Source organism: Streptomyces sp. NPDC001985 (assembly GCF_040296845.1).
Lineage (GTDB): Bacteria > Actinomycetota > Actinomycetes > Streptomycetales > Streptomycetaceae > Streptomyces.
Genome location: NZ_JBEOYB010000041.1, coordinates 1 through 56,703, shown reverse-complemented (window position 1 = coordinate 56,703; position 56,703 = coordinate 1). Strand labels below are relative to the sequence as shown.

Annotated in this window: 48 protein-coding genes, 1 tRNA gene and 1 riboswitch; of the genes, 28 read left to right on the top strand and 21 right to left on the bottom strand. The window is 72.7% G+C overall.

All coding sequences use genetic code 11. The features are described 5' to 3' along the window. Nucleotides 1-25: 25 nt before the first annotated feature. From ABT122_RS19830 to ABT122_RS19810, 5 genes are all read right to left on the bottom strand, one after another. Nucleotides 26-514, bottom strand: coding sequence for a hypothetical protein (locus ABT122_RS19830; protein WP_451069247.1), 489 nt, complete (start codon nt 512-514; stop codon nt 26-28). Nucleotides 515-801: 287 nt separating this feature from the next. Beyond that, nucleotides 802-4,614 (bottom strand): ABC transporter ATP-binding protein, encoded by a 3,813-nt coding sequence (locus ABT122_RS19825; RefSeq protein WP_351553535.1) that lies wholly within the window; start codon nt 4,612-4,614, stop codon nt 802-804. 86 nt (nt 4,615-4,700) lie between these two features. After that, complete coding sequence (locus tag ABT122_RS19820; RefSeq protein WP_351553532.1) at nt 4,701-5,654, bottom strand: serine hydrolase; 954 nt, start codon at nt 5,652-5,654, stop codon at nt 4,701-4,703. Between the two features lie 146 nt (nt 5,655-5,800). Continuing rightward, nucleotides 5,801-6,643 (bottom strand): serine hydrolase, encoded by an 843-nt coding sequence (locus tag ABT122_RS19815; RefSeq protein WP_351553529.1) that lies wholly within the window; start codon nt 6,641-6,643, stop codon nt 5,801-5,803. Nucleotides 6,644-6,711: 68 nt separating this feature from the next. Continuing rightward, complete coding sequence (locus tag ABT122_RS19810) at nt 6,712-7,470, bottom strand: GntR family transcriptional regulator (RefSeq protein ID WP_351553526.1); 759 nt, start codon at nt 7,468-7,470, stop codon at nt 6,712-6,714. A 190-nt stretch (nt 7,471-7,660) separates the two neighbouring features. Here ABT122_RS19810 and ABT122_RS19805 point away from each other — a divergent pair, with 190 nt between their 5' ends. Further along, nucleotides 7,661-8,068 (top strand): ATP-binding protein, encoded by a 408-nt coding sequence (locus ABT122_RS19805; RefSeq protein ID WP_351553524.1) that lies wholly within the window; start codon nt 7,661-7,663, stop codon nt 8,066-8,068. A gap of 11 nt (nt 8,069-8,079) precedes the next feature. Here the strand turns inward: ABT122_RS19805 and ABT122_RS19800 are convergent, their stop codons facing one another. The 3 genes from ABT122_RS19800 to ABT122_RS19790 are packed head-to-tail and all read right to left on the bottom strand — an operon-like array spanning nt 8,080 to nt 12,273. Continuing rightward, a complete protein-coding gene (locus tag ABT122_RS19800) occupies nt 8,080-9,762 on the bottom strand; it encodes a thiamine pyrophosphate-binding protein (RefSeq protein WP_351553522.1) in 1,683 nt (560 codons plus the stop codon). After that, nucleotides 9,759-10,730, bottom strand: a complete 972-nt coding sequence (gene speB / locus ABT122_RS19795) for an agmatinase (protein WP_351553519.1) — start codon at nt 10,728-10,730, stop codon at nt 9,759-9,761. Before speB ends, ABT122_RS19800 begins: the two co-directional genes overlap by 4 nt. 40 nt (nt 10,731-10,770) lie before the next feature. Then, a complete protein-coding gene (locus tag ABT122_RS19790) occupies nt 10,771-12,273 on the bottom strand; it encodes a sodium:solute symporter family protein (protein WP_351553517.1) in 1,503 nt (500 codons plus the stop codon). 173 nt (nt 12,274-12,446) lie between these two features. Between ABT122_RS19790 and ABT122_RS19785 the strand changes: the two genes are divergently transcribed. Beyond that, complete coding sequence (locus ABT122_RS19785) at nt 12,447-14,243, top strand: PucR family transcriptional regulator (protein ID WP_351553514.1); 1,797 nt, start codon at nt 12,447-12,449, stop codon at nt 14,241-14,243. 116 nt (nt 14,244-14,359) lie between these two features. Here ABT122_RS19785 and ABT122_RS19780 read toward each other — a convergent pair whose 3' ends face one another. Together ABT122_RS19780 and ABT122_RS19775 are read right to left on the bottom strand one after the other, a co-directional pair. Continuing rightward, nucleotides 14,360-14,716, bottom strand: a complete 357-nt coding sequence (locus ABT122_RS19780) for a DMT family transporter (RefSeq protein WP_351553511.1) — start codon at nt 14,714-14,716, stop codon at nt 14,360-14,362. Next, entirely contained in the window at nt 14,716-15,030 is a 315-nt protein-coding gene (locus tag ABT122_RS19775; RefSeq protein WP_351553508.1) for a DMT family transporter, read from the bottom strand. The genes ABT122_RS19780 and ABT122_RS19775 overlap by 1 nt, the downstream gene beginning before the upstream one ends. A 17-nt stretch (nt 15,031-15,047) precedes the next feature. Then, a riboswitch (guanidine-III (ykkC-III) riboswitch) is annotated at nt 15,048-15,112 on the bottom strand. Nucleotides 15,113-15,300: 188 nt separating this feature from the next. Here ABT122_RS19775 and ABT122_RS19770 point away from each other — a divergent pair. Further along, the gene (locus ABT122_RS19770; protein WP_351553506.1) at nt 15,301-16,458 is read left to right on the top strand and encodes an acyl-CoA dehydrogenase family protein; all 1,158 of its coding nucleotides are present in this window, start codon (nt 15,301-15,303) and stop codon (nt 16,456-16,458) included. A gap of 4 nt (nt 16,459-16,462) precedes the next feature. Then, entirely contained in the window at nt 16,463-17,386 is a 924-nt protein-coding gene (locus ABT122_RS19765; protein ID WP_351553503.1) for an acyl-CoA thioesterase, read from the top strand. A 61-nt stretch (nt 17,387-17,447) separates the two neighbouring features. Here ABT122_RS19765 and ABT122_RS19760 read toward each other — a convergent pair whose 3' ends face one another. Together ABT122_RS19760 and ABT122_RS19755 are read right to left on the bottom strand one after the other, a co-directional pair. Continuing rightward, a complete protein-coding gene (locus tag ABT122_RS19760) occupies nt 17,448-18,959 on the bottom strand; it encodes a DUF6056 family protein (protein WP_351553500.1) in 1,512 nt (503 codons plus the stop codon). 168 nt (nt 18,960-19,127) lie between these two features. Further along, complete coding sequence (locus tag ABT122_RS19755; RefSeq protein ID WP_351553497.1) at nt 19,128-20,570, bottom strand: glycosyltransferase; 1,443 nt, start codon at nt 20,568-20,570, stop codon at nt 19,128-19,130. A 284-nt stretch (nt 20,571-20,854) separates the two neighbouring features. Between ABT122_RS19755 and ABT122_RS19750 the strand changes: the two genes are divergently transcribed. Beyond that, nucleotides 20,855-21,835, top strand: coding sequence for a cation diffusion facilitator family transporter (locus ABT122_RS19750; RefSeq protein ID WP_351553495.1), 981 nt, complete (start codon nt 20,855-20,857; stop codon nt 21,833-21,835). A gap of 56 nt (nt 21,836-21,891) precedes the next feature. On the opposite strand, the gene ABT122_RS19745 is transcribed toward ABT122_RS19750, so the two are convergent. Beyond that, nucleotides 21,892-22,689, bottom strand: coding sequence for a phosphatase (locus ABT122_RS19745; protein WP_351553492.1), 798 nt, complete (start codon nt 22,687-22,689; stop codon nt 21,892-21,894). 154 nt (nt 22,690-22,843) lie between these two features. Continuing rightward, a complete protein-coding gene (locus ABT122_RS19740; RefSeq protein ID WP_351553489.1) occupies nt 22,844-23,458 on the bottom strand; it encodes an SACE_7040 family transcriptional regulator in 615 nt (204 codons plus the stop codon). An 89-nt stretch (nt 23,459-23,547) separates the two neighbouring features. Between ABT122_RS19740 and ABT122_RS19735 the strand changes: the two genes are divergently transcribed. The 8 genes from ABT122_RS19735 (at nt 23,548) to ABT122_RS19700 (ending at nt 35,094) form a co-directional block, all read left to right on the top strand. Further along, nucleotides 23,548-25,164, top strand: coding sequence for a carboxyl transferase domain-containing protein (locus ABT122_RS19735; RefSeq protein ID WP_351553486.1), 1,617 nt, complete (start codon nt 23,548-23,550; stop codon nt 25,162-25,164). A gap of 78 nt (nt 25,165-25,242) precedes the next feature. Continuing rightward, nucleotides 25,243-27,270, top strand: coding sequence for an ATP-binding protein (locus ABT122_RS19730; RefSeq protein ID WP_351553483.1), 2,028 nt, complete (start codon nt 25,243-25,245; stop codon nt 27,268-27,270). Beyond that, the gene (locus tag ABT122_RS19725) at nt 27,263-28,201 is read left to right on the top strand and encodes a hydroxymethylglutaryl-CoA lyase (protein ID WP_351553480.1); all 939 of its coding nucleotides are present in this window, start codon (nt 27,263-27,265) and stop codon (nt 28,199-28,201) included. The genes ABT122_RS19730 and ABT122_RS19725 overlap by 8 nt, the downstream gene beginning before the upstream one ends. A 4-nt stretch (nt 28,202-28,205) precedes the next feature. Continuing rightward, nucleotides 28,206-29,372, top strand: a complete 1,167-nt coding sequence (locus ABT122_RS19720; RefSeq protein ID WP_351553477.1) for an acyl-CoA dehydrogenase family protein — start codon at nt 28,206-28,208, stop codon at nt 29,370-29,372. Nucleotides 29,373-30,013: 641 nt separating this feature from the next. After that, the gene (locus ABT122_RS19715) at nt 30,014-31,459 is read left to right on the top strand and encodes a pyridoxal phosphate-dependent decarboxylase family protein (RefSeq protein ID WP_351553474.1); all 1,446 of its coding nucleotides are present in this window, start codon (nt 30,014-30,016) and stop codon (nt 31,457-31,459) included. Next, complete coding sequence (locus ABT122_RS19710; RefSeq protein WP_351553471.1) at nt 31,443-32,708, top strand: lysine N(6)-hydroxylase/L-ornithine N(5)-oxygenase family protein; 1,266 nt, start codon at nt 31,443-31,445, stop codon at nt 32,706-32,708. Before ABT122_RS19715 ends, ABT122_RS19710 begins: the two co-directional genes overlap by 17 nt. Then, nucleotides 32,705-33,316, top strand: a complete 612-nt coding sequence (locus tag ABT122_RS19705; RefSeq protein ID WP_351553468.1) for a GNAT family N-acetyltransferase — start codon at nt 32,705-32,707, stop codon at nt 33,314-33,316. Before ABT122_RS19710 ends, ABT122_RS19705 begins: the two co-directional genes overlap by 4 nt. After that, nucleotides 33,313-35,094 (top strand): IucA/IucC family protein, encoded by a 1,782-nt coding sequence (locus ABT122_RS19700; protein ID WP_351553465.1) that lies wholly within the window; start codon nt 33,313-33,315, stop codon nt 35,092-35,094. The genes ABT122_RS19705 and ABT122_RS19700 overlap by 4 nt, the downstream gene beginning before the upstream one ends. Nucleotides 35,095-35,149: 55 nt before the next feature. On the opposite strand, the gene ABT122_RS19695 is transcribed toward ABT122_RS19700, so the two are convergent. Beyond that, on the bottom strand, nt 35,150-36,499 hold the full coding sequence (locus tag ABT122_RS19695) for a tetratricopeptide repeat protein (RefSeq protein ID WP_451069262.1): 1,350 nt from the start codon (nt 36,497-36,499) through the stop codon (nt 35,150-35,152). A gap of 149 nt (nt 36,500-36,648) precedes the next feature. On the opposite strand from ABT122_RS19695, the gene ABT122_RS19690 reads away from it, so the two are divergent. From ABT122_RS19690 to tgmC, 6 genes are all read left to right on the top strand, one after another. Then, nucleotides 36,649-36,852, top strand: a complete 204-nt coding sequence (locus ABT122_RS19690) for a hypothetical protein (protein ID WP_351553459.1) — start codon at nt 36,649-36,651, stop codon at nt 36,850-36,852. A 5-nt stretch (nt 36,853-36,857) separates the two neighbouring features. After that, nucleotides 36,858-37,100: a hypothetical protein gene (locus ABT122_RS19685; protein WP_351553572.1), complete on the top strand. Its 243-nt coding sequence runs from the start codon at nt 36,858-36,860 to the stop codon at nt 37,098-37,100. Nucleotide 37,101: 1 nt separating this feature from the next. Continuing rightward, complete coding sequence (locus ABT122_RS19680; RefSeq protein ID WP_351553457.1) at nt 37,102-37,407, top strand: hypothetical protein; 306 nt, start codon at nt 37,102-37,104, stop codon at nt 37,405-37,407. Between the two features lie 163 nt (nt 37,408-37,570). Next, complete coding sequence (locus ABT122_RS19675) at nt 37,571-37,804, top strand: putative ATP-grasp-modified RiPP (protein WP_351553454.1); 234 nt, start codon at nt 37,571-37,573, stop codon at nt 37,802-37,804. A 6-nt stretch (nt 37,805-37,810) separates the two neighbouring features. Beyond that, the gene (gene tgmB, locus ABT122_RS19670; protein ID WP_351553452.1) at nt 37,811-38,791 is read left to right on the top strand and encodes an ATP-grasp ribosomal peptide maturase; all 981 of its coding nucleotides are present in this window, start codon (nt 37,811-37,813) and stop codon (nt 38,789-38,791) included. Then, on the top strand, nt 38,784-39,971 hold the full coding sequence (gene tgmC / locus ABT122_RS19665; RefSeq protein WP_351553449.1) for an ATP-grasp peptide maturase system methyltransferase: 1,188 nt from the start codon (nt 38,784-38,786) through the stop codon (nt 39,969-39,971). Before tgmB ends, tgmC begins: the two co-directional genes overlap by 8 nt. A gap of 315 nt (nt 39,972-40,286) precedes the next feature. Here tgmC and ABT122_RS19660 read toward each other — a convergent pair whose 3' ends face one another. Continuing rightward, entirely contained in the window at nt 40,287-41,864 is a 1,578-nt protein-coding gene (locus tag ABT122_RS19660; RefSeq protein ID WP_502976165.1) for a beta-N-acetylhexosaminidase, read from the bottom strand. Between the two features lie 119 nt (nt 41,865-41,983). Between ABT122_RS19660 and ABT122_RS19655 the strand changes: the two genes are divergently transcribed. The 3 genes from ABT122_RS19655 to glmS all read left to right on the top strand — a co-directional run bounded on the left by ABT122_RS19655 (nt 41,984) and on the right by glmS (nt 45,214). Further along, a complete protein-coding gene (locus tag ABT122_RS19655) occupies nt 41,984-42,895 on the top strand; it encodes a DUF4429 domain-containing protein (RefSeq protein ID WP_351553444.1) in 912 nt (303 codons plus the stop codon). 145 nt (nt 42,896-43,040) lie between these two features. After that, nucleotides 43,041-43,283, top strand: a complete 243-nt coding sequence (locus ABT122_RS19650; protein WP_351553570.1) for a hypothetical protein — start codon at nt 43,041-43,043, stop codon at nt 43,281-43,283. A gap of 113 nt (nt 43,284-43,396) precedes the next feature. Further along, complete coding sequence (glmS, locus tag ABT122_RS19645; RefSeq protein ID WP_351553441.1) at nt 43,397-45,214, top strand: glutamine--fructose-6-phosphate transaminase (isomerizing); 1,818 nt, start codon at nt 43,397-43,399, stop codon at nt 45,212-45,214. Between the two features lie 401 nt (nt 45,215-45,615). On the opposite strand, the gene ABT122_RS19640 is transcribed toward glmS, so the two are convergent. Next, on the bottom strand, nt 45,616-46,137 hold the full coding sequence (locus ABT122_RS19640) for a universal stress protein (RefSeq protein ID WP_351553438.1): 522 nt from the start codon (nt 46,135-46,137) through the stop codon (nt 45,616-45,618). A gap of 590 nt (nt 46,138-46,727) precedes the next feature. Between ABT122_RS19640 and ABT122_RS19635 the strand changes: the two genes are divergently transcribed. From ABT122_RS19635 to ABT122_RS19620, 4 genes are all read left to right on the top strand, one after another. Further along, nucleotides 46,728-47,159 (top strand): hypothetical protein, encoded by a 432-nt coding sequence (locus ABT122_RS19635; protein WP_502976164.1) that lies wholly within the window; start codon nt 46,728-46,730, stop codon nt 47,157-47,159. Nucleotides 47,160-47,563: 404 nt separating this feature from the next. Further along, nucleotides 47,564-48,769: a GlxA family transcriptional regulator gene (locus ABT122_RS19630; RefSeq protein WP_351553435.1), complete on the top strand. Its 1,206-nt coding sequence runs from the start codon at nt 47,564-47,566 to the stop codon at nt 48,767-48,769. A gap of 9 nt (nt 48,770-48,778) precedes the next feature. Further along, a complete protein-coding gene (gene orn, locus ABT122_RS19625; RefSeq protein ID WP_351553433.1) occupies nt 48,779-49,390 on the top strand; it encodes an oligoribonuclease in 612 nt (203 codons plus the stop codon). Between the two features lie 173 nt (nt 49,391-49,563). After that, a tRNA-His gene (locus ABT122_RS19620) sits at nt 49,564-49,636 on the top strand. Nucleotides 49,637-50,137: 501 nt separating this feature from the next. Here ABT122_RS19620 and ABT122_RS19615 read toward each other — a convergent pair. Continuing rightward, nucleotides 50,138-51,571: a sensor histidine kinase gene (locus tag ABT122_RS19615; protein WP_351553430.1), complete on the bottom strand. Its 1,434-nt coding sequence runs from the start codon at nt 51,569-51,571 to the stop codon at nt 50,138-50,140. Then, nucleotides 51,568-52,308, bottom strand: coding sequence for a response regulator transcription factor (locus ABT122_RS19610; RefSeq protein ID WP_351553427.1), 741 nt, complete (start codon nt 52,306-52,308; stop codon nt 51,568-51,570). The genes ABT122_RS19615 and ABT122_RS19610 overlap by 4 nt, the downstream gene beginning before the upstream one ends. Nucleotides 52,309-52,499: 191 nt before the next feature. Here ABT122_RS19610 and ABT122_RS19605 point away from each other — a divergent pair, with 191 nt between their 5' ends. After that, the gene (locus ABT122_RS19605) at nt 52,500-53,078 is read left to right on the top strand and encodes a hypothetical protein (RefSeq protein ID WP_451069270.1); all 579 of its coding nucleotides are present in this window, start codon (nt 52,500-52,502) and stop codon (nt 53,076-53,078) included. Nucleotides 53,079-53,114: 36 nt separating this feature from the next. On the opposite strand, the gene ABT122_RS19600 is transcribed toward ABT122_RS19605, so the two are convergent. After that, the gene (locus tag ABT122_RS19600; protein WP_351553421.1) at nt 53,115-53,987 is read right to left on the bottom strand and encodes a spermidine synthase; all 873 of its coding nucleotides are present in this window, start codon (nt 53,985-53,987) and stop codon (nt 53,115-53,117) included. Nucleotides 53,988-54,120: 133 nt separating this feature from the next. Then, a complete protein-coding gene (locus tag ABT122_RS19595) occupies nt 54,121-54,543 on the bottom strand; it encodes a hypothetical protein (RefSeq protein WP_451069273.1) in 423 nt (140 codons plus the stop codon). A 359-nt stretch (nt 54,544-54,902) separates the two neighbouring features. Between ABT122_RS19595 and ABT122_RS19590 the strand changes: the two genes are divergently transcribed. Continuing rightward, the gene (locus tag ABT122_RS19590; RefSeq protein ID WP_351553418.1) at nt 54,903-56,387 is read left to right on the top strand and encodes an NsdA family TPR-like regulatory protein; all 1,485 of its coding nucleotides are present in this window, start codon (nt 54,903-54,905) and stop codon (nt 56,385-56,387) included. The last annotated feature ends 316 nt before the right edge of the window (nt 56,388-56,703 follow it).

The following is a 56,703-nucleotide window of genomic DNA, read 5'->3' as shown; positions in this document are numbered from 1 at the left end:
GAAGGGATCAAAGTGATCAAGGTGGTCAGCAGAGAATCCATCCGGTGGAGCGTCCCACTCCGGACACCTGGCCGGAGGCCCGTACGCAGCGGTTGTGGGCGTGCACCGTGACGGGTCCCGCCTTGCGGGTGAACCGCCCCTTGTCGATCTTGGCGCGTCCGCCGCGCGCCTGGAGGGAGACGCTCATCGACCGGCGCGGTCCGGGCCGTTTGGCGAGGGTGACGGCGCAGGCGGAGCCGCGCTTCTTGTAGACGCGCAGCTCACCGGTGGCGAACTTGACCGTCTTGTCCGGCCGTCCCGAGCAGCCGGCGGGGGCGGGCGGGGCGGCGTACGCGCTGCCGGGGCCGGCGGCGGTGAGGCCGGCCACCGTCATCAGCACGGCGGCGAAGTGCGCGAGCAGCCGTCTCCCGAGGCCCCGTCCCCCGGTCCCCCGGCCCCACGGCCGGCGGCTGCGCGCGGGCTCCTGTCCCCCGAACCGGCGCCCGCGCGCGGGCGCCGTCCCCCTGAGCGTCATCGTCTCTCCCCTCCATGTGATCCTCCGTACTTGCGTACGACGTGCCGACGGCCCCTTTTGGTTGTCGCGAGCGGGCCGAAGTCATCCGGGAGGGGTACCGGGCGCACCCGGTGCTTGCCTTCTCTGCGCATCATGCATCAGGGCGGCGTACGCAGTGGGTCGGAGCCGTCCACGCGCCGGAATCGCGCCGGGAGCCCACCGGGCCGGAATCGCACCGGGCCGGAATCGCGCCGGAATCGCGCCGGGCCCGCCCGGCTCACGACCCGGCCGCTGATCCTGCCCCCGGCTCAGCCGACCACCGCGACCGGCTCGCCCTCCGGCGGCGGCGCGGTGTCCTCGCCGGTGAAGGTCCGCCACAGGGTGGCGTACTGCCCGCCCCTGGCCAGCAGCTCCGCGTGGGTGCCGTCCTCGGCGACCCGTCCATCGGCCATCACCACCACCCGGTCGGCGCGCGCGGCCGTGGTGAGCCGGTGGGCGACGACCAGGGTGGTGCGGCGGCCGGTGAGCCGTTCGGTGGCCTGGCTGACCTGGGCCTCGGTGGCGAGATCGAGGGCGGCGGTCGCCTCGTCGAGCAGGAGTATGTCCGGGTCGACCAGCTCGGCCCGGGCCAGCGCGATGAGCTGGCGCTGACCGGCCGAGAGATTGCGCCCGCGCTCGGAGACCTCGTGCAGATAGCCGCCGTCCAGGGTGGCGATCATGTCGTGGGCGCCGACCGCGCGGGCCGCGGCCTCCACCTCGGCGTCGCTCGCGCCGGACCGCCCGTAGGCGATGGCGTCCCGGACGGTGCCCGCGAAGAGATACGACTCCTGCGGTACGACCCCGAGCCGGTGCCGGTAGGCCGTCATGTCCAGCTCCCGCAGGTCCCGGCCGTCGGCCGTCACCCGTCCCCGGGTGGGGTCGTAGAACCGGGCGACCAGCTTCACCAGCGTGGACTTGCCGGCGCCGGTCTCGCCGACGAAGGCGACGGTCTGCCCGGCGGGTATCCGCAGATCGATCCCGTGCAGGGCGGCCTCGTCGTCCCCGTAGGCGAAGTCGACGCCCTCGAAGGCGAGGTCACCGCTGAGCGAGCGGACCCCGGCGGGTTCCCCGGCGCTCTCGGTGGAGGTCTTCTCCGCCAGCAGCTCCTGGATGCGCCGCACGGACACGGCCGCCTGCTGATAGCCGTCGAAGACCTGCGAGAGCTGCTGCACGGGCGCGAAGAACAGCTCGATGTAGAGGAGATAGGCCACCAGCGCACCGGTGGTGAGGGTGCCGGCCTCGATCCGGCCCGCGCCGACGATCAGCACCGCGGCGGCGGCGACCGACGACAGCAGCTGCACGAAGGGGAAGTAGACGGAGATCAGCCACTGGCCCCTGACCCGGGCCTGCCGGTAGCTGTCGCTGCCGGCCACATAGCGCTCGTTGCCCGCGCGCTCGCGGCGGAACGCCTGCACGATCCGCAGCCCGGAGACGGACTCCTGGAGATCGGCGTTGACGACGCTGACCCGGTCGCGGGCGAGTTCGTACGCCTTCACGGACTGCTTGCGGAAGAAGTACGTACCGAAGATCAGCACCGGCAGGGTCGCGAAGACCACCAGCGCCAGCGAGACATCGATGACGACCAGCGCCACCATGATCCCGAAGAAGGTGACCACCGAGACGAAGGCGGTGACCAGGCCCGTCTGGAGGAAGGTGGAGAGCGCGTCCACATCGGTGGTCATCCGGGTCATGATCCGACCGGTCAGTTCGCGCTCGTAGTAGTCGAGCCCGAGCCGCTGGAGCTGGGCGAAGATCCGCAGGCGTACGGAGTACAGCACCCGCTCGCCGGTGCGGCCGGTCATCCGGATCTCGCCGGTCTGGGCGATCCACTGCACCAGCACGGTGAGCAGCGCCAGCAGGGAGGCCGTCCACACGGCGGCGAGGGCGGCCTGCTCCACGCCCTGGTCGATGCCGTGCCGGATCAGCACGGGCAGCAGCAGTCCCATCCCCGCGTCCACGGTGACCAGCAGCAGGCTCAGCAGCAGCGGCAGCCCGAAGCCGCGCAGCAGCATCCGGATGCCCCGGCCCTCGCCGTGCGACCGCTCGGTGCCGGTGGCCCGCCCCTCGTCGACGGCGGGGGTGTCATCGGCCGGCGGCAGGGCCGCGACCTGGGCGAGCAGCTCGGGTGTCGCACCGGGTTCGGTCCTCTCCCCGGGGCTCTCGTCGCGCACCCAGAGGCGGGGGGTGATGCCGCGCTCGGCGTCGAACTCGGCGTCCAGCTCCTCCCGTACGGTCCGCTCGCGGTCCGGCGCCGGCTCCGCGTCCAGGGGCGGGGCGTGGCCCGGGGAGACCGCGCCCAGCTCGTGCGGGTCGGTCAGCAGCTTGCGGTAGAGGGCCGAGCGGGCGGTCAGCTCGTCATGGGTGCCGATGTCGGTGAGGCGTCCGCCGTCCAGGACGGCGATCCGGTCGGCGAGGCCCAGGGTGGAGCGGCGGTGGGCGATCAGCAGGGTGGTGCGGCCCGCCATGACCGCGCGCAGGGCCTCGTGGATCTCGTGCTCGACGCGGGCGTCCACGGCGGAGGTGGCGTCGTCGAGGAGGAGGAGCCGGGGGTCGGTGAGGATGGCGCGGGCGAGCGCGACGCGCTGCCGCTGGCCGCCGGAGAGGGTGAGGCCGTGCTCGCCGACCCTGGTCTCGTACCCGTCGGGCAGTTCGCCGATGAAGCGGTCGGCCTGGGCGGCGCGGGCGGCGGCCTCGATCTCGGCGGGGGTCGCGTCGGGCTTTCCGTAGGCGATGTTGGCGCCCACGGTGTCGGAGAAGAGGAAGCTGTCCTCGGGGACGAGGCCGATGGCGGCGCGCAGCGAGTCGAGGGTCAGCTCGCGCACATCGTGGCCGCCGACGAGGACGGCGCCGTGGGTGACGTCGTAGAACCGGGGCAGCAGCAGCGAGACGGTGGACTTGCCGCTGCCGGAGGCGCCGACGACGGCGACGGTCTCGCCCTCGCGGATCTCCAGCGAGAAGCCGTCGAGGACCGGCCGGTCCGGGTCGTAGCCGAAGGTCACCCCGTCGAACTCCACGGTCGCGGGCGCGTCGGCGGGCAGCTCCCTGGTGCCGTCCTGGAGGGCCGGCTCGGTGTCGATCAGCTCCAGGACGCGCTCCGCGCCCGCCCGGGCCTGCTGGCCCACGGTGAGGACCAGGGCGAGCATCCGCACCGGGCCGACGAGCTGGGCGAGATAGGCGGAGAAGGCGACGAAGGTGCCCAGGGTGATCTGGCCCCGGGTGGCGAGCCAGCCGCCGGTGGCGAGCATGGCGACCTGGCCGAGGGCGGGCACGGCCTGGAGGGCCGGGGTGTAGCGGGAGTTGAGCCTGATGGTGCGCAGCCGGCCGGCGAAGAGCCTGCGGCTCGCGGCGCGCAGCTTGCCGGCCTCCTGCTGCTCCTGGCCGAAGCCCTTCACGACCCGGACGCCGGAGACCGCGCCGTCCACGACTCCGGCGACGGTGGCGGCCTGGCTCTGCGCGTACCAGGTGGCGGGGTGCAGCCGGACGCGGCTGCGCTTGGCGATCCACCAGATGGCGGGGGCGACGGCGAGGGCGATCAGGGTCAGCGGCAGGGAGAGCCACGCCATGATCACGAGGGAGATCAGAAAGAGGAGGAAGTTCCCGATGGTCATCGGGAGCATGAAGAGCAGACCCTGGATGAGCTGGAGGTCGCTGGTGGCGCGGCCGACGACCTGGCCGGTGGAGAGTTCGTCCTGACGGCGGCCGTCGAGCCGGGTGATCGTCGCGTACATGTCGGTGCGCAGATCGTGCTGGACGTCGAGGGCGAGCCGGCCGCCGTAGTAGCGGCGGATGTAGGTCATGACGTAGACCACGAGGGCCGCGCATATGAGCAGACCGGTCCAGACGGCGAGGGAGCGGCTCCCGTCGCCGATGACATCGTCGATGACCACCTTGGTGATCAGCGGCACCAGCGCCATGACGCCCATGCCCGCGAGGGACGAGCCGAGGGCGAGGATCACATTGCGCCGGTATCTCCAGGCGTATCCGGTGAGCCGCCGGGCCCAGCCGCGCCCGCCCCCGGGTGTGCGGCCATCGGCGCTCCCCGCGCCCTCCGCCTGTCCCGCCGCTGCCTTCGCCGCCGCCACGTGGTGCCTCCCGTCGGATCTGTCCCGCCGGAAGGCACCAACGCCCCGGACAGCGGATTTCATCCCGCTGTAACAAATCCCCGGGGTCAGCGAGGAGCGGAGACGGCGTCCCGCGCGGGGCTCTCGGGCGTCGCCGGGAGCGCCTCGCGCGCCACAGTGGGCGGCACGTAGGCCGTGCGCGCCGGAGCCTTCGGGTTGAGGCCCTTGTGGATGGCGCGGGAGACGGCCTGGACGCTGTTGATCCCGTCGTTCATGGACTTGTTGCCGTGGGTGAGGACGGTGATCGTGTAGTGGTGGCCCTTGCCGGTGAAGGCGCCGATGGAGTGGACCCGCCAGCCGTGGGTCTTCCGGGGCAGCCAGCCGTTCTTGACCTGGACGGTCGCGGTGGCGGGGGCGCCGGCCGGGGTGCCCCAGCGCTGGTCCCTGACGACCTCGCGCATCAGCTTGAGGGCGTAGGCGCGCGAGGCGTCGGTGAGGACCGGGTTCCTGGTGGTCAGCCGGGCGAGGAACCGCTGCTCGTCACGGGCGGTGATCTGGGTGAGGCCCCAGTAGCCGCCGGCGCCGGGGACGGTCTGGGTCATCTCGGCCGCGGTGAGGAAGCGCTTGATCTTGGTCATGCCGAGCTGCTTCCACAGGGTGGTGGTGGAGGCGTTGTCCGACTTGGTGATCATGGCCTTGGCGAGGGACTGCTCGCGCGAGGTCAGCTTGCGCTTGGAGCGCTGGGCGTCGTGCAGCAGCGCGCCCAGGACGGTGGCCTTGACGACGCTGGCCGAGTCGAACTTCGTGGACGCCCGCAGGGAGCAGCTCGTCCCGGTGACGGCGTCGTCGACCTGGAAGGCGATGGTGCCCTTGCGGTTCTTGAGGGCGGCGGTGATGTCCTTCTTGAGCTTGGCGGCGAGCCCGGACTTCTTGGAGACGCAGCTGACCTGCGGGGCAGCCGCTGCCGCGGGGGTGGCGGTCGCGGTGACCGGTATGAGCACGGCGGCGGCGAGCAGGACGGCGAGGGCCCGGCCGCGCGGGGCCGTTCGGTGGTGAGTCATGGAGGTTCCCCATCCCCTGGTGCATGGTGGCGGGTGCCCCACTGCGGGCACCCGCCACTCATGACCAACGGGAAACGGGATGGTTGTACGACAATCCTCGGCCCGGCCGAACGGTTACGGACCGGTGACACGCGTGGACGCGCGGGTCAGAGATTGCGGTGCACGGCGCGGGAGACGGCCTCTATCGTCCGGACGCCCTGGCTCATGTCCGCGTTGTCCTGGGTGAGGACGGTGATCGTGTAGTCGCGCCCCGGGCCGGTGAAGGCGCCGATGGAGTGCACCCGCCAGCCGCGGGTGGCGCGGGGCAGCCAGCCGTTCTTGAGGTGCGCGGTGGTGTGCGCGGGGGCGCCGGCGGGGGTGCCCCAGCGCTGGTCCGGGGTGACCTCGCGCATCAGCGTGAGCGCGTAGGCCCGCGAGCGCCCGCTCAGCGGCCCGCCGTCGCCGGTCAGCAGCGCCAGGAGTCTGCCCTGGTCACGGGCGGTGATCCGGGTGAGCCCCCAGTAGTCGCCGGCGCCGGGGACGGTGCTCTTCATCCCGGCGGCCCTCAGGAACCGTTCGACCTTCGCGACCCCGAGCTGCCGCCAGAGCGCGGTGGTGGAGGCGTTGTCCGAAGCGGTGATCATCGCCCGCGCGAGCCCCCGCTCCCGCTCGCTCAGCCGCCGCCCCTGCCGCTGCGCGTCCAGCAGCAGCGCCCCGAGGACCGTCACCTTCACGACACTCGCCGAGTCGAAGGCCCGATCGGCGCCCAGCTCGCAGCTGGTGTCGGTGACCCGGTCGTGCACATACACGGCGGTGGACGCGTCGCGGGCGCCGACGGCGTCGAGTATGTCCCGCCCGAGGCGGTAGGCGAGTTCCACATCCATGGAGGTACAGGCGACTTCCGGCTCGGCCGGGGCCGCGGCCGCGGCGGCGGGTAAGGGAAGGAGCATCGGGGTGAGGAGCAGGGCGGAGGTGCGGAGTCTTCTGCGTATGCCTGAGCGGCTTGCCATGGGGCCCCCTTGGTGAGGGGTCCATTGACGCATGGGTGGCTGTGAAGGGGAGGGGGGTTCGGGGCGGTTCAGGGGGTGAAGTCGTACTCCAGGATGTAGGCGGAGGAGTCGAGGACCATGTCGTTCACCTCGACGGCCCACCCCTCCCCGGTGAAGGCGGTCCGGCAGATCAGCACCACGGGCGTGCCCGTCGGCAGGGAGAGCCAGTCGGCCTCCGCCGGGGAGGGCATCCGGGAGCGGATCTCCTCGCGGAAGCGGACCGGTGTGTGGCCGAGTTCAGCGAGCCGGGCGTAGATGCCGCCGGGTCCGGTATTGGTCTCGGTGATGGCGGTGCCCGCCACGAGTTCGGCATCGAGATACGAGGTGGCGAGCATGACGGGCCGCCCGTCGAGCGCGAACCGCCGTCTGCGCACACACGCGGACGCGCCTTCGTCGAGCCCCAACAGACGGCGGACCGAATCCGGCGGCTCCTCCTCGGTCACCGAGACCGAATCGACCTCCAGGTCCCAGCCCTTGGCGTCGACCGCCCAGACCGAACGGCCCTCGCCCCACAGCCCCGCCGAGAGCCGCTGGACGCCCCGGCGCCGGATCGGCCGGTACTCGCGCACGAAAACGCCCGCGCCTTTTCTCGCCTCGGCGAGACCCTCCGTCTGGAGCACGCCGAGAGCCTGCCTGGCCGTCATCCGGGCGACGGTGTGGGTGGCCATCAGATCGTTCTCACCCGGCAGCCGGTCTCCGGGGCCGTACTGGCCGGTCTCGATGGCGGCCTTCAGTTCGAGGGCGATGCGCTGGTACTTGGGCTGTCGGCCGCTGCCCTGGCTTGCCACGTGGAGCCCTCCCTGATCATCTCTACGAATCCTATGAAGACCCCCTTGAATTCGCCGCCGCTTACCCGAACGACACACGTCCGGATTCGAACGTCTCTAGAGATGACTTGACTCCGGAGTGTGCATCGCTGTTCACTCAGCGCATCTCTAGAGATGCGTCGGTCCGTACTGCGATCCTGCGGAGGCTCCCGTGTCCAGCACCAACACCACCGAAGCCGGTAGGCAATTCCCTCGCACCCCGCGCAGCGCCCCCCGCGCCCGCGCCTTCCTGCGGGAGCGGCTCACCGCCTGGGGCATCACCGGCGAAGCCGTCTGCACCGCCGAGCTGTTGCTCTCCGAACTGGTCTCCAACGCCGTCCGGCACGCCCCCGTCCCGCCCGGCCGGGAGATCGGCGTACGGCTCGCTCTCGATGACGGCATCCTCCGACTGGAGGTCGCCGACACCGACGACCGCCGCCCCGAGCCCCGGCCGGCGGAGGCCGATGCCGAGGACGGGCGGGGGCTCGCGATCGTGAGTGCGCTCGCGGAGGGGTGGGGGTGGGTGCCCCGGGCGCACGGGATCGGGAAGACCGTGTGGGCGGAGCTGAAGATCCGGTAGCCGGGCCCCGCTCAGAGGTGCGTCGGGGCGAACATCCGCAGCAGCGCCGGCAGCACCACCACCGACGGGCCCGGTTCCGCGAGGGCCTTCGTGAGGTCGTCCGTCAGGGTCTCGGGGGTGGTGCGCACCGCCGGGACGCCGAAGGATTCGGCGAGGGACACGAAGTCCGGGCGGGACAGTTCCGTGGCCGTCGCCTCGCCGAAGGCCTCGGTCATGTACTCGCGGAGGATGCCGTAGCCGCCGTCGTCGACGATCAGCCAGGTCACCGGGGAGCCGTACTGCTTCGCGGTGGCCAGTTCGGCGATCGAGTACATCGCGCCGCCGTCGCCGGAGACCGCCAGTACCGGGCGGGTGGGGTCGGCCGCCGCCGCGCCGAGGGCGGCCGGGAAGCCGTAGCCGAGGCCGCCCGCGCCCTGGGCGGAGTGCATGGTGTTGGGGCGGCGGGCGTCGAAGGCGGACCAGGCCCAGTAGGCGAGGATCGTCATGTCCCAGAAGCTGGGGGCGTCGTCGGGCAGCGCCCGGCGGACCGAGTCGAGGACGCTCCGCTCCAGGGTGAGCCCCTGGGCGCCGATCCGCTCCCGCACCCGGGCGAGGACCGCGCTCACCCGCTCGGGCGCCGTGGGGTCCGGCCGCTCGTCCACCGTCTCCAGGAGGGCGGAGAGCGCGAGCCGGGCGTCCGCGTGGATGCCGATGCCCGCGTGGTTGGACTCCAGCTTCCCCGCGTCGGCCTCGATCTGGATCACCCGGCCGCGCGGGGCGAAGGTGTGGTAGTTCGAGGAGAGTTCGCCGAGGCCGGAGCCGACCACCAGCAGGACGTCCGCGTCCTCCAGGAAGTCCGTGGTGTGCCGGTCCTCCAGCCAGGACTGGAGCGAGAGCGGGTGCTCCCAGGGGAAGGCGCCCTTGCCGCCGAAGGTGGTGACCACGGGCGCGGCGATCCGTTCGGCGAGCGCGCGCAGCTTCCCGGAGGCGTCCGAGCGCACCACCCCGCCGCCCGCGATGATCGCGGGCCGCTCGGCCCCGGAGAGCAGATGCGCGGCGAGCGCGGTCAGCTCGGGGCGCGGCAGCACGTCCTCGGGAGTGGCGTCCATCGCGGTGACGACCGGCAGCACGGTCTCGGCGAGCAGCACGTCCTGCGGGATCTCCACCCACACCGGCCCGTGCGGGGCGGTGAGCGCCGACTGCCAGGCTGCGGCGATCGCCGACGGGATCTGGGAGGCGGTACGGGCGGTGTGGACGGACTTGACGACGTCCCGGAACGACGCCTGCTGGTCGCGGAGTTCATGGAGATAGCCGTGGCGTCCGCCGCCGAGCCCGGCGGCGGGGATCTGGCTGCCGATGGCGAGCACGGGCGCCGACCCCGCCGCCGCCTCCTGGAGCGCGGCGAGCGACATCAGCGCGCCGGGGCCGGTGGAGAGCAGCAGCGGCGCGACCTCGCCGGTGATCCGGCCGTACGCGTCGGCGGCGAAGCCCGCGTTGTTCTCGACCCGGAGCCCGACATAGGTGAGCGAGGAGCGGCGCAGCGCGTCGAACATCCCCAGCGCGTGCTGCCCGGGGAGGCCGAAGACCGTGGTCGCGCCGAGACCCTGGAGGGTCTCGATCACCAGGTCGCCGCCGTTGCGCCCGGGGGGCGGGTTGAGGGCGGCCTCGGTCTGCGCGGCCGTGGGCCGCAGCTCCACATCGTGGTCGTGGGTCACCGGCCCGCCCTCCCGGCGGCGATCTGGCGGGACATGATCGTGGTCAGCTCGTACGCGGTGTGGGAGGCGGCCACGGCGGTGATCTCGGCGTGGTCGTAGGCGGGCGCGACCTCCACCACATCGGCCGAGACCAGGTTGCAGGAGGCCAGCCCGCGCAGGATCTCCAGCAGCTCGCGGGAGGTCATTCCGCCGGCCTCGGGGGTGCCGGTGCCGGGCGCGTGCGCCGGGTCGAGGCAGTCGATGTCGATGGAGATGTAGAGCGGGCGGTCCCCGATGCGCTGGCGGAGCTGGTCGGCGACCTCGTCGGCGCCCCGGCGGTAGACATCGGCGGAGGTGACGATGCCGAAGCCGAGCTTCTCGTCCTCGGTCAGGTCCCCCTTGCCGTAGAGGGGGCCCCGGATGCCGACGTGGGAGAGGGCGGAGGTGTCGAGGATGCCCTCCTCGACGGCCCGGCGGAAGGGGGTGCCGTGGGTGTACTCGGCGCCGAAGTAGGTGTCCCAGGTGTCGAGGTGGGCGTCGAAGTGGAGCAGCGCGACCGGGCCGTGCCTCTTGGCGACGGAGCGCAGCAGCGGCAGGGCGATGGTGTGGTCGCCGCCGAGGGTCATCAGCCGGGCGCCGGTGGAGAGCAGGTCGTCGGCGGCGGCCTCGACGGTCTCCACCGCCTCGTTGATGTTGAAGGGGTTGGCCGCTATGTCCCCGGCGTCGGCGACCTGGGCGAGCGCGAAGGGCGAGGCGTCCTGCGCGGGGTTGTAGGGGCGCAGCAGCCGGGAGGCCTCGCGGATGGCGTTGCCGCCGAAGCGGGCGCCGGGCCGGTAGGAGACCCCGGCGTCGAAGGGCACGCCGACGACGGCGACATCGGCGCTGCCGACCTCGTCGAGCCGGGGCAGCCGGGCGAACGTGGCGGGCCCGGCGTACCGGGGGACACGGGACGAGTCGACGGGGCCGCGCGGCTGCTCGGTGCTGCTCATGGTCTGCCTTCTTTCCAACGCTTCGCTGCGTTTTCCGACTCTAGTCAGGGAGGTGGTTCGGGGCGACGGCGGCCGGGGGCACGGCCCGCGGTTCCTCGCCCTCCGGCTCCTCGCCGCCCCGGCCGGCGAGCCGCTCCCGCCAGCGGGCGAGGACGGCCGCGTCGGTGGGCTCGGTGAGGAGGGAGACGGCGACATAGACGGCGAGGGAGGCGAGGAGCCCGTACATCACGGGTTCGGTGGCGAGGATTCCGTACCCCGCCATCAGCCCGATCACGGCGGCGCCGCCGACGGCGACGGCGGCCAGCGCGCCCTGGACGGTGCCGCGCTTCCACAGCAGTCCGCCGAGGATGGGGACGAGGAGTCCGCCGACGAGGAGGTTGTACGCCACGGTCAGCGCCTCGACGACATCGTTGAGGGCGATGGCGATGGCGATCACGGCGACACCCATGACGAGGATGAAGACGCGGTTGCCCCGGACCTCGTCGTGGTCGGCGGCGGGCGCGTCGCGGGAGGTGAGGCCGCGCAGCCGGGACCAGATGTCGTTGTTGGCGACGGTGGCGCAGGCGATCAGCGCGCCGGACGAGGTGGACATCACGGCGGCGAGCGCGGCGGCCAGCACCAGCCCGCGCACCCCCATGGGCAGCTCGTCCCTGACGATCAGCGCGAAGGCGTCATCGGGGTTGTCGAGGTCGGGGTAGAGCACCTTGGCGGCGGTGCCGATCATCGCTCCGGCGATGGCGTAGACGAGACAGTAGGTGCCGGCGGCGGCGCCGCCCCAGCGGGCGACCTTGTCGCCGCGCGCGGTGAAGACCCGCTGCCAGATGTCCTGTCCGATGAGCATGCCGAAGGTGTAGATCAGGACATAGGTGAAGATCGTCTCACCGCCGATGCCGAGCGGCGCGAAGTACTCGGCGGGCAGCTCCGCCCTCATCTCGCTGAAGCCGCCGGCCTTGACGACCGCGATCGGCAGCAGGAGCAGCAGGATGCCGACCGTCTTCACGACGAACTGCACCATGTCGGTGAGGGTGATCGACCACATGCCGCCGAGGGTGGAGTAGGCGACGACGACGGCCCCGCCGAGGATGATGGAGAGGGTCCGGTTCAGGTCGAAGATGACATCGAAGATCGTGGCGTAGGCGATGGTCGAGGTGACCGCGAGCATCAGGGTGTACGCCCACATCACCACGCCCGAGATCACCCCGGCCCGGCCGCCGTACCGCAGATCGAGCATCTCGGAGACGGTGTAGACCTTCAGCCGGGCGATCCGGGCGGAGAAGAAGACGGAGAGGGCGAGGAGTCCGAGGCCGATGGTGAAGACCATCCAGGCGCCGGAGAGGCCGTGCTTGTAGCCGAGGCCGACGCCGCCGATGGTGGAGGCGCCGCCGAGGACGATGGCGGCGATCGTGCCCGAGTACATCCAGGGGCCGAGGCGGCGTCCGGCGACGAGGAACTCGCTCTTGGACCGGGCTCGGCGCATGCCCCACCAGCCCATGCCGAGCATGGCGGCCAGATAGACGACGATCACCGCGTAGTCGACAGCCATCGGATTCCCTCCCTCTCTCGCGTCGCCCGGGCCGGCCGGGTGGGCCGGATCGGGCCGGGCCGATCGGCCGGGGGCGGCCCGGGTCTCGTTGCCCCCTGACGGTAGGTGGCCGGAAAGCGGCGTTGAAGTGTACGTTTCCTCCATATTCGATGACGCCGATGGATGGACTGTCCATGCCGGATGCCACAGCGCTCCCTCCGACCCCGCCGGTCCCGCTGACCGCGCTGCTCGCCCATGAGGAGCTGGGGCTGCGGCAGATCGCCGGCCCCCGGGCGGCGGAGGCGGGCACGGGGGCGGCGGTGCACTGGGTGCACACCTCGGAGATGGCGGACCCGTATCCGTATCTCCTCGGCGGGGAGCTGCTGCTGAGCGCGGGGGTGCTGCTGGCCGACCCGGAGCTGTACGTCCGCCGGATCACCGCCGCGCGGGCGGCGGCGCTCGGGTTCGGGGTGGCGCCGGTGCACGACACGGTCCCGGCGGGGCTGATCGAGGCGTGCGACCGGTACGGGCTGCCGCTGCTCGAAGTGCCGCCGAGGACGACCTTCACGGCGGTGGCGCGGGCGGTGTGGCGGCTGATGGCCGAGGAGCGCCACCGGGAGCTGCGCCGGGTGACGCGGGCGCAGCAGGGTCTGGCGACGGCGGCGGCCCGCCCGGACCCGGTCCCCGCGGTCCTCGCCCAGCTCGCGGCGCACCTGGGCGGCCGGGCGGTGCTGCTGAGCCGCGCGGGCGCCGAACTCGCCACGGCGGGCCGCGCCCCCGGCCCCGCCGCCCGCGCGGCCCTGCTCGCCCTGGCCCGGGTGGTGAGCCCCGCCCGGGAGGCGTCCTCCGCACCGGAGGCGGCCCCCGGCCGGGAGAGCGGGCCCGCGCCGGGTTCGCCGGGCGCCCGCGCCACGGGTCTCCCGGCGCAGGGGAGCGCCGGCGGTCCCGGCGCGGAACGCGCGCGGCGGGCGGCGCCCCCGCACACGTCTCCCGGTCGCCCCGGGCGGGAGGGCGGCCCCGAGGCGGGCAGCGCCCCGGCACCCGGCACCCCCGGGGGCGGCACCCCGCCGGACGGCACCCGCCCCGGGAGCGGCCCGGCCGCCGGCGCGCCGGCGGCCCGCGCCCCCGGGAGCGGCGGCGAGGCCCGGCACGCCCCCGGCAGGGGGTCCACCGGGCCCGTGCCCGCGTCCGCCAGTGACACCGTCGACGGGGTCCATCTCAGCGCCTACGCCCTCGCGGGCGGCGAGGGCCTGGTGCTCGGGCTGGCGAGCCCCGGGCGGGAGGCCGGGGACCACACGGTCGCCGGGGTCGCCGTCGTCCTGCTCTCGCTGCTCACGGCCGAGCACCAGGGGCTCGACAGCGCCGGTCGCGGTGCGGCGCTGGTACGGCTGATGCTGGGGGCCGGGGCCGTGGAGGCGGCCCGGCTGCTGGGGTCGGAGCGGTGGACGGTGGTGCACGCGCGCGGCGGCGGCCCCGCCCCGCTGGCCGCGCCCGCGCTGGGGGCGGCGCTCGGGAGCGCGCTGGTGGACACGGGCGAGGACGGGACCGTACGCGTACTGCTGCCGTCGCCTGCCGCCCCCGAACCGGCGGCGCGGCCCGGCTGGGTCCTCGGGGTCAGCGACCCGGTGGAAGCGGAGCATCTCGCGGCGGCCGACGCCCAGGCGGCGCAGGCCCTGCGCCGGGCGCTGGCCACCGGCCGCGGCCTGGTCCGCCACCGGGGCACGGGGCCGGCGGCGCTGCTGACCTGGCAGGAGGCATCGGCCCACGCCCGGCTGCGCCTCGCCCCGCTCACCGGCTCCCCAGCGCTCGTCGAGACCCTGCGCGGCTGGCTCTCCCTGCACGGGAGCTGGGACCGGACGGCCGCGGCGCTGGGTGTGCACCGCAACACGGTCCGCCAGCGCGTCGCGCGCTGCGCGGCGCTCCTGGCCGAGGACCTGGACGACGCGGACGTACGGATGGAGCTGTGGTTCGCCCTGCGCTCGCTCCCCTGAGCCCGGCCCGCCGCCCCGGGACCCCCGTGAACCCCCGGAGCCCCCGGACAGCGAAACAGCGGTGCCCGCCGGCCCGGCCCTCGCGGACCGGCCCGGCGGGCACCCCGGGTGTGGTTCTACGCCTCCGGCAGCCGCTGTTCGGCCTTGGGCCCCGGCTTGGTCTTGACGAACTTCAGGCCGATGACGCACAGGATGATCCCGCCGAGGAACAGCCCCTTGAGCACGGAGGCGGGCTCCTCACCGGTGAGCATGGCGTAGAGGACCGTCAGGGCGGCCCCGACCCCGATCCAGACCGAGTAGGCCACGCTGATCGGAATCCGGCTCATGGCATAGGCGAGACCCGCCATGCTGAGCGCCAGCCCGACGAAGAAGACGACGGCGGGACCCGTTTTGCTCAGTCCGTCGGAGAGACCGAGGGCCGTGGCCCAGACGGCCTCGAACACGGCACTGATGAGAAGAATCGCCCAGGGCATCAGCTGACCGCCTTCAGTCCGACGACACAGCCGATGAGGCCCAGCAGCAGGACCACCCGCCCGGTGGAGGCGCGCTCCTGGCCGGTCACCATGGCCCAGACGGCCGTGAGCACCGCTCCGATGCCGACCCAGACGGCGTACGCGGTCCCGGTGGGAAGGCTCTTCATGGCGAAGGCCAGACCCGTCATGCTCGCCGCGAGGGCGACACCGAAGACGACGGTCGGAATGGGGCGCTTGAAGTTCTTGGACGCGGACAGCGCTGTGGCCCAGACGGCCTCCAGCACTCCTGATACGACGAGAATGAACCACGCCATGACGGAACCGACCTCCCAGTGGCCAGTCTTGTCGCTGAGCGGGTACTGATCCGTCGTCCGCAGGCCCCATCGGGGGCCTCACCTCCTTGTATAGCACAGCGGACCGGCGCTCCGGCCGTCCGCCCGCGGCGCCGGCGGGTGCCTCCGGTCACTGTGATGTGCGCGGCTTTCCCTGGACAGGGGCGGTAACCGCCCGGTAACTTCACTCTCCAGCCTGAGCAAGCGCTTAGTCGTGCGCCCGCTCACCCCAATCCGCCCAGGGAGGCGTCCGTGCGCCGCAGCGTCTACAACGAGGACCACGAGGCATTCCGGGAGACCGTCCGCGCCTTCATCGAGGCCGAGGTCGTCCCCGTGTACGACGAGTGGTACGCGGCGGGCCAGGCGCCCCGCGACTTCTACACCAAACTCGGCGAGCTGGGCATATTCGGCATCGAGGTGCCGGAGGAGCACGGCGGCGCGGGCCAGGAGTCGTTCAAGTTCCAGGCGATCATCTCCGAGGAGACCGCCCGCGCGGGCGTCTCCTTCGGCGGCTCCGGGGTGCATGTCGCGCTCTGCCTCCCCTACCTCCTCGCGTACGGGACACAGGAGCAGAAGAAGCGCTGGCTCCCCGACTTCGTCTCCGGCGCGGCGATGTACGCCATCGCCATGACCGAGCCCGGCACCGGCTCGGACCTGGCGGGCATGAAGACCACCGCCCGGCTCTCGGACGACGGCTCGCACTACCTCCTCAACGGCTCGAAGACCTTCATCACCGGAGGCGTCCACGCGGACCGCGTCATCGTCTGCGCGCGCACCGCCGCCCCCACGGAGGAGGACCGCCGCCACGGCATCTCGCTCTTCGTCGTGGACACCGCGCTGGAGGGGTACGCGGTCGGCCGCCGGCTCGACAAGCTCGGCCTGAAGACCTCCGACACCGCCGAACTCTCCTTCACCGATGTCAGGGTCCCGGCGCGGGACCTGCTCGGCGAGGAGAACCAGGGCTTCTCCTACCTCGGCCAGAACCTCCCGCAGGAGCGGCTGGCCATCGCGGTCGGCGCGTACGCCCAGGCGTCCGCCGCGATCCGCTTCACCCAGGCGTACGTCCAGGACCGCACGGTCTTCGGACAGCCGGTGGCCGCCTTCCAGAACACCAAGTTCGAACTGGCCGCCTGCAAGGCCGAGGTGGACGCGGCGGAGGCCGTCGTCGACCGGGCCCTGGAGGCGCACGACACGGGCGAGCTGTCGGCGGCGGAGGCGGCGTCCGCGAAGCTCTTCTGCACCGAGGTGGCCCACCGGGTCATCGACCGCTGCCTCCAGCTGCACGGCGGCTACGGCTATATGAACGAGTACCCGATCGCACGGCTGTACGCGGACAACCGGGTCAACCGGATCTACGGCGGGACCAGCGAGGTCATGAAGTCGATCATCGCCAAGTCCATGGGGCTCTAACCCCTTGGCCGGCCCTCGGAACAACCTCCCGGACAACCCCCCGAACAGCGCCCTGGACGAGCTGCTCGATCTGCTGGACGTGGAGCGGATCGAGCGGGACATCTTCCGGGGCCAGTCGCGCATGGCGCTCGTGCCCCGGGTGTTCGGCGGCCAGGTCGCCGCCCAGGCCCTGGTCGCCGCGGGCCGCACCGTCCCCGGGGAGCGCCCGCCGCACTCCCTGCACGCGTACTTCCTGCGCGCCGGCGACCCGGGCGCGCCCATCGTCTACACCGTCGACCGCATCCGCGACGGCCGCTCCTTCACCACCCGGCGGGTGGTCGCGGTCCAGCACGGCCGGCCGGTCTTCCATCTGTCGGCGTCGTTCCAGGTGTACGAGGAGGGCCTGGAGCACCAGTCGGCGATGCCGGCCGCGCCCGACCCGGAGTCCCTGCCGACGGCCGCCGAGATCCTGCCGTCGTACGCGGCCAACTTCACCGGTCCGGACGTGGTGGAGAAGCTGCTCAGGGCGCGGGCCGCGGTCGATCTGCGCTATGCCCAGCCGCCCCCGTACGGACAGGTCGGCGAGGAGCGCGAACCGCGCTCCCAGGTCTGGTTCCGCACCACCGGGAAGCTGGTGGACGATCCGCTGCTCCATGTCTGTCTGGCCACCTATGTCTCGGACATGACGCTGCTCGACTCGGTGCTCCTGGCGCACGGGCGCGGCGGCTGGGCGGTGGGCGATGTGGTGGGCGCGTCGCTGGACCACGCGATGTGGTTCCACCGGCCGTTCCGGGCGGACGAGTGGCTGCTGTACGACCAGGAGTCCCCGACCTCCTCGGGCGGGCGGGGGCTCGGCCAGGCGCGGATCTGGACCCGGGAGGGGCGGCTGGCGGTGTCGGTGATCCAGGAAGGGGTCGTCCGGGTGCCGCGCCCGGACCGGGGGGACTGAACCACCGCCCGGACCGGAAGGGCCGGTTGGGGGCGGGCGGGCCGTTGGGGGCGGGCGGCGCTCAGGGCAGCCGGTGCCCGTGGGTGACCCGTTCCACGCCGTAGTAGTCGGCGACACAGCCGGCGGGCCAGCTCCCGTGCTTCCCGAACGGCTCGCCCATCGCGGCGACCGAGGTCGGTGTGTACGGAAGGGTCTCCGCGCCGCCCGCCGCCTGGACCCGCATCCACCGGTCCTGACGGTCCCAGGCGCGGGCCCGCGCCTCCATCTCCCCGCCGAGCTGCCCGAGGGGGACGGCGAGCCCCAGACAGCAGACGGCGCCGGCCGCCACCCCGGCCGCTCCCACCGCCCGGGGCGTCCGGGCGGACCGGGCGCGGGCGCGCACCGCCCGTCCCAGCAGGGTCCCGGCGCCGACGAGCAGGACGACGTACAGCAGCAGGTAGTCGTTCCAGGCCCGTGAGACGGTCGCCGTCCCCGCGCCGAAGACGGGGTAGGCGATCACGGTGCAGAGGTAGCCGGAGACGAGGAAGGCCGCCGCCCCGGCGGCGGCGAGCGTCCGGCGGTGGACGAGGACCACCGACGGCCCCGCCCCGCCGCCCCGGCAGACCAGCCCCAGCACCACCCCGGCGGCGACGGCGCCCAGGTACTGCCAGGTGGTGAGGAGGGTGGCGAGGATCTGCCCGAAGGCGTCGAGCGCACCGGTGAGGGACTCGGGGGCGAACATCGAGGCGTTGGCGCCGTACCGCTCCCGGCGGTTGCGGGAGCCGGGCGAGGCGAGCAGCACCACCGTCCCGGTGGCGGTCCCCGCGAGACCGGCCAGACACCAGGCCCGCGCGTATCCCCGCCGGACCCCGGTGACGAGCCGGCGGCCCAGCGGCAGCACCGTGCCGAGCACCACGAACCCGACGACGGCCGCCGCCTCCGAGAGGGTGGCCAGCAGGGCCCCCGCCAGGAACACGGCGGCGAGCGCGGCCCGCCGGCCGGAGCGCGTCCGGGCGAGCAGCAGCGGCAGGACGGCGGCGCAGGCGAGCACGGGCGCCAGGGTGTGCGAGACCGCCGAGGCGGGCCAGTAGAACGTCTTGTACGTGTTGGGGCTGGCGAGCAGGAAGACCGCCGCCACCGTCGACGCCACCAGCAGGGGGACACCGCGCGGCGTCCGCAGACCGGCCCGGCGCAGCGCGAGAGAGGTCACCGACCAGAGCACCGCGAGCACGAGCACCCCGCTGACCGGGGCGAACCACCGGTGTCCCGCGACGTCGTGGACGGCGTAGGCCCCGACCAGGACGGCGTTCACGATCCGGCCGTTGTCCTTGGACCAGAACTTCTCCACCATGCCGGTGACCCCGGACTCCCGGGCGGCGGGCAGAAAGCACCAGTCGTCGGCGCCGGGGCGCACATGCTGTCCGTACCAGAGCGCCGTGGCGAGCAGGGCGAGCGGCAGCAGGGCGAGCAGGAGCGGCCGGCACGCCGCCGGGGTCCCGCGCGGGCGGGTGCCCGTCGCGCCGGCGGCGCGGGCGGGCCGGGGGCGCTCGCCCGGCGGCGGGGAAAGGACCGTGCCCGACGAGCCCTCGGTCATGGGGAGCTCCACCCTTCGTTCGCTCTCGCAGTCGTGGTCGTGGTGGTGATCGCTGTCGTGGTCGTGATCGCTGTTGCTGTCGTGATCGCTGTCGCTGTCGTGATCGCTGTCGCTGTCGTGGTCGTGCGGGGCCGGCCGCCCCCGGGTGCGGCGGCGGGACGGGAGGGGTCAGGCCGGGTCGGACTCGTCCGCCGGGCGGGCCCGGGGCAGCTCGCCCGCCGGGGCGGGGGCCCGGGGGGCGACCGCGCCGGCGGTGATGGCCCACCGGGCGAGCAGGAAGGAGAGGGGTGTCACCAGGACACCGGCGGCCAGGGCGGCGATGTTCTTGTCCATGCCGAGCAGTTCGACGGCGAGGAAGAGCAGCGCGCCGCCGCCCACCAGACCGGCCAGGCTGGAGAGCGGATAGCGGACGAAGGCCCGCCAGGTCGGTCTGGTCCTCAGGGTGACCGAGGAGTTCAGCAGAAAGGAGACCACCACGCTGACCGTGTAGCCGAGGACATGCGCGGCCAGATAGGGAATCCAGCGGTTGGCCGTGGCGTAGACGGCGAGATAGACCGCCGTGTTGACGAAGCCGATCGCCGAGAAGACCGCGAACTGGCGGACGGTGCGGGCCTTTCGCCGCTCACCGGTCCCGGGCGCGGCGGGCGGCGTTTCCTCCTGGGGAGGGGCCGGGGGCGCCACCCGGGTCTCGCTGGTCTCCCGGACCACGTAGTGGGGCCTCCTCTTGGCCTCGTGGTAAATACGGCCCACATATTCACCGATGACCCCGAGAGTCATCAGCTGGATTCCGCTGAGGGCCACGACGGCGGTGAGCAGCGAGGTGTACCCGGGAACTCCGACACCGTGCAGAGCGGCCTGGAGAATGACCCAGACGGCGTATCCCAGTGCCGCGAGAAAGAGGGTGAGACCGGTGTGAATGGCCAGCCGCAGCGGGCGGCTGTTGAACGAGATGACACCGTCGATTCCATAGTTGAGCAGATTCCGGATGCCCCATTTCGATGTTCCGGCCGCGCGCTGGACATTCCGGTAGGTGAAGCTGACGGTGTCGAAGCCGATCCAGGAGAAGATTCCCTTGGAGAAGCGGTTGCTCTCGGGCAGCGCGAGCACGCCGTCGACCGCGCGGCGGGAGAGCAGCCGGAAATCGCCCGCGCCGTCGACCACGTCCACATCCATGAAGTGGCCCATCGCCCGGTAGTAACCGGAGCTGAGGGCGGAGCGGAGCAGCCCCTCGCCCACCCGGTCCCGGCGCGCGATGACCTGATCGAAGCCCTGGCGGCGCAATTCCAGTATGCGGGGGACGAGTTCGGGCGGGTGCTGGAGGTCCGCGTCCATGAGGATCACCGCATCGCCCCGGGCCATCCGCAATCCGGCGAGCAGGGCGGCCTCCTTGCCGAAATTGCGGCTGAAGGAGGTGTAGCGGACGCGGCCGTCGGAGGCGGAGAGGGTGCTCAACTGCCCCCGGGTGCCGTCGCGGCTGCCGTCGTCCACATAACAGATCTCAAAGGTTCGCCGGGTGGACGCGAGCACTTCCGCCAGCGCCGTGTGAAAGGCCCCGATCACCTCGGATTCATTGAAGCACGGAACGACAACGGACACCTGGCATTCCGCCATGCACGCCAACTCTCCCCTCGGATTCGTCGAGAGCCGTGTGCCGGATGCGTGCCGGTCCGCACGGGAGCGCGGACCGGCCGGACCGCAACAGCCGCCCTCCCGGACATTGTCCTTCCGCCGGTAATCGGGCCGGTCGTTCGCAGCGCCCGGGAAATGCGCCGTTGGGGTGAAATTCACCGCCTCCGGCACCCGGTTCCGGTTTCGGCGCACCGCCCGGGGCCGTATTCCCGCCGTGAGCGCGTGGCGCGGCGCCCGCCCCGGCCCGCCCGCATACCGTCCGGCGTATGACCGAAACGGATGCCCCGCCCGCCGAGAGCACCTTCACGGTGCTGGTCGCCGCCTTCGCGAATCTCGGTATCGCCGTGGCGAAGGCCGTCGCGGGGGTCGTCAGCGGCTCCAGCGCGATGCTCTCGGAGGCGGCGCACTCGGTCGCCGACACCGTCACCGAACTGCTGCTGCTCACCGCGCTGAAGCGGGGTGAGCGGCCCGCCGACGAGGACCATCCGCTGGGCCACGGCCCCGAGCGCTACATCTGGGCGCTGCTGGCCTCGGTGGCGACCTTCGTCGGCGGCGCGGTCTTCGCCGTGTACGACGGTGTCCACACCCTCACCCACGGCGAGGAGTTGGGCGATCCGCTGCTCTCGTACATCGTGCTGGGGGTGGCGTTCGTGCTGGAGGGGTTCTCGCTGCGGACCGGGCTGCGGCAGGTGCGGGCCGAGGCGGCCCGGATCGGCGCGCCGGCCGCGCACTATCTGCGGGTCACCCCGGACACGGCGGTCAAGGCGGTGGTGCTGGAGGACTCGGCGGCGCTGGTGGGTCTGGTGCTGGCGGCCGGTGGTCTGGTGGGCGCGCGGCTCACGGGGTCGGGGGTGTTCGACGGGGTGGCGTCGATCCTGATCGGGCTGCTGCTGGTGTACGTGGCGTGGGTGCTGGGCCGCAGCAACGCCCGGCTGCTGATCGGCCGCCCGCTGCCGCCGGCGATGCGGGAGGCGGTGCGGGAGGAGATTCTCACGGTGCCGCACATCGTGGCCGTACTGGAGCTGACGACGCTGATCCAGGGGCCGCGCGAGCTGCTGATCGCCGCGAAGGTGGACTTCCGGGACGCTTCGAGCGCCCGGCAGGTGGAGTGGGCGTGCGAGGAGGCGGAGGAGCAGCTGCGGGAGCGTTTCCCGTCGGTCCGGCGGGTGTATCTGGACCCGACGCCGGGGCTGGGGGCGGAGCGGGAGCCGGAGGGGCCGCCCGGCGGCCGGGGGCCCGGGGCCTGAGGAGCCGGGGCCCCGGCCCGTGGCCGGGGGTCCGGCCCGTGGCCGGGGGTCCGGCGTCAGGCCAGCTCGGCGGGGACGGTCAGACCGGCCGCCTCCAGCAGATAGGCGGTCATCGGGTCGTAGAAGCGGGGGTCGGTCACATGGTCGTCCAGCGGGATCGTCACCTGGAGGGTGCCCTCGGCCTCGCCGAGGAAGAGCGCCGGGTCGTTGCAGTCGGCGTACCCCACCGCGTCCAGTCCGCGCTGTGCCGCGCACCCCGCCCAGCCGTGGTCGGCCACCACCAGGTCGGGCCGGGGTCTGCCGTCGCGCTCCAGGCCGTCGAGGACGGCGGCCATCGGCGCCGGGGAGTGGGTGTGCCAGAGGGTGGCGCCGCGCTCCAGCACCGCGACCCCGGCGAACTGGAAGACCATGCCCTCGTCCGCCATCAGCCCGCCCGGGATGCGGACGATCTCGCAGCCGGCGGTGCGCAGCGCCTCGGCGGTCTGCCGGTGGACATCGAGGAGGCCCCCGGGGTGCCCGGTGGCGAAGAGCACCCGCTCGCGCCCGGCGGCGGCCTTGCGCAGCCGGGCGGCGAGCCGCTCCAGGGCGTCGACCGTCAGCTCCGGGTCGATGGTGTCCTGGCCGGCCCGGTGCCCGGGGTCGTCGATGACCCCGCACCGCTCGGCCATCACCGCCAGCACGTCCTGCTCGTCGGTCCAGCGCTCCCCCAGCTCCAGGCCCAGCCAGTAGTGGCGGTCGCCGTTGGCGAGCTTGCGGTAGTGGGAGAGGTTGTTGTCGCGCGGGGTGGCGACGTTCCCGGCGATACGTGTGCGGACGAGGTGGTCGACGAGGGCGGCACGGCTCGGTATCGGCATGGGCCCATTGTGCCGTCAGCGGGCCCGGCGCGCGGGGAGGGCGTCCGGATCGTGGCCGGGCGCCTCCGCCCCCGCTCCGGCCTCCGCTCCCGCCCCGGCCTCCGGCCCGGACGCCCCGCCCCCGACGCCCCGCCCGCCTGCGCCCCGCCCCGGCTCAGGCCCTCCGCTCACCCGGCCCGGCGGCCAGCGCGGCGAAGGCGCCGTGGGCCAGCCTGCGCAGCAACGTTTCCGTGTCGGCGCGGTCCATCGGGGCGCCGTCCCCCGACCCCAGGTGCGGGGTCGAGTTCAGCAGCCCGAAGACGGCGTGCACCGCCGCCCTGGCCTCCGGCTCCGGCACCGCCGGGTGCACCCGGCGCACCGCCGTCACCCACAGCTCCGCGTACTGCCGCTGGAGCCTGCGCACCCGTTTGCGGTCGGCCTCCCGCAGCCGGTCCAGCTCGCGGTCGTGGAGGGTGATCAGCGGGCGGTCGTCGAGGGCGAAGTCGACATGGCCGTCGATCAGCGAGGCGAGCAGCGCGCCGGGGTCGGCGGCCGACTCCTCGACCCGCAGCCGGCCGCCGCTCAGCAGCCGCTCGCTGATCCCCACCAGCAGCTCCGCCAGCATCGCGTCCTTGCCCGCGAAGTGGCGGTAGAGACCGGGGCCGCTGATTCCGACGGCGGCCCCTATCTCGTCGACCCCGACGCCGTGGAAGCCGCGCTCCGCGAAGAGCCGGGCGGCCTCCCTGAGGATCTGCTCCCGGCGCGTGGGCGCATCCGTCCTGGTGTTCATGGAACCCGATTCTAGACAAGGCTGTTAGCGGTCGTTAACCTGAAAGCACGCGTTAACGCTCATTAACAGGCATTAACAGGAGTGACACGATGCAGCAGGCACCCGTGCTCACCGGCACGGCCGACCCCGCGTCCCCGGCCTGGCAGGCCAATGAGGCGGCGCACCGGGAGCTGGCCGGCACCCTGCGCGCCACCCTCGCGCGGGCCCGGCTCGGCGGCGGCGAGAAGGCCCGCGCCCGGCACACCGCCCGGGGCAAGCTGCTGCCGCGCGACCGGGTGGACACCCTGCTGGACCCCGGCTCCCCCTTCCTGGAGCTGGCCCCCCTCGCCGCCCACGGGATGTACGAGGACCAGGCCCCGGCGGCCGGAGTGATCGCGGGAATCGGCCGGGTGAGCGGGCGCGAGGTGGTGATCGTCGCCAACGACGCCACCGTCAAGGGCGGCACCTACTACCCGATGACGGTGAAGAAGCATCTCCGCGCCCAGGAGATCGCCCTGGAGAACCGGCTCCCCTGCGTCTATCTGGTGGACTCCGGCGGCGCCTTCCTGCCGATGCAGGACGAGGTCTTCCCCGACCGGGACCACTTCGGCCGGATCTTCTACAACCAGGCCCGGCTCTCCGGCGCCCGCGTCCCGCAGATCGCCGCCGTCCTCGGCTCCTGCACCGCCGGCGGCGCCTATGTCCCGGCGATGAGCGACGAGGCGGTGATCGTGCGGAACCAGGGCACGATCTTCCTCGGCGGCCCGCCCCTGGTGAAGGCCGCGACCGGCGAGGTCGTCACGGCCGAGGAACTGGGCGGCGGCGAGGTCCACTCCCGGGTCTCCGGCGTCACCGACCACCTCGCCGAGAACGACGCCCACGCCCTGCGGATCGTGCGGAACATCGTCGCCACGCTCCCCGCCCGCGCCCCGCTCCCCTGGACGGTCACCCCGCCCGAGGAGCCGGCGGCCGACCCCGCCGGGCTGTACGGCGCGGTGCCGGTGGACTCCCGTACGCCCTACGACGTGCGGGAGGTGATCGCCCGGATCACCGACGGGTCCCGGTTCGCCGAGTTCAAGGCCGAGTTCGGGCAGACCCTGGTCACCGGTTTCGCCCGGGTCCACGGCCACCCGGTCGGCATCGTCGCCAACAACGGCATCCTGTTCTCCGAGTCCGCCCAGAAGGGCGCCCACTTCATCGAGCTGTGCGACCAGCGCGGCATCCCGCTGCTCTTCCTCCAGAACATCTCCGGCTTCATGGTGGGCCGCGCCTACGAGGCGGGCGGCATCGCCAAGCACGGGGCGAAGATGGTCACGGCCGTGGCCTGCGCCCGGGTGCCCAAGCTGACCGTCGTCATCGGCGGCTCCTACGGCGCGGGGAACTACTCGATGTGCGGCCGGGCCTACTCCCCCCGCTTCCTGTGGATGTGGCCCAACGCCAAGATCTCCGTCATGGGCGGCGAGCAGGCCGCCTCCGTGCTCGCCACCGTCAAGCGGGACCAGCTCGCGGCGCGCGGCGAGGAGTGGCCGGCGGCGGACGAGGAGGCGTTCAAGTCCCCCATCCGCGACCGGTACGAGGAGCAGGGCAGCGCCTACTACGCCACCGCCCGGCTCTGGGACGACGGGGTGATCGACCCGCTGGAGACCCGCCAGGTGCTGGGCCTCGCCCTGACCGCCTGCGGCAACGCCCCGCTGGGGGAACCCGGCTTCGGCGTCTTCCGGATGTGACCCCCGGGACGCGGACCCCCTGGACGCGGGCCCCCGATGCGGCCCTTCGAGACGCGGACCTCTGAGATGACGGTGACGATGTTCGACACAGTCCTTGTGGCCAACCGGGGCGAGATCGCCGTGCGGGTCATCCGCACCCTGCGGGCGATGGGGGTGCGCTCGGTCGCGGTCTTCTCCGACGCGGACGCGGGCGCCCGCCATGTCCGGGAGGCCGACACGGCGGTCCGGATCGGCCCGCCGCCCGCCGGGGAGAGCTATCTGAGCGCCGAGCGCCTGCTGGAGGCCGCCGCCCGGACGGGCGCGCGGGCCGTCCACCCCGGCTACGGCTTCCTCGCGGAGAACGCGGCCTTCGCCCGCGCCTGCGCGGACGCGGGCCTGGTCTTCATCGGCCCGCCCGCCGCCGCCATCGCCCTCATGGGCGACAAGATCCGCGCCAAGGAGACCGTGCGCGCCGCCGGGGTCCCGGTGGTGCCCGGCTCCTCCGGATCGGGGCTGGGCGACGAGGAGCTGGCCGCCGCCGCCCGGGAGATCGGGATGCCGGTGCTGCTCAAGCCCTCGGCGGGCGGCGGCGGCAAGGGCATGCGGCTGACCCGGACGGAGTCCGCGCTCGCGGAGGACATCGCCACCGCCCGGCGCGAGGCCCGCGCCTCCTTCGGGGACGACACCCTGCTGGTGGAGCGGTGGATCGAGCGGCCCCGGCACATCGAGATCCAGGTGCTCGCCGACGCCCACGGCCGGGTGATCCATCTGGGTGAGCGCGAGTGCTCGCTCCAGCGCCGGCACCAGAAGGTGATCGAGGAGGCCCCCTCGGTCCTGCTGGACGAGCGGACCCGCGCGGCGATGGGCGAGGCGGCGGTGCAGGCGGCCCGGTCCTGCGGCTACACCGGCGCGGGGACGGTGGAGTTCATCGTCCCGGGCGGCGACCCCGGCTCGTACTACTTCATGGAGATGAACACCCGGCTCCAGGTCGAGCACCCCGTCACCGAGCTGATCACCGGTCTCGACCTGGTGGAGTGGCAGCTGCGGGTCGCGGCCGGTGAACCCCTGCCGTACGCGCAGGAGGACATCGCGCTCACCGGCCACGCGATCGAGGCCCGGATCTGCGCCGAGGACCCCGCCCGGGGTTTCCTCCCCTCCGGCGGACGGGTGCTGGCGCTGCGCGAGCCACGGGGCGAGGGCGTGCGCACCGACTCGGGGCTGAGCGAGGGCACCGAGGTCTCCAGCCTGTACGACCCGATGCTCGCCAAGGTCGTCGCGCACGGCCCGGACCGCCCCACCGCGCTGCGCCGGCTGCGCGCGGCCCTCGCGGAGACGGTCACCCTCGGCGTACCGACCAACGCCGGTTTCCTGCGCCGGCTGCTGGCCCACCCCGATGTCGTCGCCGGGCGGCTGGACACCGGTCTGGTGGAGCGGGAGGGCGCCGGGCTGCTCCCGGAGGGCGTACCGGACGAGGTGTACGCGGCGGCGGCGGCCGTACGGCTGGCGGCGCTGGCGCCCGTGCCCGACGCGGCGGGGTGGACCGACCCGTTCTCGGTGCCCAGCGGCTGGCGCGCCGGGGGGAGTCCGGCGCCGCTCGTCTTCCCGGTGCGGCTGCCGGGCGGTGAGCCGGCGACCACCTCGGCGCCCGCGGCCTTCGAGGTCGCGCCGGAGACGGTCGCGGTCACCGTCGACGGTCTCACCCACACCTTCCACCGCGCCGGTGACTGGCTCGGCCGGGACGGCGACTCCTGGCAGGTCCGGGACCACGACCCGGTCGCCGCGTCCCTGGGCGGCGCGGCCCGCTCCGGGGCGGACACCCTCGCGGCGCCGATGCCCGGGACGGTCACCGTCGTCAAGGTGGCCGCCGGGGACGAGGTGGCCGCCGGGCAGGGTCTGCTGGTGGTGGAGGCGATGAAGATGGAGCACGTCATCACCGCGCCGCACGCCGGGACCGTCACCGAGCTGGAGGTGACCCCGGGGACCACGGTCGCCATGGACCAGGTCCTCGCGGTGGTCACCCCCGCGGCGGAACCGGCGAACCCCATGACCGGGTCCGGGGGCGCGGTCACCGGCCGACCGGCGCCGGCGGGCTCCCCCGTCCGGGAGGAGGGTGCGCGCCATGGCTGACGGGCTCCCCATGCGCGTCCCCGCGCCCGGCCTCCCGGCGCGGGTCCGCATCCACGAGGTCGGCCCGCGCGACGGCCTCCAGAACGAGAAGGCGACCGTCCCCACCGAGGTCAAGGCCGAGTTCATCCACCGGCTCGCCGCCGCCGGGCTGACCACGATCGAGGCCACCAGCCTCGTCCGCCCCGACTGGGTGCCCCAGCTCGCCGACGCCGAGGCGCTCTACCCCCGGCTGGCCGGTCTCGAAGGGGTCGACCTCCCCGTCCTCGTGCCCAACGAACGGGGACTGGGGCGCGCGCTCGCGCTCGGGGTCCGCCGGATCGCCGTCTTCGGCTCGGCGACCGAGACCTTCGCCCGCCGCAACCTCAACCGCACCGTCGACGAGTCCCTCGCCATGTTCGAGCCGGTCGTCGCCCGCGCCCGGGCGGAGCGGGTCCATGTGCGCGGCTATCTCTCCATGTGCTTCGGCGACCCGTGGGAGGGCCCGGTGCCCGTCCGCCGGGTCGTCGGGGTCGCCCGGCGGCTGCTGGACCTCGGCTGTGACGAGCTGTCGCTCGGCGACACCATCGGCACCGCCACCCCCGGCCATGTCAGGGCCCTGCTCACCGCGCTGAACGAGGAGGGTGTGCCCACCTCCGCGCTCGGGGTGCACTTCCACGACACCTACGGCCAGGCGCTCGCCAACACCTTCGCCGCGCTGGAGCACGGCGTGACGACGGTGGACGCGTCGGCGGGCGGCCTCGGCGGCTGCCCGTACGCGAAGAGCGCCACCGGGAACCTCGCCACCGAGGACCTGGTGTGGATGCTCCACGGCCTCGGCATCGAGACCGGTGTCGATCTGGCCCGCCTCACCGAGGCCAGCCTCCGGCTCGCCGCGCAGTTGGGCCGCCCCAGCCCCTCCCGTACCGTCCGCGCACTCTCCCCGGAGGAATGACGCCATGTCCCTGGACCACCGGCTCGCCCCCGAGCACGAGGAACTCCGCCGTACCGTCGAGCGGTTCGCCCACGATGTGGTGGCCCCGAGGATCGGCGGGTTCTACGAGCGCCATGAGTTCCCGTACGAGATCGTCGCCGAGATGGGCGCCATGGGTCTGTTCGGGCTGCCCTTCCCCGAGGAGTACGGCGGGATGGGCGGCGACTATCTCGCCCTCGGGATCGTCCTGGAGGAGCTGGCCCGGGTGGACTCCTCCGTGGCGATCACCCTGGAGGCGGGGGTCTCGCTGGGCGCGATGCCGATCCACCGGTTCGGCACCCCGGAGCAGAAGCGGGAGTGGCTGCCGAAGCTCTGCTCGGGCGAGATGCTCGGCGCGTTCGGCCTGACCGAGCCGGGCGCGGGCAGCGACGCGGGCGGCACCCGGACCACGGCGGTACGGGACGAGCGGGCCGGCGAGTGGGTGATCAACGGGTCCAAGTGCTTCATCACCAACGCGGGGACGGACATCACCGGGCTGGTCACGGTGACCGCGGTCACCGGCCGCGCGCCCGACGGCAAGCCCCTGATCTCCTCGATCATCGTCCCCTCCGGCACCCCCGGTTTCACCGTCGCCCCCGCCTACTCCAAGGTCGGCTGGAACGCCTCGGACACCCGGGAGCTGTCCTTCGACGGGGTGCGGGTGCCGCTGGCGAACCTGGTGGGCGAGGAGGGCCGGGGGTACGCCCAGTTCCTGCGCATCCTGGACGAGGGCAGGATCGCCATCTCCGCGCTGGCGACCGGGCTCGCCCAGGGGTGTGTGGACGAGTCCGTGAAGTACGCCGGGGAGCGGCACGCCTTCGGGCGCCCGATCGGCGAGAACCAGGCGATCCAGTTCAAGATCGCGGACATGGAGATGCGGGCGCACATGGCCCGGATCGGCTGGCGGGACGCGGCGTCCCGGCTGGTGCGGGGGGAGCGGTTCAAGAAGGAGGCGGCGCTGGCGAAGCTGTACTCGTCGACGGTGGCGGTGGACAACGCGCGGGAGGCGACGCAGATCCATGGGGGGTATGGGTTCATGAACGAGTATCCGGTGGCGCGGATGTGGCGGGACTCCAAGATTCTGGAGATCGGGGAGGGGACGAGTGAGGTGCAGCGCATGCTGATCGCCCGCGAACTGGGCCTCCCCACCTGACGCCACGCCCCTCCCCCCGGCCCGCCACTCGAGCCGCCCCCGCGGACTCCCACCGGCCTCCCCTTGAGCCCGGTCCCCGCGGATTCCCAGCCCGTCCGGCGCTTGAGGACGGACCCTGTGCGACAGGTGCCCGCGCCCAAGCAACCCCAGCCCGTCCGGCGTTTGAGGACGGACCCTGTGCGACAGGTCGCCGCATCCTGCGGGCCTCGGGTCGGGGGCCAGCCCCCGAACCCCCGCTCCTCAAACGCCGGAGGGGCTGAAGTGTGCGGCTCACACTCCGGAGAGGCTGAGGTGGTGCGTCTCCCCCGCCGGAGGGGCCGAGTGGGTGCACCCAGCCCCGCTGGCGAGACCGGGTGGACGCGCCTCGAACACCGACGAGCACGGGTGAACGCACCCCAAACACCAACGAGGCCAGACGGGCCCACCCCAACCACCGGCGGGGCCGGACGGGTGCCGGCGAAGCTCAGTGGACACACCCCGAACACCGGGTGAACAACTTCACAACTCCCACCCCCAAGGGGACGAGCCCTCCGACCAACGGAAAAAGTTAGGTTAGGCTAACCTCACCCAGTCGCCCTCTCGTCCCCTTTGCGCTGTCCCCGAGCGGCGACCAATCCCCCCCCACCCAGAAGGGCCCTCGCATGCGCTCGCATCTGCTCAATGACGGAACGGCGGACGCCTACCGGCTCGCCGTGACGGAGGGAGTCGAGCGGGTGGCACACCGCCTCGCCACAGTCCGGCGGCCGTTCACCGGGGTCACCCCCCGGGAACTCGCCCCGCAGGTCTCCGCCGTCGACCTGGCGGAGCCCCTCGGCTCCACCGGGGCCGCCCTCGACGAGCTGGAGCGGCTCTACCTCCGGGACGCGGTCAACTTCCACCACCCCCGCTACCTCGGCCACCTCAACTGCCCGGTGGTCATCCCCGCCGTCGTCGGCGAGGCCGTGCTCTCCGCCGTCAACTCCTCCCTGGACACCTGGGACCAGAGCGCCGGCGCCACCCTCATCGAGCGCCGGCTCATCGACTGGACCGCCGAGCGGATCGGCCTCGGCCCCGCCGCCGATGGCGTCTTCACCAGCGGCGGGAGCCAGTCCAACCTCCAGGCGCTGCTGCTGGCCCGGGAGGAGGCGAAGACGACCGACCCCACCCGGCTCCGCGTCTTCACCTCCGAGTGCGGGCACTTCAGCGTCCAGAAGTCCGCCGCCCTGCTCGGCCTCGGTCCCGATGCCGTGGTCGGCGTCCCGGCCGACCGCGACAAGCGGATGCGCGCGGTCTCGCTCGCCGCCGAGCTGGAGCGGTGCGTACGCGGCGGACTGGTCCCGATGGCCGTCGTCGCCACCGCCGGAACCACCGACTTCGGCTCCATCGACCCGCTGCCGGAGATCGCCGCGCTGGCCCGGCAGTACGGGGCGTGGACGCATGTGGACGCGGCGTACGGCTGCGGCCTGCTCGCCTCCCCCACCCGCCGCCATCTGCTGGACGGCGTCGAGCAAGCCGACTCGGTCACCGTCGACTACCACAAGTCCTTCTTCCAGCCGGTCAGCTCATCGGCCGTGCTGGTCAGGGACGGTGCCACGCTCCGCCATGTCACCTACCACGCGGACTATCTCAACCCCCGGCGGGCCACCGAGGAGAGAATCCCCAACCAGGTCGACAAATCCCTCCAGACCACCCGCCGCTTCGACGCCCTCAAGCTGTGGATGACACTGCGGGTGATGGGCGCCGACGGGGTGGGCGGCCTCTTCGACGAGGTCTGCGAGCTGGCCGGGGCCGGCTGGGAGCTGCTCGACGCCGACCCGCGCTTCGAGGTCCTCGTACGGCCCAGCCTCTCCACCCTGGTCTACCGCTATGTCCCCGGGGCGGTCACCAGCCCCGCCCTCATCGACCGGGCCAACCTCTACGCCCGCAAGGCGCTGTTCGCCTCCGGTGCGGCGGTGGTCGCCGGGACGAAGGTGGCGGGCCGCCAGTATCTGAAGTTCACCCTGCTCAACCCCGAGACGACGACCGCCGACATCACCGCCGTACTCGATCTGATCGCCGGCCACGCCGAGCAGTACCTGGGAGAGAACCGCCTTGTCCACGCCTCGTGAGCCCCTCGACTTCCTCGGGATCGGCCTGGGCCCGTTCAACCTCGGCCTCGCCGCCCTCACCGAGCCCCTCGACGGGCTGAACGGTCTCTTCCTGGAGTCCAAGCCGGACTTCGAGTGGCACTCGGGGATGTTCCTCGACGGCGCCCACCTCCAGACCCCGTTCCTGTCGGACCTGGTCACCCTCGCCGATCCGACCTCGCCGTACTCCTTCCTCAGCTATCTCAAGGAGTCGGGACGGCTGTACGCGTTCTACATCCGCGAGAACTTCTATCCGCTGCGGACCGAGTACAACGACTACTGCCGCTGGGCCGCCGCCCGGCTCGGCTCCATCCGCTTCGGCACCACCGTCACCCGCGTCGACCACGACGGCGAGCTGTACCGGGTCCGCACGGCGGCCGGGGAGACCTTCCGGGCCCGCCGGCTGGTGCTGGGCACCGGCACCCCGCCGTACATCCCCGAGCCCTGCCGGGACCTCGGCGGCGACCTCCTGCACACCTCGCGCTATCTGGAGCACCGGGAGGCGCTCCGGCGCAAGAAGTCGATCACGATCGTCGGCAGCGGCCAGAGCGCGGCGGAGATCTACCAGGACCTGCTCTCCGGGATCGACACCCACGGCTACCGGCTCAACTGGGTCACCCGGTCGCCTCGGTTCTTCCCGCTGGAGTACACCAAGCTGACACTGGAGATGACCTCCCCGGAGTACATCGACTACTTCCACGCGCTGCCCGAGCGGACCCGCTACCGCCTCGAAGCGCAGCAGAAGGGCCTCTTCAAGGGCATCGACGGGGACCTCGTCAACGCGATCTTCGACCTGCTCTACCAGAAGAACCTGGACGGCCCGGTCCCCACCCGGCTCCTCACCAACTCCCGCCTCAACGGGGCGCGGTACGAGAACGGCACGTACACCCTCTCCCTGTGCCAGGAGGAGCAGGGCAAGGAGTACGAGCTGCACACCGAGGGCCTGATCCTCGCCACCGGCTACCGCTACACCGTCCCGGCGTTCCTGGAGCCGGTGCACGACCGGCTCCGCTTCGACGGTCGGGGCCGCTTCGACATCGCCCGCAACTACTCCATCGACACCACCGGCCGGGAGGTCTTCCTCCAGAACTCGGGTGTGCACACGCACTCGATCACCTCGCCCGACCTGGGGATGGGCGCGTACCGCAACGCCTACATCATCGGTGAGCTGCTCGGATACCAGCCCTACCCCGTCGAGAAGTCCATCGCGTTCCAGGAGTTCGCCGTATGAGCCCCGCCACGACAGCGCCCACGACAGCGCCCACGGCCATAGTCCGCGGTTTCACCGTGCGCCCCCTCGACCCGCTGAGCGACGCCGAACTGGTGCACCGGTGGGTGACCCACCCCAAGTCCGCGTTCTGGATGATGCAGGACGCCCGGCTCCAGGACATCGAGCGCGAGTACATGGCGGTGGCGGCCCATGAGCACCACCACGCCTTCATCGGCGAGCTGGACGGGGAGCCGGTCTTCCTGATGGAGCGGTACGACCCCCGGTATGTGGAGCTGGTGGGGCTGTACGAGCCCGAGCCGGGCGATGTCGGGATGCACTTCCTCGTCGCACCGGCCGGCACACCCGTGCACGGCTTCACCCGGGCCGTGATCACCGCCGTCATGGCGGAGCTGTTCGCGGACGCCACGACCCGGCGGGTCGTGGTCGAGCCCGATGTGCGCAATGACGCCGTCCACGCACTCAACACCTACGTGGGGTTCGAGATCGTCGAGAAACTGGAGAAGCCGGAGAAGGACGCGGTGCTGTGCGTCTGCACCCGCGAGGGCTTCGCGGGGAGCGAGGCGTACGCGGCGCTTCAGGGCGCCGGGCCGCGGGAGGCGGGCCGATGACCCCCACCGGCGCCGTGGCACATCTGACCCCCGGGCCGTGGGAGCGGGCCAACCGGCTGCTGGTGCGGAAGGCGCTCGCCGAGTTCGCCCATGAGCGGCTGCTGACCCCGGAGCCGCTCGGCGCGGACACCTACCGGGTGCTGAGCGACGACGGCGGCACCGAGTACCGCTTCGGCGCGCGGCTCTTCGCGCTCGACCACTGGCAGGTCTCCCCCGACTCCATCACCCGGCACCGCGACGGCGCCCAGCGGCCCGTCGACGCGCTCGACTTCTTCCTGGAGCTGCGCGGCGCCCTCGGCCTGAGCGAGAAGATCCTCCCGGTCTATCTGGAGGAGATCTCCTCCACCCTCGCCGGGACCGCCTACAAGCTCACCGGGAAGCCGGTGACCTCCGCCGGGCTGGCCCGGGCCGGCTTCCAGGCCATCGAGACCGGGATGACCGAGGGCCACCCGTGTTTCGTCGCCAACAACGGCCGGCTCGGCTTCGGGGTGCACGAGTACCACGCGTACGCCCCCGAGGCCGCCAGCGAGATCCGGCTCATCTGGCTGGCCGCCCACCGCGACCACGCGACCTTCACCTCCGGTGAGGATCTGGCGTACGACTCCCTGATCGCGACGGAGCTCGGAGAGACGGCCCTGGCCCGGTTCGACGCCCGGCTCCGCGCGCTGGGACTCGACCCCGCCCAGTATCTGCTGCTGCCGGTCCACCCCTGGCAGTGGTGGAACAAACTCTCCGTCACCTTCGCGGCGGAGATCGCCCAGCAGCGGCTGGTCTGCCTCGGCGAGGGCGACGACACGTATCTGGCCCAGCAGTCGATCCGTACCTTCTTCAACACCGCCGCGCCGGAGAAGCACTACGTCAAGACCTCGCTGTCGGTCCTCAACATGGGCTTCACGCGCGGGCTCTCCGCCGCGTACATGGAGGCCACCCCGGCGATCAACGACTGGGTGGCCCGGCTGATCGACGCGGACGACATCCTGCGGGCCGCCCGCTTCTCGATCATCCGCGAGCGGGCGGCGATCGGCTACCGCCACCGCCAGTACGAGGCGGCGACCGACCGCCACTCCCCGTACCGCAAGATGCTCGCCGCCCTCTGGCGCGAGAGCCCCGTCCCCGCGCTCCGGCCCGGCGAACGCCTCGCCACCATGGCGTCCCTGCTCCATGTCGACCAGGAGGGCGCGTCCTTCGCGGGCGCCCTGATCGACGAGTCGGGGCTCGCCCCCGAGGAGTGGCTGCGCGGCTATCTGCACGCCTATCTCACCCCGGTGCTGCACTGCTTCTACGCCTACGACCTGGTCTTCATGCCGCACGGCGAGAATGTGATCCTGGTCCTCGGGGACGACGGCACGGTCCGGCGGGCGATCTTCAAGGACATCGCCGAGGAGATCGCGGTGATGGACCCGCACGCGGTGCTGCCCCCGGCGGTGGAGCGCGTCCGGGTGGAGGTCCCGGAGGAGATGAAGCCGCTCTCCGTCTTCACCGATGTCCTGGACTGCTTCCTCCGCTTCCTGGCCCCCGCCCTGATCACCGAGGGCCGCCTCGGCGAGGCGGCGTTCTGGCGCACGGTGGCGGAGTGCGTCCGCGCCTACCAGTCCTCGGCCCCCCACCTGGCGGACCGCTTCGAGCGGTACGACCTCTTCACGGAGGAGTTCGCCCTCTCCTGCCTCAACCGCCTCCAGCTCCGCGACAACGAACAGATGGTGGACCTGACGGACCCGTCGGGGGCCCTCCAGCTGATCGGCACCCTGAAGAACCCCCTGGCCGGGTTCTCCTCCTGACGGGACGGGCGCGCCCGACACGGTCCCTCGTGCGCGCCCGTCCTCTCCCTCTCCCTCAGGGCTGCCGGGCGAGGAGCCGCGCGGGCACCACCGTACGAGCGCGCTCGTACAGGTCGCGGGCTGCGTGCTGCCTCAGGTGCGGCCGAATCCGGCGGCACATGGCGGCCATGCGCTGGTCGGTACGGCCCGACTGGACCAGGGGGTAGTCGTCCAGCGCCAGATTCCAGGTGTGGCAGGCCGCTTCCAGGTGACCGATTTCGAGCTGCCGCTCGGCGAGCATGGCGCGATAGCGGACGCGTGTGCGGCGGAACACGTCGTAGCGGAGTTGGTCCGAGCGCTCCAGGGCGGAGACCGAACCGGCGATGTCCCCGAGTTCGTAGCAGACCTGGCCGAGGTGGTAGTTGAGCGCCGACGGGTCGTAGGACCCGAAGGGCTTGGACCGGGACTCGGCCTTCTCCATCGCCGTCTCGGCATCCCTGAGGTGCGTCAACGCCCGGCCCCGATCGCCGGTCGACGCCGCCGCATGCGCCTGCTGTCCCGCCAGGAAGGCCCGCATGCGCGGTCCGGCCTGCGGCGCGGCTGCGGCGGCGGCGTCCCCGAGCCGCAGCGCCGTCCTCCCATGCCCCAGGTCGACGGCCTGGACGCTCATCCCCCGCAGGGTTGTGCAGTACGTCAGATGGTCCTCAGCCGCGCCGGCCAGCTGTAATGCCTTGAGGTAGTACTGCTGCGCCAGCCCGTGATGGCCCTCGTCCACCGCCATGTAGCCGGTGAGGTAGCACAGGTCCGCGGTGGCCGACAGCATCGCCTTCCGCACGGACTCCGGGGCCTCCGCCCGCAGATACGGTGCCACGGTGTTCACCAGGAACGCGGCGGCCATCGGCCGCGCGTGGCGACCACCGAATTGGTCGTCCAGCTCCGAGAGCCGCTCGGTCATGGCGACGACCATGTCCACTTCGGCGCTTCCCATCCGGAGCGCCCTACCGGACTGGACGGCTTCCATCCGCCCCAGAACGTCGGGCCAGTTGGGGACCGTCAGGGCGACGGAGAAGAGTCCCGCACCCACGATGCCGCGGCGGGAGGGGTCCATGTCGTGCCTCCCCAGGTCGACGAGCCCGTCCACCATACTCGGGCAGGTATTCGACCGCTGGGACGGTGGAGGGAATCCGGCCTCGGCGTGTGTCACCGGCCGGTGGAGCCGGCGCGCGAGCGCCTCAAGGATCACCGGGCGCACGGCTTCTCTCGGCACATGGCCCTTGAGCCACTGGCAGACCGACGGCTCGCGGTACTTCAGCCCCATCCCACGCTCGGTCCCGACACGATTCACCGCCTGGACGAACTGACGCAGCGTCCACCCGGTCGCGCCGAACACTCGGCGGAGGTCCTCATTCGGGTTCAGCGCTCCCACTGGTCATCAACTCCCCCCGCCGGTTCGTCTTCTTAAAGCTCTACAGGCCCGGCGGCGCCACCACGGTACCGCTCTGCGTAGTCGGAGGGTTGCCTAGAGCGAGGAGACGACACCGAGGGCACCGCCCGCAGAAGGGATGGCAACGGAGCATGCGCGACCCGGCCCGCCAGCGAACCCACCCCATGGAAGCCCGCGAGACCGATCCGGCCCGCCCCATAGCGGTCGGTGACCTCAGCTCCATCGCCCCGGAGTGGGTCCCGCGCGACGGGTACGCCGAGCCGACCCGGGAGATCCTGCTCCACCTGGAAGCGGGGCTGAAGCAACTCGCCGCCAACGCAAGGACCCACGGGTGACCCCCATGCACACCCCCGAGACCCCCCCTCCCCCCTACACCCCCGACCTCGGCGAGGTCGCCAAGGACACCTCCCTCAAGAAGGTCGGCCGGGTCATGGGCCAGGTCGGAGGCCGCTACCAGCTGCGCCCCCTCGCGGGCGGCCGGGAGTGGGACGTGCGCCCCGAGCACCTGGCCCCGGCAGCCCGGTCCGATGTCCTCAGCGCCTGGGTCGCCGAGATCAACTCCCGCAGCCGGAGGGGTCTCTGAGATGCCCGGACCGTCACACCTCATATGCGGCGCGGGCTCCCTTCTCGCCCTGAGCGGCCCGCTCATTCTCCGGTGCGTCCTGGAGCAGCACCGGTCCGGAGCGCACTGGGGCCCGGTGGGGCCCGGGCCCTGCGAGACCTGGGCGTCCTGGGAGACCGGACACCTGCCCACGTCCGCACTCTCCCTCCCCCGGTGCGGCGAGCCCCCCGCCTGCACCCTCTTCCACCACCATCCCGGCGCCCACAGCCCCGCCCTCTCCGACCCGCTCCGGCATCTCTCGGACAGACCACGGGTGCCGCTGCTCTGACTCCGTCCCCGCCGGGCCTTCCGCATCCATGCTCCCCCACGGCGGAATCCCCGGCGGGGGCGGGTGGATTCTGTCCAAGCGGTAGCCTCCCGGCAGCCGCATATCGCAAGGGAAGGACCCTCGCGTGGCAACGCCTGCACCTTCAGATCAGGTTCCATGGGCAATGCGGTTGGTCACCGACCGGCTGCCAATCGGACCTCCCTCCTACGTATCCGTGACGCTCGACCCGAGCACGCAGACCGCCGTCTACACCGACAACACCGGCCAGGCGACGGACAGGGGCAAGCACGGCACCAGCAAGACCACTGGCACCGCATCGATGTCCGGGGGCGGCGACGGACAGGGCCCGCAGCCCCAGACCCACGACGACCACACCACCGACTACCAGTCGGACTGACTCGCGATGGCCTCCACCGTCCTGGTCATCACCGCGCTGGAGGACGTCACCGCGGACTGGGTGATCTCCGAGCTGAACGAGCGCGAGGTGGCGGTCGCCCGCGTCGACCCGGCCGACATCGGATCGGGCCTGACTTTCGGCGCCCGGATCGGCGCCGGGACACCGACCTGGAGCGGGCGGTTGGTCACGAGCAGCCGGGTGGTGGAGCTGGAGGACGTGGCGGCGGTGTACTACCGCCGCCCCGGCCCCTGGCGATACGCCCACCTACCCGCTCAGCAAAGCGACTTCGCCACGGCCGAGGCACGGCACGGACTCGGCGGCGTCCTGAACAATCTGCACGACGCCATCTATGTCAACCATCCGTCGGCCGTCACCCGAGCAGATTTCAAACCCGCTCAGCTCCAGCTCGCCACGCGGTTGGGACTGGCCATCCCGCCGACGCTCATCACCAACGACGCGGACGAGGCAGCCGGTTTCGCCGCCGAGTACGGGCCCGTCATCTACAAGACATTCCGCGGTCTGCCCCGGGACGACGACGGACACGCCGGTGCGATCTGGGCCCAGCGGGTCGACCCCGGTACCTTCGACGATTCCCTGAAGGTCACGGCGCACTTGTTCCAGGCCGAGATCCCGAAGTCCGGAGATGTGAGGGTGACCGTGGTCGGCCGCCGCGTCTTCGCCCAACAGATCATCCATCCCGACGGTGCGCTCGACTGGCGCCGCGGCGACTGGGACGAGCTGAAGCACGCTTCCGTCACCGTCCCGGCCGGTGTCGAAGCAGCGCTGCACGGCTACCTGGCCGCATGCGGCCTGGTCTTCGGCTGCTTCGACTTCGCTCTCACCGGCACCGCCCGATCGGCGGAGAACTGGACCTTCATCGAGTGCAACCCCAACGGCCAGTGGGGCTGGCTCCCGGACGCCTGCGACATCACCACCGCATTCGCCGACCTTCTGCAGAACGGAGCACACCGTGGACCCCATGAGTGACATCGAGGCCGACGCGGCCGGTCTGCGCGCCGGCCTGGCGCGCTCCCTCACCGGGGATCGTCCGGGTGAGGGAAGCTGGAGGGCGGCGGTAGCCACGGTGCCACGGCACCGGTTCGTGCCGGGCTTCTACCTGGCATCAGGCAGGGTCGACGGGCGGGGGCTGCCCGTGTGGGAGCCGGTCACCGCAGAGCTCGACCACGGCCGGTGGCTGGCAGCCGCGTACGCGGACACGACACTGATCACACAGTTCGACGGCGACGAGGCGGACTGGAAGAACCCGGCAGCCCGTCATGGCGGAGCTCCAACCTCCTCCTCCACTCTGCCGTCACTCGTGGTCCGGATGTGGTCCGACGCGGACATCGAGGAAGGGCACAGTTTGCTGGAGATCGGCACCGGTACCGGCTACTCGACCGCGCTCGCATGCGAACGCCTCGGCTCGGCGGCCGTCACCTCGGTCGAGGTCGACGGCCGACGGCTGGAGCAGGCCGCCGGAGCACTGTACGGGCTGGGCTACACCCCCACCTTGGCCGTGGCGGACGGGCTGTACGGGTACTGGCCCGAAGCACAGTTCGACCGGATCGTGGCCGCCTGCTCCTTCCGCGCCGTGCCGCCGGTGCTGCCGGCGCAGACCCGACCGGGTGGGAAGATCCTTCTCACTCTCTCGGGCTGGCTCCACGGATACGCCCGTGTCCTGCTCACCGTCGCCAAGGACGGGACCGCCGAGGGGCCGTTGCTGAGCGGCACGGTGTCGTTCATGCCGGCGCGCACCCATGCGGCGCCGGAGTTCGGCAACCCCGCCCACTGGGCCGCCGGCCTTCCCGGGGAAGGCCGCAGCGCGAAGCACAGCCCGGAGCGCATCACCGCCGCCACCGAGGAGGCGTTCCATCTTCGGTTCCTCGCCCAGTGCGCGGTGCCTGGCGCCCAGATGACGACGGTCGGCGATGTGGTGCACCTGGCCGACGTGGTCACCGGCTCCGCCGCCACCCTCACGCCGTGCGAAGGCGGCTGGGTGGTGCGCGAGGGCGGGCCGGTCGGGCTGTGGGACCCCGTCGAGGCAGTCCTCAGCTCATACGACGCGGCCGACCGCCCCGGCCCGGAGACCTTCCGGCTGCACGTCCACCACGGCGGGCAACACCTGCGGCACCCGCGAATGCCACCCCTGTCCCTGCCAAAGCCCTGAGACGGCGCCTCACCGCACACGGACTGGCGGGTGCCCGCGTTCGGATCACCCCTGACGGGGTCGTCCACCTCTCCCGTGGCCGCTAGGCGGCGACCCTGGGCGCGCCTTGAAGCGGGTTCCCGGCGGCCGGGAGAGCGGGCAGGCACCCATGACGACGGCCCCGGCGATGAGCGCTCGGGGGGCCGTGGGCCCATGTGGGATGTTCCCGCTCATGGCCGGAGGCCGTGCCCCCGGGGCGCGGGTCGAGCCGTCCCGCTCCGGGCGCGGGGGCCCGGGCACGGGACGGCCCGGTACGGGAGGGGGCGCCCGATGGTGTCAGGCCCCGGAGCCGGCCTCGCCCCACGGCACCGTCGGCGACTTGTAGTACGCGATCCCCAGCGCCTCCCACCTCGGCGCCTGCGCCGCCAGCCGGTGGCGGAACTCGGACCACTCGCCGCCGGCGGACCAGCCGCGCTCGGCGGTGCTCAGCAGGCGGGGGAAGGCCATGTACTCCAGCTGCTCGGTCGTCTCGACCGTCTCCGTCCAGATCGCGGCCTCCACACCCAGGACCGCGTCCTGCGGGACACCCTCCAGATAGGTGGCGGGGTCCCAGTCGTAGGAGTGGTCGACCTCCACCAGGCCGGCCCACTTCAGGCCCAGCTCGTCCTCGGCCGTGTACTTGTGGTCGAGGTAGGTGCGGTCGGCCGGGGAGAGGATCAGCCGGACGCCCTGGGCGGCCAGCCCGGCCACCCCGGCGCGCTCCTCGGCCGAGGTGCCGTCCCACCCCCAGTACTGCGCCACCGCGCCCGGCGCGGGCTCGGCGCCCGCGAGCTGGTGCCAGGCGACCACGGTCTTGCCGTACTTGGCGACCACGGCCTGGGCGCGCTTCATGAAGACGGCGTAGTCCTCCGCGCTGGTGGCGTCGGCCTCGTCGCCGCCGATGTGGAGGTACCGGCCCGGGGTGATCTCCGCGACCTCGCGGAGCACATCGTCCACGAAGTCGTAGGTGATCTCCTTGCCCACGGTCAGCGAGCTGAAGCCGACCTCCGTCCCGGTGTGCACCTCGACCGTGACCCCGTCGGGGTTCAGCTCGGGGTACGCGGCGAGCGCGGCGGCGGTGTGGCCGGGGAAGTCGATCTCGGGGATGACCTCCAGATGGCGGGAGGCCGCGTACTCGACGATCTCCGTGTACTGGGCCTTGGTGTAGTGGCCGCCGGAGCCGCCGCCGACGGCCGTGGCCGCGCCGGCGACGGTCAGCTCGGGCCAGGAGTCGATGGCGAGCCGCCAGCCCTGGTCGTCGGTGAGGTGCAGATGCAGCTTGTTGATCTTGTAGAGGGCGAGCTGGTCGATATAGCGCTTGAGCTGCCCGACGGTGAAGAAGTGGCGTGCCACATCGACCATCGCGCCCCGGTAGGCGAAGCGCGGGGTGTCGGTGACGACCCCGCCGGGCACCGTCCACGGACCGGGCTGCGCGGTGTCCCGCTCCACGGCGGGCGGCAGCAGCTGGCGCAGGGTCTGTACGGCGTGGAAGAGCCCGGCGGGCTCGCGGGCGGTGAGGGTGAGCGCGCCGTCCGCCGACTCCAGCCGGTAGCCCTCGTCCCCGAGGGCGCTCTCGGCCGGGTCGAGCCGCAGCCGGATGCCGTCCTCGCCGTCCTCGGAGGTCAGCGGGAGGGGCAGACCGGTGGAGGGGCGCAGCACCCCGGCGAGGTAGTCGCCGACGGTGCGCGCTTCGCCAGTGGCCCCGACACGGATGGCCGTCTCGGAGGTGAGGGTGTACGCGCCGTCCCCCGGCAGCACCGACGCCGGGGCCGGTACGACCCGGCCGAGGGCGGTGGGAAGAGGGGGCGTTCCGGGCGGTGTCACAGCAGAGTCCCTTCGCCGGGCGCCGCGCCTGAGGACGCCCACCGTGCCCATGGTGCCCCGTGACCGGGTTCCAGGTATAGACCATCTAGTTTGAACGGCTCCGCCCGGAGCCGCTCCGCGCCCGCCCGAACCCACCCGGGCGCCGCCCTTCCGGGTGAAAGAATCGCCGCATGGCGGAAATCATCCAGAAGGACGGGACCTGGACCTTCGACGGGGACACCGTGCGCGTCGTGCCCGGCTCCGACAAGGGCGTGAGCCCGCTGCGCAGATCGCTGGGCGAGCTGGCCGTGCCACTGGCCGCGCTCGTCGGGATCTCCTTCGAGCCGGGCCGGAAGTCGGGCCGGCTGCGGCTGCGGCTGCGCGACGGCGCCGACCCGCTGCTCCAGATCACCGGCGGCAAGCTCTCCGAGGGGTCGGACCCCTATCTGCTGACCGTGGAGAACGACCGAGGCGGAGTCGCCGGGTACTTCGTCGACGCGGTGCGCACCGCACTGCTCCTGGAGCAGATCCCCGCCGATCCGGTGGACCGCTATCTGCTGCCGGGGCCCGCCGTGCCGATCACGGTGAGCGCGGGCGACGGCACCGCCGCCTTCGACGGGGAGCGAATCCGGCTGTCGTGGAACTGGAAGACGGAGGAGTCCAAGACATCCGGCGGGCCGCGCACGATCGCCCTGGATGAGGTGGCGGCGGTGGAGTGGCTGCCGACCTCCGGTCTGGAGAACGGATACCTCCGCTTCACCGTGGGCCGGTCGCCGGCCACCACCCCGCCCAAGTACGACCCGCACGCCGTGGAGCTGTGGGGCTTCCGCAAGGACCCGCTGATGGCGCTGGTCGCGGCGGCGGTGGTGGCACGGATGCCGCATCCGTACGCCACGGCGGCCCCCTCCCTCTCTTCCCCCTCCCCGGCCTCCCCGGCCGAAGCCCCGCCGGCGGCGCCCGCCGCGCCCGCCGCGCTCCCCGGCGGCGGCGACCATGACGCGCTGCTGCGCCGGCTGCGGGAGCTGGGCGATCTGCGGCAGAGCGGGGTACTGACCGAGGAGGAGTTCAGCACGGCCAAACAGGCGATCCTCCGACAGCTTTAACACCACTCCTGCCCGGAATCGGGCAGGATTCTTGCAATGGTGGCGATCTACCCTTCAGTATCGACGGGTGCTCGAACATCATCAGCCCGGTCGTCCGCCGTCCGCCCCACCCTCGACACCCTCGGCGGCACCGCATGACGACCTCATAGACCACCTGGTCCGCAGCACCGCGCTCCGGCGCGGCGAGGCGGCCCGGGTGGTGCTCGATGTGCTGGCGTACTTCGACGAGAGAACCGAGGAGTACGTCCGCCGCCGCCACCGGGAGCTCCAGTCCGGCGGCCTGGCGAACACCGAGATCTTCGAGCGGATCGCGGCCGAGCTGCCGCACCGCGCCGTGACGCCGCCGGAGCTGTCGCTCCGCCAGCTGCGCCGCATCGTCTACGGCTGACAGCCGCCCGGCCGGCGGCGTTCCGCGTCCCGGCCGGGCGGCGTCCGGGCCCACACCCCCGCCCCTGTGCACGGCGGGGATCTTCACGGATGATCTACGGAGGGGAAGAACCCATGTGCGGAATTGTCGGATACATCGGTCGGCGCGATGTGGCGCCGCTGCTGCTGGAGGGCCTTCAGCGACTGGAGTACCGGGGCTACGACTCCGCCGGCATCGTGATCACCAGCGCCAAGTCCCCGGGGCTGAAGCTGGTCAAGGCCAAGGGCCGGGTCCGTGACCTGGAGGCCCGCGTCCCCAAGCGCTTCGCCGGCACCACCGGCATCGCCCACACCCGCTGGGCCACCCACGGCGCCCCGAGCGACCGCAACGCCCACCCCCACCTCTCCCCCGACAGCCGGGTGGCACTCGTCCACAACGGCATCATCGACAACGCCTCCGAGCTGCGCGTACGCCTGGAGGCCGAGGGTGTCGTCTTCGCCTCGGAGACCGACACCGAGGTCCTCACCCATCTCATCGCCCGCTCCCCGGCCGACACCCTGGAGGAGAAGGTCCGCCAGGCGCTGAAGATCGTCGAGGGCACCTACGGCATCGCCGTGATGCACGCGGACTTCGGCGACCGGATCGTTGTCGCCCGCAACGGCTCCCCGGTCGTCCTCGGCATCGGCGAGAAGGAGATGTTCGTCGCCTCCGACGTCGCCGCGCTGGTCGCCCACACCCGCCAGATCGTCACCCTCGACGACGGCGAGATGGCCACCCTCAGGGCCGACGACTTCCGTACGTACACCACCGAGGGCTCGACCACCACGGCCACCCCGACCACCGTGGAGTGGGAGGCCGAGTCGTACGACATGGGCGGCCACGACACGTACATGCACAAGGAGATCTCCGAGCAGGCCGACGCCGTGGACCGGGTGCTGCGCGGCCGGATCGATGACCGGTTCGCCACCGTGCACCTCGGCGGGCTCAATCTGGACCCGCGCGAGGCCCGCTCCATCCGCCGGGTGAAGATCCTCGGCTGTGGCACCTCGTACCACGCGGGAATGATCGGCGCGGGGCTGATCGAGTCCCTGGCCCGCATCCCGGCGGACGCCGAGCCCGCGTCCGAGTTCCGCTACCGCAACCCGGTGGTGGACCCCGACACCCTCTACATCGCGGTCTCCCAGTCGGGTGAGACCTACGACGTGCTCGCCGCCGTCCAGGAGCTGAAGCGCAAGGGCGCCCGGGTGCTGGGCGTGGTGAACGTGGTGGGCTCGGCCATCGCCCGGGAGGCGGACGGCGGCACCTATGTCCACGCCGGACCCGAGGTCTGTGTGGTCTCCACCAAGTGCTTCACCAACACGGTCGTCGCCTTCGCGCTGCTGGCGCTGCACCTGGGCCGCATCCGCGACCTCTCGGTCTCCGAGGGCAAGCGGATCATCGAAGGACTGCGCCGGCTGCCCGAGCAGATCACCGAGATCCTGGAGGCCGAGGCGGACATCAAGAAGCTGGCGGAGGAGTACGCGGGGGCCCAGTCGATGATGTTCATCGGCCGGGTGCGCGGCTATCCGGTGGCGCTGGAGGCCTCCCTGAAGCTCAAGGAGATCTCCTACATCCATGCCGAGGCGTATCCGGCGTCGGAGCTGAAGCACGGGCCGCTGGCGCTGATCGAGCCCGCGCTGCCGACGGTGGCGATCGTCCCGGACGACGACCTCCTGGAGAAGAACCGAGCGGCACTGGAGGAGATCAAGGCCCGCAGCGGGCGCATCCTCGCGGTGGCCCACCGGGAGCAGGAGAAGGCCGACCACACCATCGTCGTGCCGAAGAACGAGAACGAGCTGGACCCGATCCTGATGGGCATCCCGCTCCAGCTCTTCGCGTACCACACGGCGCTGGCGATGGGCCGGGACATCGACAAGCCGCGCAACCTGGCGAAGTCGGTCACCGTCGAATAGCACCGGAGCCCGGGAGCCGCGACCGGGACCACCACGGGACCGGAGCCGGGACCGCACGGACGGAATCCGGTCCCCCCGCACGCCGCCACCAGAGTGTGCGGGGGGACCGGGCCGACCGGCTCGCGGCCCAGTGCGCGCCGGCCCGCGCGGCCTGGGCCGGTGGCCGTCACTCCCCGGCCGGCAGCGCGTTCGGGACCCGAACCGTCCCTGCTCGTACGGGATATGGGGCGCCCCACTCCACGGCGGGCTCCCCTCCGGTCCTCCCGGTCCGTCCTCGCACGGTCTCGGCACAGGCCAACGACCGTTATGTACCCTTCACAAGCGCACAACGCACCTCTGCGGCGGGGGAGATTTCACGGCGGCCGGAATCGGCTGACCGGGTGTCACCGACCGGGCGGCGGTCAGGGGATGACGACGACGGGGCGCTGGGCGCGCCGCGCGAGGCGGCCGGCCACCGAGCCGAAGATCCGGCCGACGATGCCATGGGTGGAGCCGACCACGATCGCGTCGGCGGAGTACTCCCGGCCGACCTCTTCCAGCTCGTGGCAGATGTCGCCCCCGCGCTCGACCAGAATCCACGGCACCTCGGCGAGATAGTCCGCGCAGGCCAGCTCCAGGCCCAGGACCTCGGTGCGGTGGTCGGGGACATCCACGAAGACGGGGGGCTCGCACCCCGCCCAGACGGTGGTGGGCAGCCGGTTGGCCACATGGACGATGATCAGACCGGAGCCGGAGCGCCGGGCCATGCCGATGGCGTAGGCGAGCGCCCGCTCACTGGAAGTGGACCCGTCGAAGCCGACGACGACTCCGTGGCGGAACGCCGGATCGCAGGAATGGCGTGACTCTTCGGCCGCCTGCAGATCCGACGTGGGGTCGGCTACCTGCTTGCGGTCCGCGGGTTCGGGGATCTCGTGACCTGCCATCGGTGTCTCGGCGAAGGAAGTCCTCAGTAGAGGGAACGACATGGCGACGGATGCGGTGTCCGGGAATATCTTCCCTGGCCCATACCCGCAAGGGTACGGCGACACTCCTCTCCTGCCCAAGGGCCGGTCGGCCCAATCAGACGTTCAAGGGAGCATGCCTGAGGAGGTCCCGGATGGCAATGCCACTTGGTGCCTACAGCTGTCTGGGCCGGCCCGGGGCCCGCGCCGGCCGCCGCGGACGCGCGGCGGGACCGGACACCCGGCCCCGGGACCGGGCCCGCAGACGGCGGCAGGGGCCCGCGGGGCCGGGTATGTCAGCGGCGACCCGGGACGGCCGGAATCGGGGTGGTACGCCCCGGTGTGAAACGATCACTCTGGCAAAGCCGCACACATCGCGGGCTCCCCCGGCGGGGCGCCCGTGAGCAGGACGGCCTACTGGCCGGTACACGACCTTTCCGAGCAGGTCGCGCGGCCGTTCCGGAGTGGTCGCGCGCGGGTCGGCCGCCCGGCCGGGGCACCCGTGCCGCAGTGACCGGAAGGCTGCGCTCCTCGTTGGCTCCTCGGTCACCCAGCAGCCCGAGGGAGCTTCCGTGTCCCCACGCCCGTCCCCGCGCACCCGAGCCCGCACCCGTCCGCCGTCGGCCGTCCGCTCCCCCTCGGCCCGGGGCGCCCGCGGCTCCCGGGCCGCCCGCTCCCCCGCGGCCGACTCCGCGACCGACGTGGTCCGGTGGGCGGCGTTCAGCTGCCTGCTCGTCCCCGTCGTCCTGGTGGTGTACGGGGCGTCGGTCGGCGGCGCGGCGGCGGCGGCGCTCGGTCTCGCCGCCGTGACGACCGTCTGCCGGATGCTGCTGCGGCACGCGGAGCGCGGCGCGGCCGGGGCACACGCCCGCGACCGGGGGGCGGGGCCGGAGGGCCGGCACGCGGGGGCGCGGGACCGGCACACGGGGACGGCGGGGACGGGGCGCGGGCGGCGGGCCCGGACGGCCGGCGGCACACGCCGCGGAGGTCGGCACAGCGGCTGAGAAGGCCCCTGGGACTGACCCGTTCGCACGCCCGCACCCGTATAGTTTCAGCCAACTTCGTGCTGGTACCCATCCCTTGGGGAAATGGCCTGCCTACCCCCTTGTCACCTGGCAGGAAAGGACTATTCGCGTCGCTCACACCCAACGGGGACGGGCCATGCGCGCACGGCGCACTTCCCTGGGGAGCCTGCGAGTGGAACCCTTCGTGATCGAATGCTTCGCGCCAAGTTGTCAGGCAGACATAGCGGGGCATGACGAACTTGTCACGGCGGCGCCACGGGACGCAGTAGATTCGATCTTGAGTATCGAAGGCTCGTAACTCGTGCAAAACCGAGGGGAAACGTGCAGGAGCGAAAGGCCCGAAACGAACGGGGAGACGCGAATACCGAGGGGGGCTTAGCGTCATGAGTCAGGACTCCGCCGCACCGGAGGTAGCACGAAAGCTCTCGGGGCGCCGGCGCCGGGAAGTCGTCGCGGTACTGCTCTTCAGCGGCGGTCCCATCTTTGAGAGTTCCATCCCGCTCTCGGTGTTCGGTATCGACCGACAGGACGCCGGGGTTCCGCGCTATCGACTGCTCGTCTGCGCAGGCGAGGAAGGGCCACTGCGGACCACCGGTGGCCTCGAACTCACCGCGCCGTACGGCCTGGAGGCCATCGGCAGGGCGGGCACCGTCGTCGTACCGGCCTGGCGGTCGATCACATCACCGCCGCCGCCGGAAGCGCTGGACGCGCTGCGCCGGGCGCATGAGGAAGGAGCACGGATAGTAGGACTGTGCACGGGCGCGTTCGTCCTCGCCGCCGCCGGTCTGCTGGACGGCCGTCCGGCGACCACGCACTGGATGTACGCGCCGACACTGGCGAAGCGGTACCCGTCCGTCCATGTGGACCCCAGGGAGCTGTTCGTCGACGACGGCGATGTGCTCACCTCGGCGGGCACGGCGGCCGGAATCGATCTCTGTCTGCACATCGTGCGCACCGACCACGGCACGGAGGCCGCCGGGGCGCTCGCCCGCAGGCTGGTCGTGCCGCCGAGGCGCAGTGGCGGGCAGGAACGCTATCTGGACAGGTCTTTACCCGAGGAAATCGGGTCGGACCCGTTGGCCGAGGTCGTCTCCTGGGCGCTGGAGCATCTTCACGAGCAGTTCGACGTGGAGACGCTGGCGGCCAGGGCGTACATGAGCCGACGGACCTTCGACCGGCGATTCCGATCCCTGACCGGCAGCGCGCCGCTCCAGTGGCTGATCACCCAGCGGGTGCTCCAGGCGCAGCGGCTCCTCGAAACCTCGGACTACTCCGTGGACGAGGTCGCCGGGCGCTGCGGCTTCCGTTCGCCGGTGGCACTGCGCGGGCACTTCCGACGGCAGCTGGGCTCGTCCCCGGCCGCCTATCGGGCGGCCTACCGGGTGCGCCGGCCCCAGGGCGAGTCGGCTCCGGCCTCGGTGGTGGAGTCGGTCGTACCGGTACAGGCCAGGCGGACGGCCCCCGCGGCGGGTGTCCCAGGTCACACCGCCACCTCGACCGTCCCCCCGGAGCTGGGAAAGCCGCCGGCCGGCGCCTACGCGGCGGGCCACGGACGTCCCAGCCTGCCCGGTCAGCGGAGTGCGCCATAAGGTAGTCGCATGAACGACCGCATGGTGTGGATCGACTGCGAGATGACCGGGCTCTCGCTGTCGGACGACGCACTCATCGAGGTGGCCGCACTGGTCACCGACTCGGAACTGAACGTGCTCGGAGAAGGGGTGGATGTCGTCATCCGCCCCCCGGACGCGGCCCTGGTGACCATGCCCGAGGTGGTGCGGCAGATGCACACCGCCTCGGGCCTCCTCGGCGAGCTGGCGGGCGGCACCACGCTCGCCGCCGCCGAGGAGCAGGTCCTCGCCTATGTCCGCGAGCATGTGAAGGAGCCGGGCAAGGCCCCGCTCTGCGGGAACTCGGTGGGTACGGACCGGGGCTTCCTCCTGAGGGACATGCCCGCCCTGGAGAGCCATCTCCACTACCGGATCGTGGATGTCTCGTCGGTGAAGGAGCTGGCGCGCCGCTGGTATCCCCGGGCCTACTTCAACAGCCCGGAGAAGAGCGGCAACCACCGGGCGCTGGCGGACATCCGCGAGTCGATCGCGGAGCTGCGCTACTACCGGGAGGCGGTCTTCGTACCGCAGCCCGGCCCCGACTCCGAGACCGCCAGGACCATCGCGGCGAAGCACGTGCTCGCGCCGGAGCAGCCGGAGTAACCGGAGCGGTCCCAGCGGTACGGAGCGGTACGGAGCGGTACGGAGCAGGGCGCGGGAAGAGGGTGGCGGGGGTCCGGAAGGGCTCCGCGCCGGCGGCGGGGAAACCCTGGCGCGAGCACCCCTCGGAACCCTGTACACTTTTCCTCGGCCGGTAAGAAAAACGACCGGTCATGGTGGGTGTAGCTCAGCTGGCAGAGCACCTGGTTGTGGTCCAGGATGTCGCGGGTTCAAGTCCCGTCACTCACCCTGATGGATGAAGGGGCCGACCTCGGAAACGAGTCGGCCCCTTCGTCATGCCCGGGCCGAGGGAAACACCAGGGGACGGCCGGGGGAACACGGCGGGAACAAGGGCCCCGGCCGGCGGGCCCGGCCCTTGGCGTCCGCCCCGCCCCCCTCCGGGAGAACCCCCGGAAACGGCGCGTCCCGGTCGGATTGGGGGAGCCGACCGGGACGCGCGGGTGGGGGGCAGGAGTTGCTCAAGGGGTGGTGCGGGGCCACCGGGGCCCGCGTCCTCTCGCCTGGGGGTGCGAGAAGCGGGAAGCGGGCTCTTTCTCCGCGGTGTGTGGCACCACGCTACCGAGCCCAGAACAGGCAAACCACCCATTCCGGGTGAGGGTCTCCGTTCTTAGGACGCGCTTAAGGGCGGCATCGGAACCCATTAAGACGCCGGGCCGCCGGCCTCCCCGAGGGGAGAGCGGCGGCCCGGCGGGCGGCGGCCCGGGCCCGTGGCCCGGCGCCGCGAGGCGGTCAGGAGTCGGGGCCGCCGCCCACACGGGAACGGGAGCGGGGACGGCCGCCCCGGGGGCGGCGGCGCTCCGGGACGCGGTGGCCGCGCCGGCGCTCGCCGGGGACGGCCACCAGCGCCTCCAGGCCGAGCCAGATCCGCACCTCCGTGCCGCCCAGCACCGAGCTGCCGATACGGACGTCACCGCCGGTGGACTCGGCGACCCGGCGCACGATGTCCAGGCCGAGCCCGGTGGAGCCGTCCCGTCCGTTGCTGTTGCCGCGGGCCATCGCCGCCGCCGGGTCGGCGATGCCCGGACCCGCGTCGGAGACCAGGACGATCACCGCGTCCTCGCCGTTGTGGACATCGACCGAGAAGGCGGTGCCCTCGGGCGTGTGGCGGAAGACATTGCCGAGCAGCGCGTCCAGGGCGGCGGCCAGCTCCGGGCGGGCCACCGGGAGACGTACGGGACGGTCGACGCCGGCGACCCGGACCTTGCGGCCCTCGTCCTCCGCCAGGGCGGACCAGAAGTCCATCCGCTCCCGCACCACCTCGGAGACATCGCAGCCCGCGCCCGGTCCGGCGGCCGTCGTCTGCGGCTTGGCCTCCCGGGCCGTACGGATGATGGTGTCCACCTCGCGTTCGAGCTGCTCGACCGCCGCGCGGGTCTGATCGGCGGCGGGCCCCTCGCCCAGCGAGGCCGCGTTGAGCCGCAGCACGGTGAGCGGGGTGCGCAGCCGGTGGGAGAGGTCGGCGGCCAGCTCCCGCTCGTTGGCGAGGAGCTGGACCACCTGGTCGGCCATGGCGTTGAAGGCGATCGCCGCCGAGCGCAGCTCGGGCGGGCCCTCCTCGGGGACCCGGGCCCCGAGCCGGCCCTCGCCCAGGTCGTGGGCGGCGCCCGCGAGCCGCTGCGCGGGCTGCACCATCCGGATGCCGAGGCGGTCGGCGACCGCGACCGAGCCGACGATCAGCGCGACACCGACCCCGGCGAGCATCAGCCAGGCGGTGACCACCCCCTTGGTGACCTCCTTGTCGGGGATGAAGACCTCGACCAGCGCGATCTGCCCGGTGCTGATGGCGTTGGGCTGGATCAGCGCCCAGCCGCCGGGGACCTCGGTGGTGGAGGCCCGGCCGAGCCGCTGGGTGGTGACGAGATCCGCCTCGGCGGCCCGGCGGATACCGATCTCCTCGGCCGCCGCGCCGGAGCCCTTCGGGGCCGGGATGTGGACCGCCATCCGGCCCGCCGAACCGGCCTGGGTGGAGTTGACGGCCTTCTCCAGCTGCTCGCGCTCATCCGTGATGGAGAGGGTGGGGACGAGAGCGGCGGCCTGCCGTTCGGCGTTGGTGAAGGCCCGGTCCCGGGCCATCTCCTTGATGACCAGTCCCAGCGGTATGGCGAAGGCCACCACCACCATCACGGTGACAGCCAGGGAGACCTTGACCAGCGCCCATCTCATCTTTGATGTCCTCGTCGGTGTCCGGGTGGGGGGTGTCCGGGTGGGGAGCCCTCCGGCGGTTCGAGTTTGACCCCGACCCCGCGGAGGGTGTGCAGATAGCGCGGCCGGGCCGCGGTCTCGCCGAGCTTGCGCCGGAGCCAGCTCAGATGGACGTCGATGGTCTGGTCGTCCCCGTAACTCTGCTGCCAGACCTCGGCGAGCAGTTCCTTGCGGGGGACGACCACACCGGGCCGCCCGGCGAGAAAGGTCAGGAGGTCGAACTCCCGGCGCGTCAGATCCAGCGTGACGCCGTCGAGTTCGGCCTGCCGGCGCAGCGGGTCGATGGAGAGGCCGCCGACCTGGAGGACCCGTGAGGGCGGGGCGTCGCCGGCCGGGACGCGGGAGCGGCGGAGCACGGCCGCCATCCGCGCGGAGAGGTGCTCCACGGAGAACGGTTTGGTGAGGTAGTCGTCGGCGCCGTCGTTGAGCAGCCGGACGATCTCCGTCTCGTCGTCCCGCGCGGTCGCGATGATCACGGGCACGTCGGTGATGCCACGGAGCATCTTCAACGCCTCCGAACCGTCCAGATCGGGCAGGCCGAGGTCGAGAATGACCACGTCGAACCGGAAATGGGCCACCTCGCGCAGCGCCTCCAGGGCCGTGCCGACGCTCCGCACCGTATGGGATGCCTCGGTCAGATGCCGGATGAGGGCGGAGCGCACGAACTGGTCGTCCTCGACCACGAGCACACTTGCCATGGGCGGCACCGTACGCCATGCCGAGTGGCCCGGTCTCCCGGGGGAGTTGGGCGGCCGGCCGGAGCTCGGCCGGGCGCGCCGCCGGGCCGCCGCGTGGGCACACCGCCGGGCGCGCGGTCGGGCCATCACCGGGAATGCCATCCGGAATAGGCCCATCCCATCGGGGACAGAGTTGGGGCACGTGGTGCAGTATGGGGCCGATGCGTAGAGGACTTGTACATGCCATTGCGTGGTCGATGGCCACCGGGGCAGCGGTGACCCTGACCTGGTGGGGGGTTCACACGGTGATGTCCGGGACCGCGTACGACCGGCCCCGCGCGGTGGCGATCGACACGGACGCCGAGAGCACCGAGCCGGAGGAGCCGCAGGCCTCATCCACCAAGCGCCCCCGGAGCGCGCCCCCGAAGACCGCTTCGGAGCGGGCTCCGGAGACGGCGGACCGGTCGGAGGAGACGGTGCCCGGCCCGACGCGGTCCTCGGCCGGCGGCACGGTCCAGGGCAATCAGACGCCGATGTCGTCCAGCCCGTCCGCCTCGGCGGCCTCGACGAGCAATGTGAAGCCGTACACCGTGGACGGCGGGCGGGTCGTGCTCGACCTGGGCAAGAGGTCCGCGGAGCTGGTGTCGGCGACGCCCAACGCGGGCTGGACGATGGATGTGTGGAAGGAGCCGTGGTGGATTCGGGTGACCTTCACCAAGGACGGCCGTGAGGTGTCGGTCTTCTGCACCTGGCACGCGGGCCCGCCGACCGTCGTGTTCGACGACCGCTGAGCCGGGGACTCCCGGAGGCCTTCCGGGCCCCGGGGGTCACTGGAAGACGGCGGGCGGCGGCGCCGGGGAGGGCTTGGCGCCGGCGTCGGTGACGGGCGCGGCGCCGCCGGTGAAGTCCCTCAGCTCCCGGCCGTGTTCGACCCGGCCGGGGTGCGGGTCGCCCGCCACCCGGCGGGTCAGCTCGGCGACCGGGAGAGCGGTGTCGGAGGCGAGCAGCACGGCGTTCCCGAAGCGCCGGCCGCGCAGTACCGCCGGGTCGGCGGCGAGCGCCAGTTCGGGGAAGACGGCCGCCGCCGTGGCGACCTGGGCCCGGAGGTGGGCGAGTGGCGGGCCGTCGGCGAGATTGGCGGCGTACTGACCGCCGGGCCGCAGCACCCGGCGGACCTCGGTGAGGAACTCGGTGCTGGTGAGGTGCGCCGGGGTGCGGGCGCCGCCGAACACATCCGCGATGATCAGATCGGCCCAGTCGTCGGGGAGTTTCCCGAGTCCGGCGCGGGCGTCCATGGCGCGCACCCGGACACGGGCGTTCGGGTCCAGCGGGAGATGGGTGCGGACCAGCTCGACCAGGGCCGCGTCCAACTCGACGATCTGCTGGGTGGAACGGGGGCGGGTCGCCGCGATGTAGCGGGCGAGCGTGAAGGCGCCGCCGCCGAGATGGACGGCCCGGAGGGGGCGTCCGGGCGGGGCGGCGAGATCGGCGACATGGCCGAGGCGGCGCTGGTACTCGAAGGTGAGCACGGCCGGATCGTCGAGATCGACATGTGACTGCGGGGCGCTGTCGATGAGCAGGGTCCAGCCGTGGGGCCGGTCCGGGTCGGGTATCAGCTCGGCGTTTCCGCCGTCGACCCGCGCGGCCACCGGGTCGGGCCGGCCCGGCCCTCCCGTACGCCGCCGCTTGCTCTTCGCCACCCGGCCATTATCCGTGGACTGCCGGGGCCCGGCGCGGCGGGGGCGGCCGTTCCCCGGGGGGCGGCCGTTCCTTGGGGGGCAGCCGTTCCTCGGGGCGGGCCGGGCGCCGCCCGGGGCGCGGAGGGCGGCGCGGTCAGCGGCGGCTGTCGGCGGCCTCGATCAGCCGGGCCGCCTCTCCCAGGGCGCGGCGGAGCACCGCCGGGTCGGTGACCCGGTGCGGGTGCTCGGGCGGGAGGAGCCAGCCGGTGCCGCGCACGGGGGGCTCGGCGGGGACGCGCGGGCCCCGGCCCCAGGTCTGCGTACAGGCGCTGCCGGGGAGGTCCCAGCCGGCGGCGGTGCCGGGCGGGACCAGGAAGCCGAGGGTGTCGCAGCTTCCGTCGTGGAGTACGGGGCCGACGGCGGGGGCGGCGGTGCGGCGCAGGATGTCGACGGCCTCCAGGCCCTGCCGGGCGGGGACGGTCACCAGATCGCAGGCACCGGCGGCGCAGTCGCCGGGCGGGGGGCTGCTGTCGGCGCCGGGCCGGTGGCGGGCGGTGGTCGCGGGGGTCGCGGTCACGGCCGGGGGTGGGGGTGGGAGTGGGGTGGCCGGGGTGGCGGGTGCGGTGCCGGTGAGGGTCGGGGCGGGTGCCGCCGGTGCCCGGACGCCACCGCGAGCACTGATCTCCATGCCGGCCTCCATCACGGGGGAATCCCTTCCTCGCTCCAGGGGAGGCACGGACCGGGCCTCCCGGGTGTTCAACGGACCGGGGCGTCAAGGGCTACGGCGGCACACCGCCCAAAGGATGGCAGTTCATGGCAGATCGCGGCTGAGTTATCCCTTTTGCGGCCAAACTGTGGGTGTACAGGCCGTCACAGCAGGTACGTTCCCGGCTCGCTCGCCGGGAGGTGCGGCCATCCGCGAGAGAGGGCTCGGCCATGGGGACATCACAGGGTGCGGCGGCGGTTCCCAACAGCTCCTTCCGGCGGCTGCGCGGGCAGCTCTCCCCGGGGGAGTTCGCGGCGGCCGTCCGCAGGGCCGCCCGGCAGATCGGCGAGCAGGTGTCGTGCGACGCGCGCTATGTGGGGCGGGTCGAAGCGGGCGAGATCCGCTGCCCTAACTACGCCTACGAACGGGTATTCCTTCATATGTACCCGGGTCTGACGCTGGCGGACCTGGGGTTCACCGCGCGGGAGGTGGTGCGCGGCCGGGGGCGGCGCGAGCGGGCCGCCGGGGTGCCGGCGGCCCCCGCCGCACCGGTGGAGAAGGGCGGGAACAGGGGGACGGACCAGGGCAGGGGCAGGAGCGGGAGCGGGAGCGGGGACGGCGACGAGGAGAGCGATGTGTTGCGGCGCGCATTCATGACGAGCGGCTCGGCGACCGTGGCGGCGGCGTCCTTCGGGCTCGGCTCCGGGCTCGGCCTCGGTGCCGCGCTGCGCACCGGTGGCGGGACCGCGCCGGGTGCCGCCGGGGCGGGGGCGGGAGCGGGGGCCGGGGATGTGCCCGCGCCCCGGCGGGTCGGCGAGAGCGAGGTGGCGGCCGTCGAGGAGGCCGTCCGCCGGATCAGGCTGCTGGACGACCGCCACGGCGCGGACGGCCTCTACCAGCGGGCCGCCCAGCCGTTGCGGGCCGCCTACGCGCTGCTCGACTCCGGGATCTCCGCCCGCGGCTCCACCGCGGGGCGGCTGCACGCGGGCGCGGGCGAACTGGCGCTCTCCGTGGGGTGGCTGGCGCACGACTCGGCCCGCTTCGACGACGCCCGCTCCCACTACGCGGAGGCGCTGGCGACCGCTCGGGTCGCGGGGGACGCGGCCGTGGAGGCGCACGCCTTCTCCAACACCTCCTTCCTCGCCCGGGACGCCGGCCGCCACCGGGAGGCCGTCCGCGCCGCCCAGGCGGGTCTGCGGGCGGCCCGGGACCTGGGGTCGGCGCGGCTGCTGTCGCTGCTGGCGCTGCGGGAGGCGGGCGGGTGGGCCGGGCTCGGCGACCGGGCCGAGTGCGAGCGGGCGCTGGCGCGGGCGCACGGCCACTTCGACCGGGGGGTCTCGGCGGCGGACCCCGAGTGGATGTCCTTCTTCGGGCAGCCGGAGCTGGAGGCGCTCCAGGGGCAGTGCTGGGCCTCACTCGGCGAGTGGGCCCGCGCCGCCCGGCACGCCCGTCGCGCGGCATCGCTCCAGGACCACCGCTTCACCCGCAATCTGGCCCTCTACCGCGCGGAGTTGGCCGTGGACCTCGCCCACGACGGCGCACCGGACGAGTCGGCGGCGGCAGCGCGGCAGGTGCTGGATCTGCTGGAGGGGGTGCGGTCGTCGCGTATCCGCTCACTGCTGCGGACGACGGTGGTGGTGCTGCGGCCGCACGGGGCGGTTCCGGGGGTGCGGGATTTCCTGTCCCGCCACACCGAGGCCACCCATGGCGCTTAGCCGCGCCACGGGTGTTCGCGGAGCACGCGGGTCGGCTCTGCGGGGGTGTGAGGAGCCGCCTCGGCCTCGCCGGCGACTGAGCCCCCAACTCCGTGGGGCTCGCGCGGCGCCCCGGCCCCGTCGGCGATTGAGCCGCGCCCCCGGCTCCGTGGGTGATTGAGCCGCGCCCCTGGCTCCGTGGGTGATTGAGCCGCACCACTCCAGCCCCTCCGGCGATTGAGCCGCGACGGGCTTGACGCCGAACGCCTTGAGCGTCGCGAACGACGTGTTGTCGAGCGCGGCGACCTTGGAGGGCTTCCGCGGTACGTCGAGCCGG

What these genes read in the sequence shown, in the direction of transcription:
- ABT122_RS19830 (WP_451069247.1), bottom strand. Translation starts at nt 514, where the DNA reads ATGACGCTCAGGGGGACGGCGCCCGCGCGCGGGCGCCGGTTCGGGGGA.
- ABT122_RS19820 (WP_351553532.1), bottom strand. Translation starts at nt 5,654, where the DNA reads ATGACTCACCACCGAACGGCCCCGCGCGGCCGGGCCCTCGCCGTCCTG.
- ABT122_RS19815 (WP_351553529.1), bottom strand. Translation starts at nt 6,643, where the DNA reads ATGGCAAGCCGCTCAGGCATACGCAGAAGACTCCGCACCTCCGCCCTG.
- speB (WP_351553519.1), bottom strand. Translation starts at nt 10,730, where the DNA reads ATGAGCAGCACCGAGCAGCCGCGCGGCCCCGTCGACTCGTCCCGTGTC.
- ABT122_RS19790 (WP_351553517.1), bottom strand. Translation starts at nt 12,273, where the DNA reads ATGGCTGTCGACTACGCGGTGATCGTCGTCTATCTGGCCGCCATGCTC.
- ABT122_RS19785 (WP_351553514.1), top strand. Translation starts at nt 12,447, where the DNA reads ATGCCGGATGCCACAGCGCTCCCTCCGACCCCGCCGGTCCCGCTGACC.
- ABT122_RS19780 (WP_351553511.1), bottom strand. Translation starts at nt 14,716, where the DNA reads ATGCCCTGGGCGATTCTTCTCATCAGTGCCGTGTTCGAGGCCGTCTGG.
- ABT122_RS19775 (WP_351553508.1), bottom strand. Translation starts at nt 15,030, where the DNA reads ATGGCGTGGTTCATTCTCGTCGTATCAGGAGTGCTGGAGGCCGTCTGG.
- ABT122_RS19760 (WP_351553500.1), bottom strand. Translation starts at nt 18,959, where the DNA reads ATGACCGAGGGCTCGTCGGGCACGGTCCTTTCCCCGCCGCCGGGCGAG.
- ABT122_RS19755 (WP_351553497.1), bottom strand. Translation starts at nt 20,570, where the DNA reads ATGGCGGAATGCCAGGTGTCCGTTGTCGTTCCGTGCTTCAATGAATCC.
- ABT122_RS19750 (WP_351553495.1), top strand. Translation starts at nt 20,855, where the DNA reads ATGACCGAAACGGATGCCCCGCCCGCCGAGAGCACCTTCACGGTGCTG.
- ABT122_RS19745 (WP_351553492.1), bottom strand. Translation starts at nt 22,689, where the DNA reads ATGCCGATACCGAGCCGTGCCGCCCTCGTCGACCACCTCGTCCGCACA.
- ABT122_RS19740 (WP_351553489.1), bottom strand. Translation starts at nt 23,458, where the DNA reads ATGAACACCAGGACGGATGCGCCCACGCGCCGGGAGCAGATCCTCAGG.
- ABT122_RS19735 (WP_351553486.1), top strand. Translation starts at nt 23,548, where the DNA reads ATGCAGCAGGCACCCGTGCTCACCGGCACGGCCGACCCCGCGTCCCCG.
- ABT122_RS19730 (WP_351553483.1), top strand. Translation starts at nt 25,243, where the DNA reads ATGTTCGACACAGTCCTTGTGGCCAACCGGGGCGAGATCGCCGTGCGG.
- ABT122_RS19725 (WP_351553480.1), top strand. Translation starts at nt 27,263, where the DNA reads ATGGCTGACGGGCTCCCCATGCGCGTCCCCGCGCCCGGCCTCCCGGCG.
- ABT122_RS19720 (WP_351553477.1), top strand. Translation starts at nt 28,206, where the DNA reads ATGTCCCTGGACCACCGGCTCGCCCCCGAGCACGAGGAACTCCGCCGT.
- ABT122_RS19715 (WP_351553474.1), top strand. Translation starts at nt 30,014, where the DNA reads ATGCGCTCGCATCTGCTCAATGACGGAACGGCGGACGCCTACCGGCTC.
- ABT122_RS19705 (WP_351553468.1), top strand. Translation starts at nt 32,705, where the DNA reads ATGAGCCCCGCCACGACAGCGCCCACGACAGCGCCCACGGCCATAGTC.
- ABT122_RS19700 (WP_351553465.1), top strand. Translation starts at nt 33,313, where the DNA reads ATGACCCCCACCGGCGCCGTGGCACATCTGACCCCCGGGCCGTGGGAG.
- ABT122_RS19690 (WP_351553459.1), top strand. Translation starts at nt 36,649, where the DNA reads ATGCGCGACCCGGCCCGCCAGCGAACCCACCCCATGGAAGCCCGCGAG.
- ABT122_RS19685 (WP_351553572.1), top strand. Translation starts at nt 36,858, where the DNA reads ATGCACACCCCCGAGACCCCCCCTCCCCCCTACACCCCCGACCTCGGC.
- ABT122_RS19680 (WP_351553457.1), top strand. Translation starts at nt 37,102, where the DNA reads ATGCCCGGACCGTCACACCTCATATGCGGCGCGGGCTCCCTTCTCGCC.
- ABT122_RS19675 (WP_351553454.1), top strand. Translation starts at nt 37,571, where the DNA reads ATGCGGTTGGTCACCGACCGGCTGCCAATCGGACCTCCCTCCTACGTA.
- tgmB (WP_351553452.1), top strand. Translation starts at nt 37,811, where the DNA reads ATGGCCTCCACCGTCCTGGTCATCACCGCGCTGGAGGACGTCACCGCG.
- tgmC (WP_351553449.1), top strand. Translation starts at nt 38,784, where the DNA reads ATGAGTGACATCGAGGCCGACGCGGCCGGTCTGCGCGCCGGCCTGGCG.
- ABT122_RS19660 (WP_502976165.1), bottom strand. Translation starts at nt 41,864, where the DNA reads ATGGGCACGGTGGGCGTCCTCAGGCGCGGCGCCCGGCGAAGGGACTCT.
- ABT122_RS19655 (WP_351553444.1), top strand. Translation starts at nt 41,984, where the DNA reads ATGGCGGAAATCATCCAGAAGGACGGGACCTGGACCTTCGACGGGGAC.
- glmS (WP_351553441.1), top strand. Translation starts at nt 43,397, where the DNA reads ATGTGCGGAATTGTCGGATACATCGGTCGGCGCGATGTGGCGCCGCTG.
- ABT122_RS19640 (WP_351553438.1), bottom strand. Translation starts at nt 46,137, where the DNA reads ATGGCAGGTCACGAGATCCCCGAACCCGCGGACCGCAAGCAGGTAGCC.
- ABT122_RS19630 (WP_351553435.1), top strand. Translation starts at nt 47,564, where the DNA reads ATGAGTCAGGACTCCGCCGCACCGGAGGTAGCACGAAAGCTCTCGGGG.
- orn (WP_351553433.1), top strand. Translation starts at nt 48,779, where the DNA reads ATGAACGACCGCATGGTGTGGATCGACTGCGAGATGACCGGGCTCTCG.
- ABT122_RS19615 (WP_351553430.1), bottom strand. Translation starts at nt 51,571, where the DNA reads ATGAGATGGGCGCTGGTCAAGGTCTCCCTGGCTGTCACCGTGATGGTG.
- ABT122_RS19610 (WP_351553427.1), bottom strand. Translation starts at nt 52,308, where the DNA reads ATGGCAAGTGTGCTCGTGGTCGAGGACGACCAGTTCGTGCGCTCCGCC.
- ABT122_RS19605 (WP_451069270.1), top strand. Translation starts at nt 52,500, where the DNA reads ATGGGGCCGATGCGTAGAGGACTTGTACATGCCATTGCGTGGTCGATG.
- ABT122_RS19590 (WP_351553418.1), top strand. Translation starts at nt 54,903, where the DNA reads ATGGGGACATCACAGGGTGCGGCGGCGGTTCCCAACAGCTCCTTCCGG.